We start from the raw sequence: 56,999 nt of genomic DNA on the forward strand, positions 1-56,999 counted from the left end.
GGCCGATATATTGCCCCACCAGCTCATCGCGGGTGACCGAGACGACATGGCCGCGGCGGACGAAACCCAGCCGGTGGAGAATGCCCGCGATCCGCAGCGCCACCGTGGTCTTGCCGGTGCCGGGATTGCCGGTGAACGACATGTGCAGCGTCGGCGTGTCCGTGGTCAGATTCATGCGCTTGCGGATACGTTCGATCAATAGCAGCGACGCGATCTCGCGAATGCGGGTCTTGACCGGCTTCAGCCCGATCAGCTCGCGGTCGAGCTGGGTCAGGATCTCCTCGATGCCGACGGCCTCGAGCTCTTCGCGGAGATTGACCCGGTCTGTCATTGGTGAGGCATCCAAATCCATGTGCGAACCACCTTTCGAGAAAAAAACTCCGTCGCCACCCTTATGGCGACGGAGCAGTACTTCCGGCTGGGGTCGATGAGGGAGCACCGCCGGCCGGCAGGGTAAAAGGTGAGCTAGCCGTAACGACCGCCTTCCGGGCGATCGACCGCGTAGGACTTCGTGGTGTAGCGAATGTTGCGGCCGGCCATCTCGTGCCGCTCGAGGCGGAAGCCGGGTTCGTCCTTTGGCCGGTTGACGATGAAGGACAGCCGCACCGATTCCCAGCCGTGGCTGTTATCGAACGCCGACATTCGGATGTAGCTGTTGCCATATACCTTGCGGCATTGAGCGAGCTCCATCATCACGCCGGCAGCGTCGCGGAGATCGAACATCGGCAATCCCCACATCTCCCAAAAACTGTTGCGGGGATGGGGGTCGTCGGTGAATTCGATGTTCACCGCCCAGCCCTTCTCCAGGCAATACTGGACCTGGCGGGTGATCTGCTCGTCGGTGAGGTCAGGCAGGAACGAGAAGCAGCCCTGGGTGACACGCATAATATCAGCTCCTTACATTGCGACGCTGGGTGTGGGGACGTAGTCCGGCATGTCGGTCGATTCATAATTGAAGGTGACGTTCTTCCAGACCTCGAGCGCCGATTTCAGCGGCGTGCAGGTCTCTGCCGCCTTGGCGAGAATTTCCGGCCCTTCGCGCAGATAGTCGCGGCCCTCGTTGCGCGCGAGGATCATCGCTTCCAGCGCCACGCGGTTGGCGGTAGCGCCAGCCTGAATGCCCATCGGGTGACCGATGGTGCCGCCGCCGAACTGCAGGATCACGTCTTCGCCGAGATGATCGAGCAGCTGGTGCATCTGCCCGGCGTGAATGCCGCCGGATGCGACCGGCATCATCCGGTTGAGGCTGGCCCAGTTCTGGTCGAAGAACACGCCGTGCTCGAGCCGCACCGGATTGTAGTCCTCGCGGCAGATGTCGTAATAGCCGCGCGTGGTCGCCGGATCGCCCTCGAGTTTGCCGACCACGGTGCCGGCATGAATATGATCGACACCCGCGAGCCGCATCCATTTCGCGATGACGCGGAACGAAACACCATGACTGCGCTGCCGCGTATAGGTCGAATGCCCTGCCCGATGCAGATGCAGGATCATGTCGTTGCGGCGCGCCCATTTCGCCATCGACTGGATCGCGGTGTAGCCGATGACGAGATCGATCATGATGATGACCGAACCGAGTTCCTTGGCGAATTCGGCGCGTTCGTACATGTCCTCCATGGTTCCGGCGGTGACGTTGAGATAGGTACCCTTGATCTCGCCGGACGCGGCCTGCGCCTTGTTGACCGCCTCCATGCAATAGAGGAAGCGCTCGCGCCAATGCATGAACGGCTGCGAGTTGATGTTCTCGTCGTCCTTGGTGAAGTCGAGCCCGCCCTTGAGCGCCTCATAGACCACGCGTCCGTAGTTGCGGCCGGAGAGCCCAAGCTTCGGCTTCACGGTGGCCCCGAGCAGCGGGCGGCCGAACTTGTCCATGCGCTCGCGCTCGACCACGATGCCGGTCGCGGGGCCCTGGAATGTTTTGACATAGGCCACCGGCAGCCGCATGTCTTCCAGCCGCAACGCCTTCAGCGGCTTGAAGCCGAACACGTTGCCGATGATCGACGCCGACAGATTGGCGATCGATCCATTCTCGAACAGGTCGAGATCGTAAGCGATGTAGGCAAAATATTGCCCCGGCGAGTTCGGCACCGGATCGACGCGGTAGCACTTTGCGCGGTATTTCTCCGCCGCCGTCAGCCGGTCGGTCCACACCACGGTCCAGGTCGCGGTCGAGGATTCGCCGGCCACCGCCGCCGCGGCTTCGATCGGGTCGACACCATCCTGCGGCGTGACCCGGAACAGCGCGATGATGTCGGTGTCCTTTGGCACATAGTCGGGCTCCCAATAGCCCATCTTCTTGTATTCCATAACGCCTGACTTGTAGCGTTCCTTGCCGCGAATGGTCATCGAGTGCTGGTTCATACTGGTTTCCTCATGTTGCGTGCGGCGGCTGGTCGGGACCGTGGGGATCAAAAGGTCATGCGGCATTGGTCATCTCCCCGATGCGTGGATCGAGCGCGCCGGAGCGATAGCGTCTCGCCATCTCGGCCAAGGGAACGACCTTGATCTTCGAGGCGTGACCAGCGGTGCCGAATTGCTCGAAGCGCTCACGGCAAAGGTCGCGCAGCGCGTCCATCGCGGGCTTGAGGAATTTGCGTGGGTCGAATTCGCTTCGGCTTTGCGTCGCGACCTTGCGGAACGCCGCGGCCATCGCCAGCCGGCAGTCGGTGTCGATATTGACCTTGCGGACGCCATGCTTGATGCCGCGGACGATCTCCTCGACCGGCACGCCCCAGGTCTGCGGCATCTCGCCGCCGAACTGGTTGAACATGTCCTGCAGCCGCTGCGGCACCGAGGAGGAACCGTGCATCACCAGATGCGTATTTGGCAGCCGGCGATGGATCTCCTCGACCACCCGCATCGCGAGGATATCCCCGTCCGGCTTGCGCGAGAACTTGTACGCCCCGTGCGAAGTGCCCATCGCGATCGCCAGCGCATCGACTTTGGTGGCGCGGACGAAATCGACCGCCTGGTCGGGGTCGGTCAGCAGCTGATCGCGGCTGACCTCACCCTCGACGCCGTGACCGTCCTCCTGTTCGCCGCCGCCATGCTCCAGTGAACCGAGCACCCCCAGTTCGCCCTCGACCGAGGCGCCGATCCAGTGCGCCATGTCGACCACGCGGCGGGTGATGTTAACGTTGTAGTCGTAATCCGCCGCAGTCTTGGCGTCGGCCTTGAGCGAGCCGTCCATCATGACGGACGTGAAGCCATGCTTGATCGCGGTGGCACAGGTTGCTTCCTCGTTGCCGTGGTCCTGATGCAGACAGAGCGGAATCTGCGGATGCATCTCCTCCAGCGCGTCGATCATCTTCGAGAGCATGATGTCGTTGGCGTAGGAGCGCGCACCGCGCGAGGCCTGGATGATGACGGGCGCATCGACGGCAGCCGCCGCCTCCATGATCGCAAGGCCCTGCTCCATATTGTTGATGTTGAACGCCGGCACGCCGTAGCCGCGCTCGGCGGCATGATCCAGCAATTGCCTCAATGTGATCCTGGCCATCGGCCCCTCCGTGTCGTTGTCTGTTTGCAGGCGATCATGTGTCGTTCACCGCCATTCTCGCGCGCGCGATGCAGCGCAGGGCAGCCTTCGCTACTCCGTCAGCGGTGATGCCGAACTCGCGGTAGAGCGTTTCGGCCGGTGCGGAGGCGCCAAAGCCGGTCATGCCGACGAATTCGCCGTCATCGCCGAGCCAGCGCGCCCAGTCGCCTTCGACCGCGGCTTCGACACCGACCCGCGGCACGCGTCCGAGCACCGCGGTCCGATATTCGCGCGATTGCTGGCGAAACAATTCGAAGCACGGCGCCGAGACCACGGCCGCGCGGACGTCGACGCTTGCCAGCAGTTCGGCCGCGTGCATGGCGATCGATACTTCCGAGCCGGTGGCGATCAGGGTGACGTCACGGCCTTCCTCCGGATCGACCACGACGTAAGCGCCGAACGCGACCAGATTCTGCTCGCCGGCTTCGCGGAACGTCGGCATCGCCTGCCGCGACAGGCACAGCAGCGACGGGCTATTTTGGGCGCGCAACGCACAATCCCAGGCTTCTGCGGTCTCAATGGCATCGCCGGGGCGAAACACCAGCAGGTTGGGGATCGCCCGCAGCGATGCCAGATGCTCGACCGGCTGGTGAGTGGGGCCATCCTCGCCCAACCCGATCGAGTCGTGCGTCATCACATGGATGACGCGGATACCCATCAACGCCGCCAGCCTGATCGCGGGGCGGCTGTAGTCGGCGAAGCTGAGAAACGTACCGCCATAGGGAATGAAGCCGCCATGCAACGCGATACCGTTCATCGCCGCCGCCATCGCGTGCTCGCGGACGCCGTAGTGAATGTAGCTGCCGTTGAGACAATCGGCCTGCACCGGCCGATGTGTCTTGGCGCGCGTCAGGTTGGAATGAGTCAGATCGGCGGAGCCGCCGAGCAGGTTCGGCAACGCCTCGGCGATTCCGTCGATCACCAGCTGCGAGGCCTGCCGGGTCGCGATATCAGGCCGCTCGGCGGCGAAGCGATCGCGCAGGCCCGCCATCGCGTCGACGTAGCCGCACGGCAGATTGCGATTGAGGGCATCGTGAAACGGCGAGCGCGCCACGGCACAGCGCTTGGTCCGCTCGATCCAGCTGCGGCGGGCGGCATGCCCGCGTGCGCCGGCGTTGCGCCATTGCGTCGCGATATGCTCCGGAACCTGGAACGGCGGATGCGGCCAGTTCAGCGCATCGCGGGTCTTTGCGACTTCATCGGCGCCGAGCGGCGCGCCATGGGCTTTTTCGCTGCCCTGGCGGTTCGGCGCCCCGAAGCCGATCAGCGTGCGGCAGGCGATCAGCGACGGCCGGTCGCTGGTGCGGGCCCGTTCGATGGCAGCGGCGATGGCTTCGGGGTCGTGGCCGTCCATCCGGCAGGCCGACCATCCGGAGGCCTTGAACCGTGCGAGCTGGTCATCCGAACACGACAGCGAGGTCGCGCCGTCGATCGAAATCTCATTGTCGTCGAACAGCACGATCAGGCGATTGAGCCTGAGATGGCCCGCCAGCGAGATCGCCTCATGGCTGAGGCCCTCCATCAGGCAGCCATCGCCTGATATCACATAGGTGAAGTGATCGACGTAGTCGTCGCCGAAGCGCGCGTTCATCAGCCGTTCGGCGAGCGCCATCCCCACGGCCGTGGCGATGCCCTGCCCGAGCGGCCCGGTGGTGGTCTCGACGCCGGGGGTATGGCCATACTCGGGATGTCCCGGCGTTTTCGATCCCCATTGCCGAAAGGCTCTGAGCTCGTCCGAGGTCACGCCCTCATAGCCCGTCAGGTGCAGCAGCGCATACAGCAGCATCGAGCCGTGACCGGCTGATAGCACGAAGCGATCGCGGTCAGGCCATGCCGGGTCGGCCGGATCGAATTTGAGGAATCGCGAAAACAGAACGGTGGCGACGTCAGCCATGCCCATCGGCATGCCCGGATGACCGGATTTCGCCTGCTCGACCGCATCGATCGCCAGAAAGCGGATCGCATTGGCCATCTCCGCGTGCGAAACATCCGGATAGCCGGCAATACGGGACAGGGGAGCGTTCATGTCGTGCGCCTCTTGCGTTCCATCAGTTGCAGGATCAGCGGGGTGAGAATGAGCTGCATCGCCAGATCGAGTTTCGCGCCGTGGATCACGATCGAATTGGCGCGCGACATGAAGCTGTGCGGAATCATCGACAGCAGGTACGGAAAATCGATGCCGCGCGGATTCCTTAGGCGGATCACCACCATCGATTCATCCGGCGTTGGAATCCAACGCGCGATGAACGGGTTCGACGTATCGACGGTCGGCACGCGCTGGAAGTTGATGTCGGTCTCGGCGAATTGCGGACAGATGTAGTTCACGTAGTCGGGCATGCGCCGCAGGATGGTGTCGGTCACCGCCTCCGCGGTATAGCCGCGGGCGCTGCGGTCGCGGTGCAGCTTCTGGATCCATTCCAGGTTGATGACCGGCACGACGCCGATTTTGAGATCGGCATGCTGTGCGACGTTGACCTTGTCGGTGACCACAGCGCCGTGCAGTCCTTCGTAGAACAGCAGGTCGGAATTCTCAGGCAATCGGCGCCAGTCGGTGAACGTGCCCGGTTCGGCGCCGTACAGTTTCGCCTCTTCGTCGTCGTGGATGTAGTGACGCGTCGTTCCGGTGCCGGACTCGCCGTAGTCCCGGAACACCCGTTCCAGCTCGACGAACAGGTTGGTTTCCGGGCTGAAATGGCTGAAATGCTTGTTGCCACGCTCGGCTTCCTCCAGCATTTTCGTGCGCATCTCGAAGCGATTGTAGCGGTGGAAGGCGTCGCCTTCGATATAGGCCGCAACCACCTTTTCGCGGCGGAAGATCTGCTCGAACGTCTTCTTCACCGACGTCGTGCCGGCGCCCGACGAACCCGTGATTGATATGATGGGATGAGCCCGCGACATGTCGTTCGCCTCGTCAGAGAAACAGACCGCGCCGCGCAAACAGCGGTGCGTCGCTATTGTCGAACATCGGTTCGATCCTGTCGTGAATGGCCGTAACGTCGCGCACGTGGTGCACGGATCCCATGATCAGCGGCACCCGCTGATGCGGGGTTTTCGCAGCCAGTTCCAGAATTCGCCGGCGCCCGGTCGACGCCGCGCCTCCCGCCCATTCCATGATCAGCGCCATTGGATGGGCTTCGTACAGCAGGCGAAGCCGCCCTTCCCGATAGCTCGGGCGGGCATCGGCCGGATAAAGGAACACGCCGCCACGCACCAGGATGCGAAGCGCTTCGGCCACCAGCGAACCGATCCAGCGCATGTTGAAATCCGCCTCGCCTCCGCCGCTGGTGCCGGAGAGGCACTCGTCGATATAGGTGCGGACCGGCCCGTGCCAGTGGCGGTGATTGGACGCGTTGATGGCGAACTCCGGCATATTGCGAGCGATCTGCACGGCCTGCCGGGTCCGCACGAACTCCTGCGCGTGGCGGTCGAGCATAAAGACATCGACGCGCGCATTGAGCGCGAGGACGAGCGTGGTCTGCGGACCGTAGACGATGAAACCCGCGGCGCACTGCGCCGTGCCGGGCTCGAAGAAGGTCGAAAGCAGGTCATTGCCCCTGGGGCGGATCGAAAAGATGGTGCCGACCGAGATATTGTTGTCGAGGTTGGCCGACCCATCGAGCGGATCGATCGCAACACAGAACGGCGCCGAGGGACGCAAGGTTTCCGGCAGCGCCGCTTCCTCGGAAAGAACCGCCGCCACCGGGGTGCCGCGCAAGGCGCGCCGTATCATTTCATCGGCGGCGACATCGATATCCTTTTGCTGATCGCCGTCAGGATTGATGCCGCCGTTCTGCCCGGTGATGCCTGCGAACGGTCCATCCGCGATCAACCCGGCAAGTTCGATGGAAGCGGCGGCAATCGCCTTGATCACGTCGGCAAGCGCAGCGCCATGCAGCGGCGTCTGCAACGCGGACCGATCGAGATGTGAACGCAGCGTCACGCGCTCGTCCATGGCCGTCTCCCCTGTGCCCTCTTTCGGGGGCTCTCAAGCGTCTCGCCGGTTTGGCAATCCGCGATGTCAAAGGAAACGCAGTTTGCCGAATTAGTAAAATTTTGTTATCTTTGGTCTGAGCAAAGTTTTTGTTATAAAGGGTGCGGCGATGGCAGGCCGGTTATTGCGGGAAGTGACGATCCGCCAGTTGCGTGCACTGGCCGCTGTTCAAAAAAGCCGATCGGTCACATCAGCGGCCAAACAGCTCCACCTCACCCAGCCCGCGGTCACGCTGCAGCTTCGCAATTTGCAGGCACTCGCCGGGCTGCCGCTGATCCAGCGCACCGGCGACGGCATGCTGCTGACGGATGCCGGGCGCGAAGTGCTGGCGCTGACTGAGCGGATCGAGGCGGCGATATCAGATTGCGAAACCACGATGGCGATGATGGCGGGGAAGACGGCCGGCCGCATCTCGATCGGCGCCGTCAGCACCGCGAAATATTTCGTGCCGTTCATGATTTCAGGATTTTCGAAGCGTCACCCGGACGTCGAAGTCACGCTCTCGATCGGTAACCGGCAGGAGATCGGCACGGCGCTACGCGGCTACGATCTCGACTTTGCGATCATGGGCCGCCCGCCGGCCGACATCGACATGAACGTTCACCTGATCGGCGATCACCCCCACGTCATCATCGCGCCGACGGGACATCGGCTGGCGCGAAAATCCCGCATCGCGCCGGGCGAGCTTGCGAGCGAGACTTTCCTGACGCGCGAACCCGGATCCGGAACGCGCGGCCTGATGGAGCAGCTGTTCGAATCCGCCGGCATTCGTCCCAAGATCGGCCTTGCCATGACCAGCAACGAGACCATCAAGCAGGCCGTGATCGCAGGTTTGGGCATTGCATTCATTTCCGCGCACACGGTGGCTACCGAACTCGACGAACGGCGATTGACTGTGCTCGACGTTGATGGCCTTCCCGTGGTCCGGCAATGGTTCGTGCTCGCCCGCAAGGACAAGGTCTTGCTGCCGCCGGCGCAGGCGATGCTCGATTTCCTCAGCACCAGGGGCAAGCAGTTTCTGCCGCGCACCTATGGCCGCCTGCGTCTCACCCGGCCATCAACCCGCAAAAAGCGCGGCTGAAATGCCCCGCAAGTTCTGCTCACGCTGCTACCTTGGCCAAGGAACCCGGTACTCTGGAAGGCGCAATGCTCTCTCGTATCAAATCGTGGGCGAAGGGCCTGAAACGCGACGCTCACGCGATCTATCTCGCGTCCCGCGATCCGCGCGTGCCGTGGTACGCGAAGGCGCTCGCCATTGCCGTTGCCGGATATGCGCTGTCGCCGATTGACCTAATTCCGGACTTCATCCCCATCATCGGTTATCTCGACGAGTTGATCCTGCTCCCTTTGGGCATCTGGCTCGTGGTGACGCTGATTCCCGATGAGATCATGGTCGAGTATCGCGCCAAGGCGAACGCGGCCGCGCAGCGTCCGACCAGCCGGGCAGGAATGGCTGTTATCATCCTGTTGTGGATTGCAGGCGCATTGGTGTTGGGATGGATCGGCCATGCCTGGTGGAACCGGCCGTGAAGGCCGGCTTTGATCGGCATCCCGTGACGCGCCGTTCGTTTAGAACGTCGCCTTCAGGCCTGCGTAGAAGGCGCGCGGCCGCGCCGGGCTGAGCGAACGCGCATCGGTGAAGGGCGCACCGCCATTGGCGAAGTTGGGCACGTCGCCCGTATCGAAGAAGGTGCCGAAGGTCGCATAGCGGTTGTCGAAGATGTTGTCCGCACGGGCGTAGATCTGGAACGTCTTGTTGATCTGATACGAGGTGTGCAGGTTGAAAACCGCATAGGACGGCAGGCGCTGCGCCTGATTGGATTCGTCGCCCGCAAAGTACTGGTTGCCGACGAACAGCGCATCGCCTCCGACCTTGAAGGCGTCTGTGACCGAATAGTCGATGCCGAACTTGATCCGGTTGCGGGGGATCGCCGGAATTCGATTGCCCGGCAGGATCTGGACATTGCCGTTGTCGTCGGCGAACGGGCTGTTGGAGCCGACTTGCAGCACATCGAGGAAGCGCGCATCCACGAGGGCATAGCTGGCATAAAGTTGCAGTGTCTTCGACGTCAGATTGACCTGGGCCTCGATGCCCTGGCGCCGTGTCGAACCCACGTTCTGGAAGTAACCAAATCCCTGCAGCTCCGGGCTCGGAATCGCGAGGATATCATCGGCATTGGTGGCGCGGAACGCACCAACTTTCCAACTCAACGTTCCGATATTCAGCTCCGACGTTCCGCGGAAGCCTGCCTCGATGGTGCGGGACACGACTTGTTTCAGCGGCGGGTCGGCGATGAGGAATGCGGCAATGAGACAGGGGCGCAAGGGGTCGGCGCACGCAAGCTCCAGCGGGGTCGGTGCTCGATTGGCCTCGGAATACCCCGCATAGGCAGTCAAGGCGGGTGTGATCTTGTAGGTGCCGCCGATCATCGGATTGAAGCGGGTAAACGTATGCTCGCCGTTGAGCGCCGTACCGATCTGATCCTCCAGCTTAATATGCGCATGGTTGAACCGGCCGCCGCCCGTGATCGAAAATCTATCGGTAACGTCGAACGTGTCTGACGCGTAGAGCCCGGTGTAGCGGTTGGTGGCGCGAAGCGAAACCGGGCCGATCGCGATCGGCTCGCCGGATGGTCCGAGATAGATGCCGCTGCCGTTGACGACGTAGTTCGAACCGATGGTGCCGAGTTCGGCGCTGGCCCCGAACCGGGTGACGCCGGAGTCGATACTGGCGCCGACCATGAACTGATTGTTGTGCCCGAACAGCTGGTCGGTATTGGTTGCCTGCAGGGTTGCCCCCGTCGTGACCGAACGGGTTGTGGTCCGGTCGATCTGTCCCAGCACGGCGTTGTCAGGGAAGGGATTGGCAAGCTGGACGCCGTTCAGGCCATTCGCCGGGACGTCGTCGTCGTTAAAGCAAAGCAGGCCCGGATCGGCCGCGCATCGCTCCGTCTCGGTCGGATTGCCATCCACCGTTTTTTGCCTGAAAGCGCGGACGCGCGCCGAGCCTTCGATCGTCCAGGTCGGCGTGGCCTCGACCTTTCCGGTCAGATTGGCATATGCAACCTGGTTGGATGTCGTCTGCGGCGTGGTGTAGGTGGCGCCCCAGTAGTTCTGCAGCAGTTCAGCCGGCACCGTCGCAGCCGCGCCGAAATTGTTCTTGGCGACGCCCACATTGAGGTGAAATTCACTGCTATCGGTCCGGTAGCCGACATCGCCGTAGAACCGGCGAATGGCCGACTCCGAAAAATTGCGAAAGCCGTTGTCACGCACGCCTTCCAGCGCGCCATAGACGGAAAAATTGTCGATCTGCTTGCCATACTGCGCCGAACTCTGGATGCGCCCGAACGAACCGCCCATCGTGTTGATTTCGGCGCCGCGATAGTTGAAGCCATCCTTCATCTGAACGTTGACGGCGCCGCCCAGCGCATTGAGACCGAAGGCGGGATTGTTGGTGACGACGGTGACCGACCTGATCGCGGCCGTCGGGATCAAGTCCCAGTTGACGGTGTCGCCGAACGCTTCGTTGACGCGCACGCCGTTCTGGTAAACCGCCAGTCCCTGAGGCGTACCGGCGACCGGAGATGCGACGAAACCCCGAAACTGAATATCGGGCATGAACGGATTTCCGGTCGTATCACTGATGATGATACCCGGCACCTGTTGCTGTAATGCGTCCGCGATGTTGAGCGAGCCGGTGCGCGTAATCTGTCCGGCTCCGACCGCATTGACGCTTGCCGCCACCTTGTCGACATCCATTCCAGAACCCGCCGTCGGCGTGGGCGCGGTCGGATAGACGAAAACCCTGCGGACGTTCCTGGTCGCCCGGGGCGCATTTCTGCTGCGGGCGGGCCTGGCAGCTGTCCCCGGCGAAACCACCTCGATCGCGGGTAGGACCTCGGTCGCACCGGGCGCGTCCTGGGCTTGAGCACAGTCACTCCCGGGAACCAGACACAGTGATATTGTCCCGATAAACAGGAACCGCGCGCCCATTTTACTTCGTCCCGTCCCAATCCGGCTGCATTGATGTCCGCCGGTACGCCGCCGGCGATCTTAGGGCGTCAAAAAAAGTTGCGCACCATACAAAACGTCCCGAACGAGGTCGGGAAAAATTCCCGATCATCGCCCCACGTCTCGGGGAACCAAGGCCTCGACCGTTACGCCGCGATCTCCTGATGCAATCGTAAGCGAGCCGCCCAGCGCCAAAATGCGCTCGCGCATGCCGGTTAGCCCGAAGCCCAGCTTGTGATCGGGCCCCAATCCGTTGCCATTGTCACGAACCCGCACCAGCGCGCCGCCGCGGCCGGTACGCGCAAGCCCCACAGGCAGTTCGGCCGGTTCAACGCTTACCTTGATGCTGGTCGCACCGGCGTGGCGAAATACATTGGTCAGCGCTTCCTGAATGGTGCGGTAGATCGTCAGATCAGCCGTCTCGCCGGTGTCGCCCAAGGAGGGCGAGATCGCCGTTTCGATAGCAACTTCGGGGTGCGACTCGCCCCACAGGCGCAGCAGCGCGCCGAGCGCCTCGCGAAGGCCGAGTTCCGTCAGTCCCACGGGGCGCAATTTTTCAAGAACCCGCCGATTGGACGCCTGCAAGGCATTCAGCTGTTCCAATATGGCACTGCCGTGCCTTCGCGTGGCCTCCGCGCTCGGATCCCCCACCTCCGCAATCCGCGTCAGCGCGCTGGCGTGCACCCGCAACGCGAAGAGATAGGGTCCAAATTCATCATGCAGTTCGCGGGCAATTTCCTTGCGTTCGACATCCTGCAGCGAGACGACGCGCTCGGCGAGGCGCCGCTTGTCTTCAACGGCATCGCCCAGAGTGGCCGCAAGGTGATTCAACTTGTCGCAAATGGCAACGAGTTCCGGCGGCCCGTCCGGTTTCACGCGCGTGTCGTAACCGCCGGCTTCGATCTTCGCCATCGCACCCGAAAGGGTCTGGATCGGCGCGAGCGCCCGGCCAACGACCCTGCTGGTAATGAGGAAAAGAACGATCGCAATCGCGGCGCCGATCAGGAGCTGGGTGAATATCCCGTCCCAGATTTCGGCCACCTCGTCGTTCGGATGCGACGTGATCAGCAGCGCGTCCGGTTTTCCCTTGATCGAAATCGGCACGTTCACCGTGGTCTGTTCGGGGTGAACAAGCCTGACAAACCATGCCGGCGGCGAGCGTACGTCGGCATTGTCGTCCGGCTTGTCCGCGATCCCGGATCTTGCGATGGCTTCGCTCTGTCGCGTGATGCTGACGTGACGCAGCTTGTTGAGGTCGTGGACAATCTGGTTCAGTCGCGCTTCGGGATCCGGCGCCTCTTTTAGTCCTGCAACGATCGTATCGATGAACTCGCGCGCCAATCGTATGACGCTTTGATCTTCAGCCTGAACCCGGGGCCCGGCCTCGAGCACCAACCGCGCAACATTGATGGCCAGACCAAGCGTGAGGACGAGCGCGAGCAGCAGGTTGATCCGGGCACGTAACGAAAGCTTTTGCCACATATCATTTGTCCAGGAGTGAAATCGCCTTTGCCTGAGAGCGAACTCGTCTTCAATTCATCATCGAGCAGAGCGTTGACAGATAAAACCGGCGTCTATCTAATCGAAGCGTATAGCAACATCGCCCGGGTTGCATGACCATCGACGGCAGGTATCGCCCCGAAGTCTGCGCCGGTGTTTCACCTGATGCGGTGCACAACGGGATTGACGCGGCTATTCGGGACCAATGCCAATGCGCGTTCTGATCGTAGATGATCATCGCATCGTCGCTTCGGGCTGTCGTGCCTTGTTCGCGGACGAGCCGGAGATCGATGTCGTGGAAGCCTCCGACGCGGAGAGCGGCGAGCGCGTGTTCGGCGAACTGCATCCCGATATCTGCGTGCTCGATATCAACCTGCCGACGGTGTCCGGCTTCGAACTGGCGCGACGCCTGCTCGGGCGCGATGCGTCGGCGCGTATCATCATGTTCAGCATGAACGATGACCCGGTATTCGCCGTGCGCGCCATCGACGTCGGCGCCAAGGGTTTTGTCTCCAAGACCGGAGATCCCCAGGATCTTGTTGACGCCATCCGCGAGGTAGCAAAGGGCGGGGTCTATTTGCCGCCGGCGATCGCGCAAAGCATTGCATTCGCCGGACCCTCGTACGCAAGGAGCCCGCTTTCAAAACTGACGGCGCGCGAGATGGAGATACTTCGCCTGCTCAGCGCAGGCAAATGCCTGTCCGAAATCGCGTGGCTGGTCCATTCCTCCTACAAGACCGTCGCCAATACATCCTCGATCATGCGCCACAAACTCGGCGTGCGCACATCCGCCGAACTGGTGCGGCTGGCCATCGACAACGGCGTGGCCTAAAGACGGCGCGACGCGGCACGGCAACGGAGAGTTCATGACAGTCCAGACGGTTTCGCTCAACAAATCGCATGGCGGCACGCAAGGCGTTTACAAGCACGCCAGCGCCGAGACCGGGACCGACATGACGTTTTCGGTCTATGTCCCTCCCCATCAGGATGGCGCAAGGCTGCCGATGGTCTGGTATCTATCGGGACTGACCTGCACCCACGCCAACGTCACCGAAAAGGGTGAGTTCCGCAGCGCCTGCGCTGAACTCGGACTGGTCTTCGTCGCGCCGGACACCAGCCCGCGCGGCGACAAGGTGCCCGATGATCCCGCCGGTGCCTACGATTTCGGGCTCGGCGCCGGCTTTTATGTCGACGCAACACAGGCGCCGTTCGCGCGTAACTACAGGATGTGGAGTTATGTCACGGAAGAACTGCCGAAACTGGTCGCCGCGAATTTCCCCGTCGATGCCGGGCGGCAATCCATCCTCGGTCATTCGATGGGCGGCCATGGTGCACTGACCGTCGCACTGCGCCATCCCGACCGGTACCGCGCCGCCAGCGCCTTTGCGCCGATCGTTGCTCCCTCACAAGTACCGTGGGGCATCAAGGCGCTGGGAGGCTATCTCGGCGGCGACGGGCAGGCCTGGCGCAAACATGATGCGGTTGCGTTGATCGAGGACGGCGCCAGATTCTCCGATCTACTGGTGGATTATGGCGACGCCGATTCGTTTCTTGCCGAACAGCTTCGTCCCGAGTTGCTGAAAAGCGCCTGCGAGAAGGCTAACATTCCGCTCACGCTGCGCCGCCAGGGTGGTTACGACCACAGCTATTTCTTCATCTCCAGCTTCATGGGCGACCATCTGCGCTGGCACGCCGCGCGCCTGAGAGCCTGAAATTTTGCGCAGTCCATTATGGCTGGGGCCTGCCATAATTGGGCGCCAGCAGCCGGTTGCGCACGAGATAGCTCGTCGCCCGTGTCCAGGATTCATCGGTGTTGCCGCGAAAATCGGCATTCATTGCGGTGATGAGCTGTCCAGTGTGGGCGTCGCGCACGAAGATGGTCAGGTTGAGAATAAGGGTCGAGATCTTCTTCATGACACCTGTGATGACGAGATCCGCGCCGATGCGTTGCGCATACTGGACGTCGCAACCACCGCATGCCTGCAGATTGCTGCCCTCAGCGGCAGCTTTCACCGGCGAGATGTCCAGAAGCTCGAACTTGCTGGATTCCGTCAACTGCCGGCGCACCAGATCGCTGATGCGGATCAGTCGATCATGCTCGTCGGCCTGGGGCCCCCTCATCTCGCCTTCGAGGCTGGTGTCCAGCAGCTCGAAATCGAAAATCGCGAGCTTCGGCGGATCCGCACGCGCCGGCACCGACACCAGCAGCATCAGCGCGGCAAAGACAAACTGCGCTCTCATGAGCGTGATCCCTCACATCGACGGTCGAACAACGACGAAATGCGGACTTGCAAGCTAGAACAATTCAGTCAAGTTTCAAGTCGCGTGTGCTTGCGAGACAAGTATCCCTCCATCGTCGTCAAGTCGAGGAGGAGGATTCAGGGAGCGTCCATGATCCGATGGCTGATCGGCGCAATCGGACTAAGCATCGTGGCCAGTTCCGCGTTCGCGGCCGACCCGATCGACATCCGCGTCGGCTATCTCGGTCAGGCCGGCATCAAATCGAAACTGTCCCTTGTCGAGCAACCGTCGGAAAATGACGGCATCGCCGGTGCGCGTCTGGCGATCGAGGACAACAACACCACAGGCAAATTCCTCAATCAGCGTTTCTTCCTGGAAGAGATGCGATTGAAGGAAGGCGAAGATGTCGCCGAGGCGGCGACGGCCCTCGCCGACCGCAATGGCATCATCATCGCCGATCTGCCCGCCGACGGGCTGTTAAAGGCGGCCGATGCACTGCGCGATCGCAAAACCGTGCTGTTGAACAGTGGTGCGATCGACGACCGGCTGCGCGAGCAGGATTGCCGCGCCAACGTGATCCATGTTGCCCCGACCCGCTCGATGCTCGCTGACGCGCTGGCGCAGTATCTGGTGTGGAAGCAGTGGAAGCGCTGGCTGCTGGTGGTGGGCTCACACGAGCCCGACAAGCTTTACGCCGATGCGCTGCGGCGCGCGGCGACCCGCTTCGGCGCCAAGATCGTTCAGGAAAAGGTCTTCGAGGATACCGGCGGCGCGCGCCGCACCGACAGCGGTGTAACCCTGATCCAGCGTCAAATGCCGGTGTTTACGCAAGCTGCGCCGGCCTATGACGTCCTCGTCGCGGCGGACGAAAGCGAAGTGTTCGCATCCTATCTGCCCTACCGGACCTGGGACCCGCGTCCGATCGCCGGCTCGGCCGGCCTTGTGCCGACGAGCTGGGACGCGGCGCACGACCAGTGGGGCGCGATCCAGATCCAGAACCGCTTCGTCAAACTGAATTCGCGGCGCATGACGGCGCGGGACATGCAGGCCTGGACCGCCGCGCGCATGATCGGCGAAGCGACATCGCGCACCAACTCCGGCGACCCGAAATCGGTGTTTGATTTTCTCAAGCGACCGGATTTTTCGGTTGCGGCGTTCAAGGGACAACGGCTGACGCTGCGGGACTGGAACCTGCAACTACGCCAGCCGATCCTGCTGGTCGACGGCCGCATGATCGTCTCGGTTTCGCCGCAGGAGGGTTTCTTGCATCAGTACTCCGAACTCGACACACTCGGCGTCGACCGGCCCGAAACCAAATGCAAACTGAACTGAAAACGGAGGAATGGCGGATGTGGCGTCGGTGTCTGCTTTCCGGAATGGCAGTGTGGCTCGCGGCCACCAGCCCCGCTTTGGCCTTCGTCGCCTATGTATCGAATGAGAAAAGCAACACCGTATCGGTGATCGATACCGACAAATGGGCCGTCACCCATACCATCAAGGTCGGTCAGCGCCCGCGCGGTATCGAATTCACCAAGAACGGCAAATTCGTGATGGTCGCGGTCGGCGATGACGACAAGATCGAAGTGATCGATACCGCGACCCATCAGGTGGTGGACAGCCTGCCCTCCGGTCCCGATCCGGAACTGTTCACCCAGGATGCCGCCGGCAAACTCCTCTATGTCGCCAACGAGAACGACAACACGGTGACCATCATCGACCTGGAAAAGCGCGTCCGCCTCGGTGACATCCAGGTCGGCGTCGAGCCCGAAGGCATGGCCCTCAGCCCGGACGGCAAGATCCTGATCAATACGTCAGAAACCACCAACATGGCGCATTTCATCGACACCGCGACGCGCGAGATCGTCGCCAATGTGCTGGTCGATGCGCGGCCGCGCTATGCCGAATTCAAGCGCGACAGCTCCGAATTGTGGGTGTCGTCCGAGATCGGCGGCACCGTTTCCATCCTCGACCCCGCCAAGCGCACCATCACCGGCAAGATCGAGTTCAACATTCCCGGCCTGCGGCGCGAGGCGATCCAGCCGGTCGGCATCGGCATCACCAAGGACGGCAAGACCGCCTTCATTGCGCTCGGCCCCGCCAACCGCGTTGCCGTCGTCGACGCCACCACGCACAAGGTCACGAAATATCTTCTGGTCGGCCAACGGGTCTGGCACATGGCCTTTACCCCGGACGAAAAATATCTGCTGGTGACCAACGGCGTTTCCAACGACGTCTCTGTCATCGACGTGTCGGCGCAAAAGGTGATCAAGACAATCCAGGTCGGCGAGCTGCCCTGGGGGATTACGTTTGCTCAGCCATGACAGCAATCGACGCACACAGCACAGGACCCGTCTTGCCGGCCCCCCGTCCCCGGGACGATCCAGCGGCTACTCCCGCATTGTCGATCGAAGGCATCAGCCATTCTTACGGCACAAGGCGCGCTTTGATCGACGTCAGCTTCGCGGTTGCACCGGCAAGCTTCACGGCGCTGCTTGGCCTCAATGGCGCCGGCAAGAGCACGTTGTTCGCGCTGATCACGCGGCTGTTCGGAACTCAGGCTGGACGCATCGGCATTTTCGGCCACGACATCAGCCTTGCGCCAGGCGAGGCGCTGCGGCTGCTCGGCGTGGTATTCCAGTCACGGACGCTCGATCTCGATCTCTCGGTGACGCAAAACCTGCTCTATCACGCCGCCCTGCATGGCATCGCCAAGCGCGAGGCACGGCTGCGCAGCGACGAAGTGCTGACGCGCATCGGACTTGCGGACCGCGCCGGCAGCAAGGTTCGCGACCTCTCGGGCGGCCAGATGCGGCGGCTGGAAATCGCGCGCGCCTTGCTGCATCGTCCGCGCTTGCTGTTGCTTGACGAGGCGACCGTCGGGCTCGACGTCAAGGCGCGCGCCGACATTCTCGGCCACGTCCGGCAGCTCGTTATCGAGCAGGATATCGGCGTGTTATGGGCCACCCATCTGTTCGACGAGATCGTGCCCGGCGACGACCTCGTGGTCCTGCATCAAGGCCGGGTCCTTGCGCATGGCCCGGTCGAGAATATCATCGCCGACGCCGGAGCCCGTGACATCAATTCCGCATTCATGCGCTTGACCGGCGCTGCGGTGGATTCCGGGAGCCCCGCGTCATGAGCTCCACGACCGTCAGCCGACACCACAGCGGCTTCTCGCTCGCGCAATATGTCACCTGCCTGAACGGCATCGTGTGGCGCGAGGCGCTGCGCTTCGTGCACCAGCGCGAACGTTTCGTTTCGGCGCTGGTCAGGCCGCTGGTGTGGCTGTTCATCTTCGCCGCCGGCTTTCGTCAGGTCCTCGGCATCTCCATCATCCCGCCATACGAAACCTACATTCTCTATGAGGTCTATATCGCGCCGGGATTGATGGCGATGATCCAGCTCTTCAACGGCATGCAGTCGTCGCTCTCGATGGTCTACGACCGCGAGATGGGCAATATGCGCACTCTCCTGGTGAGCCCGTTGCCGCGCTGGTATCTCTTGTTCTGCAAATTGGTTGCGGGAACCGCGGTCTCATTGCTCCAGGTCTACGCCTTCCTCCTGATCGCGTGGTTCTGGGATATCGCGCCGCCGCCGATCGGCTATCTCACGGTGCTGCCGGCGCTGATCGTTTCGGGCTTGATGCTCGGCGCGCTCGGCATGCTGATCTCCTCCGGCATCAAGCAGCTCGAGAACTTTGCCGGTGTGATGAACTTCGTGATTTTTCCGATGTTCTTCGCTTCGTCCGCGCTCTACCCGCTGTGGCGGGTGCAGGAGGGAAGCCCCTTGCTCTACTATGTCTGCCTGTTCAATCCATTTACCCATGCCGTCGAACTGATACGCTTTGCGCTGTATGGGCAGATGAACTGGATTTCACTGGCCGTCGTGGTTTGCTGCACAACGGCTTTCATGATCGGTGCGATATACGCCTATGACCCATCGCGCGGCCTGGTTCGCCGCGGGCCCGCCGGAGGCGAAGCATGAGATGGCAGATCGCAATCGGGACGCTCTTCCTTGTCGCAGCATCGACCAAGGCCGGCTTGGCCGCCGATCCGCGCTATCCGGACTGGCCGTGCACCCAGGCCAAAGTCCCGGAAATCTCGCTCACCGCGGTGTGGGCCGGTCCGCCACTCGACGACGTCAAGGACAAATGGAAGGACGATGCCAAGGTGAGCCCGCTGGTGTCGAGGCTGGCCGCAAGACGGACTTCCCTTGACGACGCCCAGAAACTGATCACGGAATTTCTTGGCAGCCCGGCGACCGACAAGGCCACGACAGGCAAGCTGCTGTTCGCCGGCCTGTTCGACAGCCTCAACGCGCAGCGCGCGTCGGTCATGAACGGATTGGAACGGATCACCCGCAAGCAGCGCGAGGCCGCCGACAAGATCCGGTCCGACGTGTCCGCCCTGCATGCCCTGCAGGGTGCGTCCCCGCCCGATCAGCCCAAGATCGACGAACTCAGCAATCAAATGGTCTGGCAAACCCGGATCTTTGAGGACCGGCAGCGCGTGGTCAAATTCGTCTGCGAGGTGCCCACCGCGATCGACCAGCGGTTGTTCGCGCTCGGCCGCATGATTCAGCAGGAGATCGAGTAACGAACGCGCCGCCCATTCTACTTTGCATGGGGTTGTTTTCGCAATTTTGCGTCAGGCCCTTCATCTGCCCCCTTCCTCATCGGTTCTGGGCTCAGGCGTCGCTTCGGCGACCGGCAGGCTGGCGCGCTCCCAACCTTCGGTTCCGTCCGGGTACCAGGCCACATTGGGATAGCCGTAGGACAGGACCCGCTTCGCCGCGTTCCACGACATCCAGCAATTCTCCTGACAGTAGATCACATGCAACGCGGCCTTGTTGCCATGAGACACCCGCTCTAGCCCGCGCCGCAGATAGGCCTCGGTTGGCTCTGCCAGTTTGCCGTACCCCGTATCGGGCAACCAGATGCTGCCGGGGATGTTGAGCCGCGGCTTGTCACGCCAGACCGTGCCGGCGGGAAGATTTGGCGGCTTCGGCGCACGCGGCAGCACGTCGATAAAAACACCGCTGCCGGCGCGCCAGATCGCTTCGGCCTCTGCCGTCGTAAGGACGCGTACGCCGGCGAGGGTCGCAGGAACAGCCGCGCGATAATTATCCGTGCGATATCCGTCCGGCTCCGGCACATTCTGCTGCGCGAGAACGTTGGCTGCGAGGACAAAGGTCGCAACGACCGCGCACGCCAGCGTTCGTATCACGGCGACTTCTTCGCCGTCTCTGCGCCGATCGGCCGGTCATTCTCGTCGAGCAAGGGAACGCCGAAGTCGAGCAGTATCCTGTTGATGGCCGGCTGGTTCTCCTGGATCAGACGGTTGAGCATCCGCTTCCAGTTCTGGTCGGCCGGCCGGACGCCCATGCCGATGCGATAGACGAGCCGAGGCCCCGTGGTTTCCTTGACGAGCGGCGTGACGTGAAGCGGCGGATTTGCCTTCCCGGCGTAAAAGCCGGCGAGCGGTCCCCACAGAATGGCGGCGTCGATCTTTCCCGACGTCAGATCCTTGATCATGACTTCTGCCGATGAATCGATCCGCGTATCGACCATCAGTGGATAGGACTTGGCTTCCGCCATCAAACCATTTGCTGTCATGTTGGTGGCGGGCGGCGTGCCGGCAACAATGCCGATATGCTTGCCCTTGAGGCGCGCGTCACCCAGTGTCGCGACCTCGTCAAGGCCGCTGCCCTGCCTGACCACCAGCGCGTAAGCGGTCCGATAGTAGGGATTGGTGCCTTGCACCAGGTCGTCGCCTTGCGGGTAGCCCATGATGACGTCGCAACGATGTGCGGCGAGCGTCATCCGGACAAAGCCGGCCGCTTGCGGATAGTACGCATAGTCCAGCTTTTTCTGCAGCTTTTCGGCGAACAGCTCACCGAGCTTGTTTTCGATTCCCTCGCCCTTGTCGTTCGAGAACGGCAAATTGCGCGGGTCAGCGCAAACCCTCAGCACCTTGGGATCGATGAGCTCGATGGACAGGTCGGTGCTGTCGTTGGTCTGGGCGCCGGCGATATCGCGACCGGCGAATATTGCTGTGATCGCGAGAAGCGAGACCAGCAAGCGGCGGCGTTGTCCCCAATCTGTCATCATGCATTCCCTTCTTGATCGAACGCCCGCTATCCATCAATTGCTCAGCGTGCCAGAGCGTGCAACAGGAATATCCCCGTGCTGGATTTGTGTTGCATGCTGCGACGCAAACCAGCTCGACGAAACCCGAGATCGCTTCCGGACGAGACTGAGGCAGAAACATGGCTCATGGCGCTTCGGTTCTTGCCCTACTCGTGGTTTTCGCGACGTCGACCCTAGCGCAGGCCCAGCAGCAAGAATTGCCTGTGAGCGAAGTCGCCCCCGGAATATTCGCGCACCAGGGCCTGACCGCGCTGATGACGGGCGAGAACGACGGCGCGACCGCGAACATAGGATTCATCATCGGCGAGAGCGCGGTGGCAGTGATCGACACCGGGGGAAGCGTTCGCGAGGGCCAGCGGCTGCTTGCGGCGATCCGTGCGCGAACCGACAGACCGATCCGCTACGTCATCTACACCCACGGCCATCCGGACCATGTCTTTGGCGGCGCCGCATTCGCTGGCGATGGAACCGAGTTCGTCGGTCATCGGAACCTGCCGCGGGCGCTGGCGGCGCGCGGACCATTCTATCTCAATGCATTTCGCCGGATCATGGGTGAGAAGTCCCTGGATGGGGTGCGCATGTTACCGCCCACTCTCCTTGTCGACGGCACGGTCAAGCTCGATCTCGGCTCGCGAATCATGACCTTGAAGTCGTGGCCGGCCGCGCACAGCGACAACGACCTCACCGTGTTCGACGAGCAAACCAAAACCCTGTTCGCGGGCGATCTGGTGTTCCTTGGCCACATTCCGGTGCTGGACGGCAGTATTCGCGGATGGCTCGCCGTGACCGACGAACTCGGCACGCTTCCCGCGCAACGCGTGATTCCCGGTCACGGACCTGTGAGCGAATGGCCGGGCGCCCTCGCCGACCAACGCCGTTACCTCGAAACGCTGGCGGCCGATGTCCGCAAGCTGGTCGCCCGTGGCGCTCCGATCACGGTCGCCGCCGACACCGCCGCGGCCAGCGAGCGACCGCGATGGCAACTGTTCGACGACTACAATGCACGCAATGCAACAACCGCATTTTCGGAAATTGAATGGGAATAGCCCGCCCGATGACGTATACTGGCGACGCTACGTTCCATCCCAGCGAAGGGGTGCCGCCATGCCCGGACGTCGTTTCCACCTGCTCTGCATCGCCAGCCTCCTGAGCGTCATGCTCGTCGGCGCGCGCATTGCGCCTGCGGCAACGCCCGAGGCCAACGATCCGTGGCCCGGACTGGTACAGGACATCTTCAACAACCGCCCGATGAACGACGGCGCAGACGTGATCGCCATCGAGATGCCGTACCGCGCCGAGGATGCGGCGATCGTTCCCGTCACCCTGCGCACCAAGCTCCCGCCTAGCGACAGCCGCCGCGTGTTGAGAATCACGCTGGTGATCGACCAGAATCCGGCGCCGATGGCGGCGAAGTTCGAACTGGGTCCGGACGCCAATGTGACGGAAATCTCGACGCGCGTGCGCGTCAACAACTACACCGATGTTCATGCCGTGGCCGAACTGAGCGACGGCAAGCTCTATATGACGAAGACTTATGTGAAGGCTTCCGGCGGCTGCTCCGCACCGGCAACCAAGGTCGCCGACGAAGCCAAGAGCCGCCTGGGGCAGATGCGATACCGGCAATTCGCGCGTGCTGGTCAAGGATCTGGCCAGGGACCCACCAGCGGCACCCGCGAGGCGCAGATCATGATCGGTCATCCCAGCCATTCCGGCCTTCAGATGGATCAGGTGACCCAGCTCTACATCCCGGCCTTCTTCGTCGACCAGTTGCGGCTGTGGCAGGACGATAGTCTGGTGCTGGCGATGGAAGGCGGAATCTCGATCTCGGAAGATCCTAACATCCGCTTTACCTATGTTTCGAACGGCGCGACGCGCTTCCGTGCCGAAGCCAGGGATACCAAAGGCCACGTATTCCAGAAGGAATGGAAGGTCGACGATTCCGGGATCTGACGCAACGCGGCGGGGCAATACCGCCAGCACATCGCGACGACGTCTAGAAACATCGTACTTCTAGAAACATCGCACTTCCGCTTCGGCCTGTGCGCGCCTGAGATCATTGAGCGCGTTCGCCGCCTGCTCTGACGTGCGGAACTGCCCGCCCAGATTGCCCCTGACCTGCGCCATGCTCAGGACGGTTTCAGCCGAGACATAGCGCTCATAGGGTACGATCGACGCGATGATATCGATCGAGCAGGAGCATTGTTCGATCGCCTGCCGCGTCTCGCCATTCGCCTTGAGACAACCAAAGACGTATTCGGCGCGCGCCGACGTCGGATAGTCGTTGATCACTTCGGCCCGCGCCATCGTTGCCATCGCCGTCAACGCTGACAACGCGGCGACAATACGTCGTACCGATCCGACAGCTGACATGATCTTCCTCCCGCTACGAAGCGTGGAAGCTATGCTATGACAGTCCTCAAGAAAAGATGCGCGCGGAAACGGCTCACCATGACAATTTGCATTCGGATGCTGCTGGCTGCGGTTATTTTGGCCGTTGCGCAGGTCGGTACATGCCACAGCGCCGAGACCGTGCGGGTTGCGGTGCAAAAAACCGGAACCTTCGCGTGGGAACTTGCTGTGATCCGCGCCCATGGTCTCGACAAACAGGCCAATCTCTCGGTGGGGGTTGTCGAACTCGCGAGCCCGGAGGCGGGCAAGATCGCGCTTCGCGCCGGCAACGCCGACATCATCGTCTCCGACTGGCTGTGGGTATCGCGCGAACGCACACTTGGCGCCAAGCTGACATTCTATCCCTATTCGAGCGCGCTCGGCGCCGTCATGGTACCGGCCGCGTCGCCGATCCAGACCTTGGCCGACCTCAAGGGCCGCAAGCTCGCCGTTGCCGGCGGCCCGATCGACAAGAACTGGCTGCTGCTGCAAGCGTGGCTGAAACAGGGCGGCATCGACCTGAAGTCGGAGGCGACCATCGCTTACGGCGCGCCGCCGCTGCTGACGGCAAAGACGCTCAGCGGAGAAATGGATGCCACCATGAACTACTGGAATTTCTGCGCCGTGCTGGAAGCGAAAGGCTTCCGCCGCGTCGCCGGCGTTGAGGATCTGCTGCCGAAACTTGGCGCCACCGGCCGCACCGCGATGATCGGCTACGTCTTCGACGAAGCATGGGCGAACGCCAACCAGGACACGGTGGCCCGCTTTATCGCCATGACCCGCATGGCGAAAGAGATCCTGTCGACCTCGGATGCCGAGTGGGAGAAAATTGCGCCGCTGACCGGCGCCCCCGACACCGCAACGCTCCGCGTCTATCGCGATCGCTACCGGGAGGGAATTCCACGTCGCCCGATCGCCGACGAGGAAGCCGACGCGCGCATCCTCTACCGCGTGCTGGCTGGGATCGGTGGCCGCGAACTTGTCGGGGCGGCGCCGGAACTCGCTTCCGGCACATTCTATCACGCGATCCCGGGAGACTGAGGTGCCGCGTCTGTTTTCATTCGCCGTGTTTTTCGCAACCTGGTGGATCGCCTCGCTGCTCGCCGGCGATGCGAAGCTGCCGCCTCCGCCCACCGTGCTCGCGGCTATGCTTGCGGAAGCGAAGTCGGGCGCCTTGTTCCTCAATCTCGGCGTGACATTGGCGCGCGTGGCGCTCGCCTTCACCCTGGCGATGACGCTGGGTGCCGCCATCGGCTACCTGATGGGCCGGGTGCGGCTTGCCGATCGGCTGGGTGACCCCTGGCTGATCCTGCTGCTCAATCTGCCGGCGCTCGTGGTCATCGTGCTCGCCTACATCTGGGCCGGATTGACCGAAGTCGCCGCAATTGCGGCAATTGCCATCAACAAGCTGCCGACCGCCGTCGTTACGCTGCGTGAGGGCGCGCGGGCGCTCGACGCGGCGCTCGACGAAATGGCGACAGTATTTGCGTTGCCGCGCGGAAGGACGTTCCGGCACGTCATCTTGCCGCAACTGGCGCCCTATATCGCAGCCGCTGCGCGATCGGGACTTTCCCTGGTCTGGAAGATCGTCCTTGTTGCGGAGTTGCTTGGACGGCCGAACGGCGTTGGCTTCGAGATTGGCGTGGCGTTCCAATTGTTCGACATCCCGCTTTTGCTGGCCTATTCACTGAGCTTCGCGGCTGTCGTGCTCGTCATCGAAACCGTGTTGGTGCAGCCATTTGAGGCCCGGCTATCCCGGTGGCGCCCCCGTGCGGCTTGAGGTTGATATCGCCAGCAAGAAGTTCAGGAACGCGGCGGGCGAACAGCACGACGTGATCGCCGGCGTGGCCTTTACGCTCGATGCAGGAGAGGTTGGCGTGTTCGTCGGTCCATCCGGCTGCGGCAAGAGCACCATGTTGAGGATTCTCGCCGGCCTTGACCACGACTTTCAAGGGCGCGTCGTGCGTCCCGCCGGCGCACGAATCGGCGTCGTGTTCCAGGAACCCCGGCTGCTGCCATGGCGATCGGTCGAAGAAAACGTGCGGCTTGTCGCACCTCTGGCCGACGAGGCGAAGCTTTCAGCGCTGTTCGAAATTCTGGAATTGGGCGCACATCGCAAGCATTTTCCCGGCGAATTATCACTCGGCCTTGCCCGGCGCGTCGCGCTCGCCCGCGCATTCGCCATCGAGCCGGATTTCCTGATTCTCGACGAACCGCTGGCCTCGCTCGATGACGCGCTCGCCGTCCGTCTGCGCGATCAGATTGCCATGCTGGTCGACGGCCGTTCCGTGATGACGCTGCTGGTGACCCATGACGTGGACGATGCGGCTCGTCTCGGCGACCGCCTGTTCCTGCTGTCGCCGCGACCGGCTCGGGTTGTTGCCGACCTGCCCATCCGCACGCCGCGTCGTGCGCGGGGCGACGCCGAGATCGCTGCGATCAAGTCAGACATCATGCGGCGGATCAACGGCGGTCTCACCGAGCGGGATGCCTGATAACTGCTTGATGTGATTCAGCGAGTTTGAAAGCACCAGAAAATTTCGAGACGGCGAAAAACCGGAAACGTCTGATAAGGTAGGAAGAGCTTGAGGTTTGCCGCGGGAGGATCTGATAATGCGATGGATATTGGCCTTGGTCGTGCTGTTGTTGGCGGGCGCAGGCGAACTCGCCGCGCAGAGCAAGGGCAAGGGCATCCGGCTCTGGAACCTGACCACCTCGACAATATCGGGCTTCCAGCTATCGCCGGCCGGCAAAGACGCCTGGGGACCTAACCTGACCCTGACCGACAAGGACAAGGAGGTCGACCACGACGAACGCCTGCGCATCACGGGCGTGGAGCCCGGACGCTACGATGCCAAGGTGAGCTATCCCGACGCAAGGCAATGTCTGGTGAGAGATATCGAAATCAAGGCGGATGCCGTATTTTCGATTGCCGACAAGGATTTAAAGGACTGCAACAAGTAGACCTTGCGACGCCCTGACAAGATGGCTTCAGCCTGCGGGCGCAGCTTCGCCCTTATCCGCCCGGTCGTTGGGGCGCGGATATTCGCAGCGCCACTTCACCGCGGTCCATTTCGGATGCTCGCCGACCCATTGCGCGATATAGGGCTGCGCAGCCATGACGCATTGCCGCGGGGAAACATCCGAGGAAAACACAAGGTGCCTCTCCTCGCAGGTGGCCGGCGACAGCACGGCACACACTGTCAGTACCAAATCGATCGCATTCATGCCCGAGATCCCAGAGCTAGTGCGTTGAATAGATAACACAAACAGCTACGTAACAGGCAGCGAAAAGTTTCACCACACCGCGAAAACCCGGTACCCGGCGACCTCGTGTTAGCCGCACAGGCTCAAAAGTTAACGCCGAAAATCAGCCGCGCGTGATGGCGTTCGAAGTTGACGAGATCGAGCGCCGCATTCGATCCGGCCGGACGTCCCCATGCCTGAACGCTCCAGGCCGCGGTCAATCGTGAGCGCGGCGACAATTGAAAATAGGCCGTGGGCCCGACAAACAGTGCCTGGCCTGCGAGTTCCTGCAACCCGATCCCTTCATATTGCCGCAGGTAGCGTGCTTCACCGCCGAGAAAGAAACCCGGACGCGTTTGCACCATCAAGGCGAGCGCAGCGCCGATGGTTGATTCCTGGTCTGCGGCTCCGGTGCCGACAACGCGCGTCCATTCCGGCTGGTAGATCAGATTGAGTGCAGCGACGGCGACGTTCGGAACTATCTCGCGGTCGAACGCCAGCGTCAGTCCGCCCCCGTAGCTTCGCACCGCCGCCGCCGTAGTCTCGTCAATGCGGTTGCCGTGGCTCTCTACCGCGACGGTAAAGCCAAATGGGGCCGCGTCCCGATCGAGAAACCGGTAGCGCAGGTCCAAGGACACGCCTTCCCACGACAACTGGCGCCGATCCTCCAAACCTGGAACGCCGCGGATGTAATGGGACGCAAAGCTGGTTCCCAACTCCACCCGAACATTCCTGGCAGGCACGAACTCCAATTCGAATTCCTGCCCGATCGCGCGGTACTTTCCACCATTTTTGGAAAAACGCCCGGTGGTCTCGCTCTGCAGCTCGCGCTCGCCGACACTGCCGATATCCGTGCCGATCATGAAGCCGAACAGATGCTCGGTATCAATCCCCTCCGCGCAAACAGCACCCGGAAGCAGCACGGAGAGACAGACGAATGCCGCCCGGCAGGTGTTGGAACGAATTGGCATCCACGAGCCACAGGAATGAAAACGACGGGAATGAACGAGGCGTCACTGCCGGCACCCTAGCATGGCGCAGATGGCGGCGGCCAAGGAATCGGAAGGCGTAATCCCTGAATTCCGGCCATGGCAGAAGGTGCCGGCGCGAGGACGCCAATAAGGGAAAATGGAATGACAAGCTTCTTCTGCAAGAAGCCTGACGGCGCCGATCAATGCAAAGGGAGTTGGACGCTGCGTGATTTCGCGAGGCGATGTTCTGAAATATTGAGCCGGACTAAATCTCGAGTCGGACTGGATCTTGAACCGGACGCCTGCCGCGGCTCGTAGCAGCAGAGTGCAGCCAGAGCCGGGCAGAACGTTTCGATGCAGTCTATTTGCGCGATGCGCAGGCGTACATGTTGATTTCCATGCCCACCGACACTTCGACGATTTTCGGAGTCTTCCAAGTCATTCGGGGTCCTCCCAACTAGTTTGGCGCGACGTTCACGCCGGGGCAGAACCTAGGGCGGCCCCGGACGCAGCGCAAGTACGGAACATCGACCGCACAACGCTGGATTGCCGCACTTGCGCTCGAAATTTCTCTCTCGGACAAAGTTACTTCCCTCTTGGGCAAATGCGGAACACCGGATCGTCTCGCGGCATGAGCGCAATAGCGCACGGGCCGTGAAAGACCTTGTGCCCAACGGAAGCTTGAATCGACATTTGACGAATTCGGTTTGCCTGCCCATGCGACATGTGGAAGGTTGGCGTTCTCTTGGGTCGAGGTTCTTGGGTCCAGGTTCTTGGGTCGAGGTGTCCGGATGCCAACGGCGAGTGGCGATCTTGATTCTTTTGGTGACCGCGGGCCTCTGTTGCGATGGCTGGTCTTCACCGGGCTGTGGATTTTTGCGTTCTTTCTTTTGTGGCGCTTCGGCCTCGTTCGGCAGATGGTCGCTGGCGATCGTACCTATCTTTCGCCGATCATCGCTCTGCTCTATTTTGCGACGTCGCTACACTGCCTGTGGCGCACGATCGTGATCGCACGCGAGGGCGATGCGGCGCGCCGCACCGGCGCATTGATCGCGTCTGGATCGGGTCGCCTTGATCTTGACGGCGACGCCGTCGTCGTCGTCGAAGGCGCCGGCCAGCTTCCAACCGGTCTGGTCGCGGCTCACATTCGCGACCTTGCCGTCAAGGCACGCCTGCAGGGATCCCGGAAGCTCGATCAGACGCTGCTGCTGCGCGGGCTGGCCAGCCGGCTCCGCGGCTCCAACCAGTTTGGCGCCTTCGCCAGCGACACGCTGATGAAGCTGGGCCTGCTCGGTACGATCATCGGCTTCATCATGATGCTGGCGCCAATTGCAGGGTTAGATCCCAGCGACCGCAGCACGGTCAGGTCTTCGATGAATCTGATGAGCGACGGCATGGCGGTTGCCATGTACACGACGCTCGCCGGTCTCGTCGGTTCCATCCTCGTCAGGATCCAGTACTACATGCTCGACGATGCGACCGCGAAGCTGTTTGCCTTCGCCGTCGGGCTGACGGAAGTCCGCGTGGTTTCGATCCTGGAGAATCGACCCGAGGCGGCGGAATGATCGACGAATATGACCTCATGCCGCAGGAGGAGCCGTTCGATCCGTTCGCGGTCATGCTGTTCAAGGCGTTACAGGTCCTCGCATTCCTGTTCTTCGTCGCATTGCTGGCCATCGCGCCCGAGGCAAAGGATGGCAAGATCGACAGCAAGGCGGAATTCCTCGTCACGATGGCCTGGCCCGACCAGCATCCTGATGACTTCGACATGTTCGTCCAGGACCCGCTTGGCAATATGGTCTGGTATCGGCGGCGCGAGGCTGGATTCATGCTGCTCGACCGCGACGATCGTGGTGGCGCCAACGATTTCATTCTGGTCAATGGCCGCAAGGTCCTGTCGCCGATCCGCCAGGAGACGGTCAGCATCCGCGGCATCGTCGCCGGCGAATACACCGTGAATATCTACCATTTTATCGCGATGGGCCGCGAACCCGTGCCGGTCTCGGTGAAGGTCGAGAAGCTCAATCCGACGGTTCAGGTCGTCCACTACGACAAGATGGTGATGCAAAGCGCGGGCACTGAACGCACCGCCGTCCGCTTTTCGATCGACGCCAGCGGCGGCATCGTCGACGTCAACCATCACGAAAAGTCGCTGCTGCAGACGCTGCGCAACCGGCTCAGCAAGAGTGGCTGACCATGGAATTGCAGAAGGAAATCCTGGGTCTGTCGATCGCCTACGCGCTGCTGGCGGCGTTGTTGCTGATATTTGTGCTGCGCGCCCGCGTATCCTGGCAGCTCAAGGCAGCGGCCGTGCTTGTCACCAGCGTCTACTACTGCGTGGCGTTCTTCCGCATCGAAGGCCTGGCCGGCTGGTCGGCGCCCGCACCGCTGCCGTCGCAGTTCCAGTTGTTGTGGGCGCGGGTCGTCGAGCCGAACCCGCTCGATCGCGATCCCGGCGCGGTGCATATCTGGGTCGAGGAACTCGATGCCGCCAATCTTCCGAGCGGTCAGCCGCGGGCCCATCGCTTGCCGTATTCCGCGGCACTCGCGCATAAAGTGACCGCGGCGCGCGACGAGATCATGAAAGGCCATCCGCAGGGCGGACGCGCGGCCGATTACGGATCCGGCAATGGACAACCCGCGCCTGAGGGACCCTCCGATGTCTCGACACTTCGCCCGACGGCTGCACCGGGCGGCGATCCGATGAGCGGCGGTCCGCTCGATCTATCGTTCCTGACCGGTGAAGCCGGGAACATCGAATTCGCGCCACTGCCCGCTCCGATTCTTCCGCCCAAAGACGGGCCCTGACGCTGTTCGAAGCGGCGACGTGCAAGTCAATGAGCACGCCGAATACCTCTGTTCTGCCGCGGCTAGCCGCAACCGATCACGATCGGCGGTCCCGGCCTAATCCCAGCTGGCCTAATCGCAGGCCTTTTCAGCCATTTGCTGATCAGACTTGTGCTGATCAGACTTGGCGCCTTGGGCCTGCTGCGCCGCCGTCGGCTGACCTTGCATCTGCTTTTGCGTATCCTGCGAAGACGCTGCGACATCGCTGGCTGCACGATTCATCGTGCTGGTTGGCGCGTGTTCCTTGGCATCGGAAGCCATGCCGGTGGTCTGGCCGGTGCCAACCGATGCGGGTCCGGAACCCGCGTCCTTCAGATTTGCGGCGCGACCGGTGGTGTCGCAGGGGGCTGCCAATGCGGTGCCGATGCTCAAAACAGCGATCGAGCAAGCCGCGAGAATGAGTCGTTTCGTGTTCATCTAATCCTCCTTGGACCTGCCGCGCGCCCCAGCACGTCAGGACGGAGGAGCAACCGGCTCGGAGGCCACGGGTTCCGGGTGGCGGGTCGAATCTCGCTGTTGTTTAATCGGGCACACCTCATGTTTCCGATATCAGTGTCTACAATTTGCGAGGCTAATCACATGCGACCATTGATCTGCGGAACGCTGGGAGCCCTCCTCGCGATTTGCCTCGTGCCAGCGGTCGACGCCCAGGACAACTCGCAACTCAAGCAGCCGGCACCGGGCTCGGCAAACCCGCCTGCAACGCTGACCGGCAAGGAACGGCTCGGCAGGAAATGGATGGACGAGCAGCGGATCGACGATTGCAATGTGCCTATCGACAAGCGTGGGTCCCAGAAGCGGTCAAGCATCTGTCCGCATGTTCCTATGGGCTGATCAAGCGCTCATACGCCGCCGGGCTGGACGTAACAGAACACGTGACCGTTGCGGTTCATGAAAACGATGCCGTGACCCGTGGGATTCGACTGGTCCCATTTGAGCTTGTAGTGCGGGATTTCGATTTCCGTTCCGTTCTTGACGTGGGGCCGGCCGAGCGGTTCATCCGGCCGGTCATCGGTGATGCGCACGTAGGTCTTGCCATCCCGGACGTGGATTTCATCGGCCCAGTAGGCGTCAGCTTCGCCGCAGCACGATGCGCTGGGAGCGTCGGGCTGCATCAGCGATTGGTACCACTGCCGGATCGCAGGATCCGCGTTTTCCCATTGACCAAGGTCGCGCGCGCCGAGCCCTGTAACGGAACAACCGAAAATTCCGAGAAAAAGGATGATTTGCTTCATCCGTCCCGCTCCTGTGTTCTCCGGCGGGATGATCAAAGCAATGTTCGTGCCGCCAACAGCCCTAAGGAACCAGGCTAGGCAAGGCTCCCGTTGGGCGACGAGCCGCTGCGCCATCGGAGCTTCGATCTACGGATCGGGTTCAGATCAGGGACGCTGTTGCGAGTTGAGGAACTCAGGAAGCGTCTGGAGCCGGGCTGTTGTGCTGCGCCTTCTGGATCGAAGACGGAACAATGCCGAAATACCTGCGGAAGACCCGGCTGAAATGGGACGAACTCGAAAAGCCCCATGAGAATGCGACATCCGTGACGGTCTTGCCGCCGTGCGTCTCCAGTTCATGGCGGCAGTTCTGCAACCGCGCCTGCCAGATATAGTCGCTGACGGTCATGCCCCGGTCGCTGAACAGCATGTGCAGATAACGCTTGGTGCAGCCCAGTGCCGCGGAAATCTGATCGATGCACAGATCAGGATCGCGCAGATGTTCGCGGATGAAGGCCTGAGCGCGAATATACATCGCCTCGGGGCCACCGCGATCGAAACTCGCGTCCGCCTCGCGCAGCGGCAACAGCAACAGATCGATCAGCGAATCGGCAACGACGACCGCGTTGTTCGGCGACAGTCTCGCAGCCTGGTCAAATGCCGCATGCACGAAGTCAAAGGCAATCCGGCCGGTGCCTGTGCGCGCCGAGAGCTTGCACGCCGACATCCGCGCCGTATGGAAGCCGCGCTCCTGCAGCAGCGCCTTCGGCACAATGACGACTTCGTGCCGCGTCAGCGCCGGGCTGATGATCGTATGCGGACAGGATACATCGTAGGCAAGACAATCGCCGGGCATCAGATCGATGCGCCGGCCCTCCTGCTCGAAATAGGAAACGCCATGCGTCTGAAACAATATCTTGACGTAGGGATGCTCGCTGGCTTTTGAACGGGACACGGTGTGCGCGATGCGATGCTGGCTGACCTCGATCTGACAGAGCTTCAGCTTTGAGACCGTCGTGTAGTTGACACGCGCTTCGAGCGACGAAGCTTTCAACGGATCTATGTCAAATTGGCCGCAAAGATCCGTCAGTGCATCCGACCAGCACTGGATCTGCTTCTTCGGCGACAATCCCGAAGTGGTAAGCGAGTGGAGCGTATCAACCATTTCCAGCCACCGATTCGAGAAACGTAACTGTTGCCGCGGGAGACTCGGTCACGGTGAAGTTTGATTTACCTCAATTTAGAACGGTCGTTGTTGCCTAAGCAACGTATGTCCCGGCATCCACTTGACAATCCTCCGACTTAGTTTCTGCGCCGTCAAGGGGAAGGTTCAGTTCGATCGTGCGACATCCGTCGTAGTGCGCCGCACAGCGGCGGTCAAAACCACTGCCTTATGTGTGGCAACGCCCCAGGCGATCGGCAGGAAAACAGAAATCTCGCCGAGGTTCGCTTTGGAGCAAATGCCCTTCCCTCTTGGGCAAGTTTCCCATTCCCGAACGGGATAAAGATACGGGACAAAATCGAAAAAGTGGACCGCCACCTCGGCGGTACCTGGGCTTCATCAGTGGGAGGACGCAATGCGCAGACTGCTATTTGCAACTTGTCTTGGTTCCATGGCGGCGTTCGCCGTGGGCAGCGCCGTAGCCAACGAGGAATTGATCAAAATGTCGCAGAACCCGAAGGATTGGGTGATGCCGGCAGGCGACTACGCCAATACACGCTACTCGAAACTCAACCAGATCACGGCAGCCAATGTCGGCAAGCTCCAGGTCGCCTGGACCTTCTCGACCGGCGTGCTGCGTGGCCACGAAGGCGGACCGCTCATCATCGGCAACATGATGTATGTCCACACGCCGTTCCCAAACAAGGTCTATGCCCTTGACCTATCCAAGGACCAACAGATCGTCTGGAAGTACGAGCCGAAGCAGGATCCGAACGTCATTCCGGTGATGTGCTGCGACACCGTAAACCGTGGCGTGGCCTACGGCGACGGCAAGATCTTCCTGCACCAGGCCGACACCACGCTGGTCGCTCTCGACGCCAAGACCGGTAAACTTGAGTGGTCGGTGAAGAACGGCGATCCCGGCAAGGGCGCAACCGGCACTTCCGCACCGCTCGTCATCAAGGACAAGGTCCTGGTTGGCATCTCCGGCGGCGAGTTCGGCGTGCAGTGTCACGTCACCGCCTACGATCTCAAGTCAGGCAAGCAGGTGTGGCGGGCCTTCTCCGAAGGGCCGGATGATCAGCTCTTGGTCGACCCCGAGAAGACGACCGATCTCGGCAAGCCGATCGGCAAGGACTCGAGCATCAAGACCTGGCAAGGCGATCAGTGGAAGATCGGCGGCGGCTGCACATGGGGCTGGCTGTCCTATGACCCCGCGCTCAACATGGTCTATTACGGCTCGGGAAATCCCTCGACCTGGAACCCGAAGCAGCGCCCGGGCGACAACAAGTGGTCAATGACCATTTTTGCGCGCAATGCCGATACCGGGATGGCCCGCTGGGTCTACCAGATGACGCCCCATGATGAATGGGACTATGACGGCGTCAACGAAATGATCCTGAGCGACCAGCAGTTCAATGGCGCGGAGCGCAAGCTTCTCACCCATTTCGACCGCAACGGGCTCGCTTATACGCTCGACCGCGTCAACGGTGAATTGCTTGTCGCCGAAAAGTACGATCCGAAGGTCAACTGGACCACCGGCGTCGACATGAACAAGAGCTCGCCGACCTACGGCCGTCCCAAGGTCGTCAGTCAATATTCGACAGAACAGACCGGCGAGGACAAGAATACCAAGGGCATCTGCCCGGCCGCGCTCGGTACCAAGGACGAGCAGCCGGCAGCCTACTCGCCGGACACCCAGCTGTTCTATGTGCCGACCAACCACGTCTGCATGGACTATGAGCCGTTCAAGGTGAGCTACACCGCAGGCCAGCCCTATGTCGGGGCGACGCTCTCGATGTACCCGCCTCCCGGCGAATCCCACATGGGCAACTTCATTGCCTGGGACAACAAGACCGGCAAGATCGTGTGGTCGAACAAGGAGCAGTTCTCGGTGTGGTCCGGTGCGCTCGCCACCGCCGGCGGCGTGGTGTTCTACGGAACGCTCGAAGGTTACCTCAAGGCGGTCGATGCCAAGACGGGCAAGGAACTCTACAAGTTCAGGACCCCGTCCGGCATCATCGGCAACGTCACGACCTATGAGCAGGGCGGCCGGCAGTATGTCGCAATTCTGTCCGGCGTCGGTGGCTGGGCAGGCATCGGCCTTGCGGCCGGTCTGACCGATCCGACCGATGGTCTCGGCGCGGTCGGCGGCTACGCTGCGCTTAGCAACTACACGGCGCTTGGCGGATCACTGACCGTATTCGCCCTGCCGCAGTAAACTGAACGATCTACCCTTCCGGCGCATGGACTGGCTCCATGCGCCGGAGCACTTCCCAACAAATCCCGAGGACAAGCTCTTGCGTACAATCTGGTTTGTGGGTGCCGCGATGATCTTCGTGGTATCTGGCGGAATTACTCTCGCTGCAGACGCGGTCGATCCGACTGCCGTCAAGTCCGAGGACGGAAAGTACTTCGACAAGGAAGGCACCCCGACCTTCAAGGTCGCCCCTGACGGCACGGTGGATTGGTACACCTACTCCGGATACCGCCGCTATCACTCGGAATGCCATGTCTGCCATGGCCCCGACGGGATGGGATCGACCTACGCCCCCGCCCTCACGGATTCGGTCAAGACCATGAGCTACGGAGACTTCGTCGGCGTTGTCGCGAGCGGCCGCAAGAACGTGAGTTCGTCGCAGGAGAACGTGATGCCGGCGCTCGGCGATAATCCGAACGTCGCCTGCTACATGGACGACCTCTACATCTATCTGCGCGCCCGCGCCAATAACGCGGTCGGACGCGTGCGTCCTGCCAAGAAGGAAGACAAGCCTGACGCCTACACCGAGGCGGAGAATTCCTGCATGGGCAAGAAATGATCATCCGGAGTGAGCGCGGGGGACAGGTGTCCTTGCAGCGCCCTCAAGACGAAAAGTGGAGTTGAGAATGAAGACGCGCGCTGCTGTGGCTTTCGAAGCAAAAAAGCCGCTGGAAATCGTCGAGGTCGACCTCGACGGGCCGAAGGCTGGTGAGGTCCTTGTCGAGATAAAGGCGACCGGGATTTGCCACACCGACGCCTACACGCTTGACGGTTTCGACAGCGAGGGAATCTTTCCTTCGATTCTCGGCCATGAGGGTGCCGGCATCGTTCGCGAGGTCGGCGCGGGCGTCACGTCACTGAAGCCGGGCGACCATGTGATCCCGCTTTACACACCCGAATGCCGCCAGTGCAAAAGCTGTCTAAGCGGCAAGACCAACCTCTGCACCTCGATACGCGCCACGCAGGGCAAGGGCGTGATGCCCGACGGCACGTCGCGGTTCAGCTACAAGGGCAAGCCCGTCTTCCACTACATGGGCTGCTCGACGTTCTCGAACTTTACCGTGCTGCCGGAAATTGCGCTGGCGAAGATCCGCGAAGACGCCCCGTTCGACAAGAGTTGCTACATCGGCTGCGGCGTGACGACCGGGGTCGGCGCGGTGGTCAACACCGCCAAGGTCACGCCGGGCGCCAATGTGGTGGTGTTCGGACTTGGCGGAATCGGGCTCAACGTGATTCAGGGCGCCAAAATGGTCGGCGCCGACAAGATCATCGGGGTCGACATCAACGACAGCAAGGAAGCATGGGGCCGCCGCTTCGGCATGACCCATTTCGTCAACCCGACCAAGGTCGGCGGCGACATCGTTGCGCATTTGGTCACGCTCACCGACGGCGGCGCCGACTACACCTTCGACTGCACCGGCAACACCACCGTGATGCGCCAGGCGCTCGAGGCGTGCCATCGCGGCTGGGGCGTCTCTGTCGTGATCGGGGTGGCGGAATCCGGCAAGGAAATCGCGACCCGGCCGTTCCAGCTGGTGACCGGCCGGGTTTGGAAAGGTACTGCGTTCGGCGGCGCGCGCGGCCGTACCGATGTCCCGAAGATCGTTGACTGGTACATGAACGGAAAGATCGAGATCGACCCGATGATCACCCACGTTCTCACGCTGGAGGAGATCAACAAGGGTTTCGATCTGATGCACGAAGGCAAGTCGATCCGTTCGGTCGTCGTTTTCTAAAGCCAAAGAACGTCAAACATAAGGAGGATAGGCCCATGACTGTTCACATCCACCCATCGGTCGACAACGGCGTCAAGAAAGGATCGGGCAGCTTTGCCGGCGGCACCCTTGTCTGCAAGTGCGCGGACAAGGCGGTCAAGGTCGGCATCAAGGGTGATGTCGCCCACAACCACGCCTGCGGCTGCACCAAATGTTGGAAGCCGGCAGGGGCAACCTTCTCGGTGGTGGCGGTCGTGCCACGCGAAAATGTGTCGGTGCTGGAAAACGGCGACAAGCTGCAAATTGTCGATGCGTCGGCGGCGATCCAACGTCACGCCTGCAAGGCCTGCGGCACGCATATGTATGGCCGGATCGAGAACAAGGGACATCCCTTCTACGGCCTCGACTTCATCCACCCCGAACTATTCCAGGAAGCCGGTTCGGCGGCACCAGGGTTTGCCGCGTTTGTATCGTCCGTGATCGAAGCTGGCGTCGCTCCGTCCGACATGTCGGGGATCAGATCCCGCCTCACGGAGCTAGGGCTGGAGCCCTATGATTGCCTGTCTCCGCCGCTGATGGATGCGATCGCTACCCACGTGGCGAAATCGAAACCCAAAGCGGCCTGACCTCACAATCGTCTGCGACCGCCGGTGAGCTTACTGCCACCGGCGGAGCCGCGATCAGCCGCGCAAGATTCGGCCTCGCCGAAGACCGTAGTTTGGCTCAGGAAATCGCAGGCTTTTGGTAGCGGGGGAGCGCCACACCCCCTGCTGCATGAATTCCTCGTTCGTAAGCTGTGCCAGCGAGGCTGCGCGAGTGCGCCGTGGCGGGTGTCCTTTCTCGACCTCCGATAACCTACCTGCCAGCAAGTCAAGCCCTCTCGAAGTCGGCTGAAACGCATACTGAAGATGCATTTCTCGAGATTTGATGGCATAATCATCAAGGGCTGCTGAGGCTCCGAGTCCGAGGATTGCGCGTACGCGATCAATCCCGGCCAAAGCGATGCGCCCAAAGAGATGCACTCCAGAATCCAGCGAACGATCGCGGCTGCGGTCAGACGGCGAGAGAAATGGAGGACCTTATGGCGTCGTGGCGTGACGACAAGGCCCGGGCGACCCTGATCCGCGAAGCCGCAGGTAACGTGCAGCCGGGTAAGGCGCCCCGATCCTTTGCCGAGCATCTGTTCGGCCATACCAACCTTGAGGACCTCGCCAACTACGATGCGGCCTCCCTGGCCTTCCTGGCGGAACAGGCCTGGGAGCATGTGCAGCAACGCACGACGGGCCGTGCCGACATCCGTGTCGTCAATCCGATGATGCCCGACGGGCGCGAGATTTCCGTGCTCGAGGTTCTCAACGACAACATGCCCTTCCTGTTCGATTCCACCATGGCGGAGCTCGCCGAGCGGGGCATCGAGGTCACCCTGGTCGCCCACCCGATCATCGCCGTGGAGCGCAACGAGCAAGGCAAGCTGGTGCATTTCTACGGCGAAGCGCTGCCGGAGGGAGCAAAGGGCGAACGCGAAAGCCTGATTCATTTCCACATCGCGCGCCTGGACGCCGATGCCGACCGCCAGAAGCTGATCGAGGGCCTGACCAGGACGCTTAACGACGTGCGCGCCTGCGTCGCCGACTGGCGGGCCATGCGCGCCCGGGTCGAGCAGGCGATCATGACCTTCCGCTCCAATCCGCCGCCGCTGCCGATCGACGAGGTCGCCGAAGCCAACCAGTTCCTGCAATGGCTGTGCGCCGACAATTTCACCTTCCTGGGCTTGCGCGAATATCGATTCTCGCCCGACGCCGATGCGCCGGACGACATCAGCACGGGCGAAGGCCTCGGCATCCTGCGTGATCCCGATGTGAAGGTTCTTCGCCGCGGCGCCGAAATGGTAGTCATGACGCCGGAAATCCGCGAATTCATGCGCGAGCCGACCGTCCTGATGGTGGTCAAGGCCAATGTGAACAGCCGTGTTCATCGGCGCGTCCGCATGGACTATGTCGGCATCAAACTCTATGCGCCCGACGGGCGGCTCGAGGGCGAGTTGCGCCTCGTCGGCCTGTTCACCTCGGGTGCCTATACCCGCTCGGCGCGGCAGATCCCCTATGTCCGCCACAAGGTCGAACAGGTGTTGCAGCGCGCCGGCTTCGACCCGGCCAGTCATTCAGGCAAGGCGGTCCTGCATATCCTCGAAGACTATCCACGCGACGAGCTCTTCCAGCTCGATGCCACAACGCTCTACAATTTCGTCATGGATGTCCTGACGCTCTATGAGCGTCCCCGCGTGCGGGCGCTGGCACGGGCCGACAAGTTCGACCGTTTCGTCTCCATCCTCGTCTTCATTCCGCGCGAGAAGTATGACACCGATGTGCGCACGCGCGTTGGGGACTTCATGGCGCAGGTCTATAAGGGGCGCTTGGCGGCCTCCTACGCTTCCTTCCCCGAGGGATCGCTTGCGCGCGTCCACTACATCATCGGGCGCTATGAGGGCAAAACGCCTGTCGTCGAGCGCGCGACGCTGGAAGCCGAGATCAGCGCCATCGCCGCGACCTGGGGCGACAAGCTGAAGGCGGCGCTCGCCGCCTCCACCGACGGCATGCGAGCGCGCATGCTCGCCAACCGTTACGCCCAGGCCTTCACTGGCGGCTATACCGAGGCCTTCGGCACCTCGCAGGCGATTGCCGATATCGCCACCATCGAAAAGCTTACCCCGGCGCGGCCGGTGGCGATTTCGGCCCACCGCATCGAGGGCGAGGAAGATCCAACGCGCTTCGGTCTCAAGGTCTTCTCGCTTGGCGCGCCCCTGTCGCTGTCGTACCGGGTGCCGGTGATCGAACACCACGGCCTGCGCGTCGTCAACGAGCGCACCTATCAGATCGTGCCTCGCGCCATGCCGGCGCCGGCGCCGGTATGGCTGCACGACATGACGATCGAGGCCAACGACGGCAAGCCGATCGTGATCAGTTCGGAGTTCGGCCATCGCCTGGAAGCCTCGATCATGGCGGTGGTCGGCGATCGGGCCGAATCCGACGGATACAACGCCCTCATCCTGCGTACGGACCTGAGCTGGCGCGAGGTTTCGACCATCCGCGCGCTCTCCCGCTACCTGCACCAGATCCGCGCGCCGTTCAGCCAGGACTACATGTGGGAGACCTTGCGCAAGAACACCGCGATCACCGCCAGCATGGTCGCGCTGTTCCAGGCCCGCCTCGATCCGCGCCTCGCCGCCACCGACGCCGAGCGCTCGGCACGTGAGGCGACCCTCCTCACCGAGATCGAGGAGCAACTCCAATCCGTCGCTTCGCTCGACGAAGACCGCATCCTGCGCCGCTTCACCAATCTGGTGCAGGCAACCATCCGCACCAATCTGTGGCAGATCGGCCAGGACGGACATCCGCGTCCGGTGATCTCGTTCAAGTTCGACGCGCGCAAGATCGAGGACCTGCCGGCCCCGCGGCCGCTCTACGAGATCTTCGTCTATTCGCCGCGTGTCGAAGGTATTCATCTGCGCTTCGGCAAGGTCGCACGCGGCGGGTTGCGCTGGTCTGACCGGCCGCAGGACTTCCGCACCGAGATCCTCGGCCTGGTCAAGGCCCAGCAGGTCAAGAACGCCGTGATCGTGCCAGTCGGCGCCAAGGGCGGCTTCGTGCCAAAACGCCTGCCGCCACCCGCCAATCGCGACGCCTTCATGGCCGAAGGCACCGAAGCCTATCGCATCTTCGTTCGCTCCATGCTCGAACTCACCGACAATTTCGACGGCGACGTCATCGTGTCGCCCGACTCCACCGTGAGGCACGACGGCGACGACCCCTACCTCGTCGTCGCCGCCGACAAGGGCACCGCCACCTTTTCCGACATCGCCAACGCGATCTCGACCGAGAAGAACCATTGGCTCGGCGATGCCTTCGCCTCCGGCGGCAGCCAGGGCTATGACCACAAGAAGATGGGGATCACGGCGCGCGGTGCCTGGGAGGCGGTGAAGCGCCACTTCCGCGAACTCGGCACCGACATTCAGACCATGCCGTTCACCGTCGCCGGCGTGGGCGACATGTCCGGCGATGTGTTCGGCAACGGCATGCTGCTCTCGCCGGCGACCAGGCTGGTCGCGGCTTTCGATCATCGCGACATCTTCATCGATCCCTCGCCCGACCCGGCCGTCAGCCACGCCGAACGCCTGCGCATGTTCAACCTGCCGCGGTCGAGCTGGCAGGATTACAACAAGGGGCTGATCTCGCAAGGCGGCGGCGTGTTCTCGCGCTCTCTCAAGGCCATTGCGCTCGCCCCGGAAGTGCGCACCCTGCTTGATCTCGACAAGCCGCAAGCCACGCCGTTCGAGGTGATGACGGCGATCCTGAGAGCGCGCGTCGACCTGCTCTGGTTTGGCGGCATCGGCAGCTATATCCGCGCGTCGGGGGAAAGCGACGATCAGGTCGGCGATCGCGCCAACGATCCGATCCGCGTCACCGGCGCCGATATCCGCGCCCGGGTGATCGGCGAGGGCGCCAATCTTGGCGTGACCCAGCGCGGCCGCATCGAAGCCGCGCAGAAAGGCGTCAAGCTCAACACCGACGCGATCGACAATTCGGCCGGCGTGAACACCTCCGACGTCGAGGTCAATATCAAGATCGCGCTGGCGCGCCCCGAGCGCGAGGGAAACCTCAGTGCGGCTGACCGCAACACCCTGCTGGCGGCGATGACCGACGAGGTCGGCGCCCTGGTGCTACGCAACAATTATCTGCAGACGCTGGCGCTTTCTCTGGCCGAACGCAAGGGCTTGGCAGAGACCGGCTTCCTCGCGCGCCTGATGCAGTCGCTCGAGCAGCGCGGCCTTCTCAGCCGCGCCGTGGAATTCCTGCCCGACGACGCGGCGATCGCCGAACGCGCCCGGCGCGGCCAATCCCTGACCCGGCCGGAACTTGCCGTGCTGCTCGCTTACGCCAAGCTGACGCTTTACGACGATCTGCTCGCCGCCAGCGTGCCTGACGATCCGTATCTTGCCCGCGAATTGTCTCAGTACTTCCCGCGCGAGCTTGAGGACAAATTCCCCGCTGCAGTGGAGCAGCATCGCCTTCGGCGGGAGATTATCGCCACCAGTCTCGCCAATGCCGTCATCAATCGCGGCGGCCCGGCGTGTGTCGTGCGCCTGATCGACGAGACGGACGCCGAGGTGTCGACCATTGTGATGGCCTTCGTGGCGGTGGATGAATCCTACGGTCTGAAGCGGCTGAACGACGCGATCGATGGGCTCGACACCCGCATCGACGGGCAATTGCAACTTACCCTCTACGCGGCGATTCAGGATCTCCTGCTCTCCCGTATGGTCTGGTATGTGCGCAACGTCGATTTCGAGGCCGGTCTGGACTCGGTCATCGCGCGCTTCGGCCCGAGCATCCGCGAGATCGTCGCTGGACTCGACAAGACCCTTCCGGAGGACTTGCAGACCGGGCGCAGCAAGCGACGGCAGGACCTGATCGATGCCGGCGTCCCAGCCGACGTCGCAGGCGAGTTCGCCGATCTCGACGCCCTGGTCTCGGCACCGGATATCGTGACCGTAGCGGAGCGCACCAGCCGGACCATCGGCGACGCCGCCGCTACCTTCTTCGCTGCCGAGGCTAATTTCCGTCTCGATCGCCTTATCGCCGCGGCACGCACCATCCCGGCCAACGATAACTACGAGCGTCTCGCCATTGATCGTGCCATTGACCAGATCGCAGCCGCCGAAAGAAGACTGGCTGCGGACATGCTGGCAACCGGCCAATGCGGCCAGGAGGCCGCCGGGAACTGGCTGGCGGCTCATCCTGAAGCAACGCGCATCCGCCGCTCGGTCGAGGAGATTGTGGCCAGCGGCCTGACACTCGCGAAGCTGACGGTGGCGGCGAACCTGCTCGGCGATATGGTGAAGGGCTGAGTAAGGCGCTCACGATGAGCGATTCGGGATATGAGCACTCGTAGATATATGAGCACTCGTAGAGCGTCGGTGCGTGTGGGAAACCGGGTTTCGCCAGCAGACGCTTAGCGATCGGGCCCCTCGCGCTCCCCGCGCTGGAGCGGCCTCACATCCTCACCGCGCCTCATGGTGTCCAGGCGCCGTCGCACGACTGCAAATCACTTCGAGCGCAAAACTTCACTCATCCAATTTCTTGCTCAGTTCAGGATCGAGCTTGTTCCGGTCGACAGACTGATAGAACGTGATGGGTCTGCATTTTCCCTCGAAATCGGCCAGGACGATGGCCGTCCACGGATTCGTGGTCTCGCCCGAATTGTCGCGGAGGTCCGGCATGACCTTGCGAGCTGCGATCACATACCAAGCGCGACCAGTCGTTGCGGCCTTCGCAGCCGCAGCGAACTCATCCAGTATTCCGCGCAGGTTTTTGCGCATTTCTTCTTCAGTGTCTCCGCGGAGGTATTTTCGAGACGACTTTCCCGCTTCTCCGTACTCATGATGAATGTTCAACTGCAGTCGGGCATCGTCCACTTCGATCTTGGTCACCCGTATCGCCGCGCCGCCTTCGCGAAGATAGTCTCGCACCCGGACATCGCAGGCCAAAAATCTGTCCGCGGGCGGCTGAGCGACGCTCCCTGCAGGGTTCTTTTTTCGAGGAGCAGCATCCGCAGGCGTCGTGGCGATGGCGGTGCTGAAGAGCGCCGCGGCAAGCACGACTGGAAGAGGGATACTCATGAGTGCGCTGCCAATATGGTATTTTTAGAACGACTGGCCGCAGCGTTGGTTCCGTGGCCCGGCCAGGTCGGAGCGGTGCTGAAGGTCCGGAAAAGCGGACGGCGGCGCCTCGGGAACTTTTTCCTCAACACAGCCTTGTTTATAATATCGTTCTACAAGAACGGGACCTTACGGAGGCGGCTGTCTCGACCGTCGGCAGGTCATGGACACGATTCTCATCAAGATCTTCGCCACGGCGCTGGCCTTCAGCCAGGTCACTACCCGGCCGGATGCGGTCAAGACCGAGTTCGATGCGGCGCGTGACCGCTTCGAGGTGGCGCAGCTTTTGAATGCCGGCTGCGCCCACATGCGCAAGGCTTTCGACATCGAGGACATCAACCTCGACGATCTGATTGCCACTGCCATGGATGACAAGGAGGCACTGAGCAGCGAGATCAAGGCGCTCAAAGGACTGAACTTGGCCGACCTCCACGTGACCTACAAGGAGTTCTGCAAAGTCGAAAAAGTTGAACGATCGCCGGTCGATCTCGGTCAGGTCATCGCTTTCTACAACAGCGCGGTGAAGGATCTGCCCGACGCCGTGCAGCTCAAGCACCTCAGGCTTCCTGGCACCAGCGTAGTCCTCGACAACAAGCGCGAACGCCTTGCCGAGATTTACGAACCGAACAATCGCCGCGTCTGGGTCACGCTTGCGGATATCCCAGAAGTGGTGCGCAACGCATTCATCGCCGCGGAGGACAGGCGTTTTTTCCAACACGCGGGCATTGACGAGCGCGGACTGGTCCGCGCCTTCATCGGCAACTTCACGCAGCCGGGCCGGCCGCAGGGCGGCTCAACCATTACACAGCAGGTCGCGAAGAATCTGCTGGTGGGCAACGACATCACTTACGAAAGAAAACTGCGCGAGATGATCGTCGCCTCGCGGATGGAGCGCGCCCTGACCAAGGCGGAAATCCTCGAGCTCTATCTCAACTCGATTTATCTCGGTCGCGGAGCCTGGGGCATCGAGATGGCGGCGCGCAGCTATTTCGGTAAACCAGCCAAGGCGCTCTCCGCCGTCGAGGGCGCGCTACTCGCCGGGCTCGCCAAGGGACCGAACTACTTCAATCCTGACCGCCACCCTGAGCGCGCGCGCGAGCGCCTTGCCTACGTGCTTGGCCGCATGCAGAACGACGCGATGATCGACGCCGCCGCGGCGCAAGCAGTATTGCCGCAGCTTGTCGAGTACCGGCCGACGCGACGGGACTTCGGCTTTCACTTCGTCGATCAGATCGCCCGCGAGGCAAAGGTGGTCGCAGGCCTCGATACTCTCACCAAATCCTCCTACACGGTGCGCTCGACCGTCAACTCGGCCTTGCAGCGCACAGTCGAAGCAACATTGCAGGAGGGCCTCGCGCGGTACGAGCTGAACACCAATCGGTACAAATTTGAGGGACCCGAGGCGAACATTTCCAATGCTGTCCGTCTGAGTGCGGCTGACCTGAGGGCCACGGAACCGGCCTGGCTCGTGGCGTTGAAGACGACGCGGCTACCTCTCTATGACGTTCACTGGGAATCGGCGGTCGTCCTGGAGAATACGCGTGGCAAAAGCGGCCATGCGATCAACGTCGGTCTGACCGATGGAAGCATCCTGCCGCTGAACACCTGGAGCGCCGCGATCCGGCGCAGTCTCAAGCCGTACGACGTGATCTACGTGCAGGTGCGCAAAGCCAATGCTAAGCAAGCGGCGCGTGCCGATCTGCGCATTCGACCGACCGTGCAGGGAGCGGCACTCGTACTCGAGAACGAAACCGGCCGCATTCTCGCGATGGCGGGCGGCTTTTCCTATCCGGCGAGCCAGCTCAACCGCGTCGTTCAGAGCCTGCGGCAACCCGGCTCCACCTTCAAGCCGCTGACCTACCTCGCCGCCCTTCGGAAGGGATTGCAGCCGAACACGCTGGTGCTGGACGAACCTCTGACGCTGGCACCGATCGGGGCGGCGGCCTCCGGCCAGCGCGGTTTCTGGTCGCCGAAGAACTATGACGGCGGCGCTTCGGGCGCCATTACACTGCGGAGTGCGCTGGAAAACTCCCGGAATCTCGCCACCGCGCAACTGCTCGCGACCGGTCTCGCCGACAGCGCCGAGCGAGGCCTCGACCAGGTCTGCTTGCTCGCGATGGAAGCGCAGCTCTACAAAGAATGCATGCGCTACTACCCGTTCGTGCTCGGTGCCCAATCGGTGCGGCTCATCGACCTTGCGGCGTTCTATGCAGCGATCGCCAACGAAGGCGCACGACCCCAGCCCCATGCGATCGAAACGATCGAACAGGACGGCCGCCCAATCTACCGGCACGATCCGCATGCGCTGTCCTGGATCGGCTTCGCCGACCCCGCATCATTTTACCAGTTGAAATCAATGCTGCAGGGCGTGCTCGCGCGCGGAACTGCGCGCGGAGTGAAGCATCTCTCGCCCTATGCCGGCGGCAAGACTGGTACCACCGATAATTCGGCCGATGCCTGGTTCGTCGGTTTCACAAATGACGTTACCATCGCCATCTGGGTCGGCTACGACAATGGCGACGGCGGGCGCCGCACCCTTGGGCGCGGCCAGACCGGAGGAAAAGTGGCGCTGCCGATGTTCGAGCCGATCGTGCAGGCAGCCTGGGAGCTGCACGCTCCCAAGACGGCGTTGAACGGCCCTTCGCGCGAAGCTTTGCATCAGCTCGTTGCTCTGTCGATCGATCCCCATACCGGCGATCCTGCACCGGCCGGCTCCGGGCGCGCTTTCACCGAGTACCTCAAGAGGGATCCGTCGGGCAGAATCGATGATACGCAATTTCGGATCGTCTCGCGTGCAGAAAGCTACGCCCATCGTGGCAGTCATGACGGAGACGACGGGCCATTCCAGCCGTGGTCCTACGATAACCGCCTTTACGGCGATAACCGGCTGCCCTTTCAATTCCCGAACTGGCGTCTTGGTCCGCGCGAGTATCCCTCCTGGCGCGGATATCCCGATGACGAGGACCGCCTCCCGCGACCGCCGCTCCGAGTCGATCCCGATTATTTCTCGCGGCGGCTGAATTGAGCATCGACGCCATGAGACTGCATCGTGCCGCTGCCCTCATCGCCGCCTGCGTGGCCACTTGCGCGGGCGCGGCCGCGCAGGAATTCCAGCTGGAGCACGTGCCCGCAGCCGCCAGCGTTCCGATCGCCCAGATCAAACCTCGCACAGTCATCTTCGCTGACCAACGCAACGACAAACTCGCCGATTCCGCGACGGGACTTATTCCTTTCGACGATTGGGCCCGCTCGCGTCCGGTTCAGCGGCGCTTCCTCTCGCTCTTCCCGAGCTTCGTTGAGCCCACGCTCAACCAACAAACGAAGCTGACGCTCTCGGTCTACCAGGCGGAGGCGCGGTTTCGACTTCCAAGACCGGCAGCGGCACTGGATCTGTCGCGGTATGCGAACGTCGCGTTCCTCGAGCAGATCGATCCGGCGGTCAAGCACCGGCCGATCACGGCGGGTGATGCTGTTCCCAACAAGGATACGGGCGTCGCCGCGCACAACCGTCCGCCGAACCGCCGCTGGTGCGAGGACGCGAAGGCGATCTGCGTGCAGTCTCGCTACATGTTCGAAGGGAAAATTCCGGCGGGCATTCAGCTTGCCAACAAGCTGCGCGAGGAGAGCAAAAGGCCCATTCCGGAGTTCATCGAGTTCCAGAGTGAAATCGGACTGGTCACGCAGCCGCACCTTGCCGAGCTGCCGAGCCTGACAGGACTCGACTCCACAGTCACCGGTGGGATCGAGCAGAACATCTTTTGGGTGAACCAAGTCATCCAGTTCGGCAAGCTGCTTGCGATTCTGCAACAACATCCGACCGAGCGGGACGCCGCCATCGCGACGGTCTACATCCTGATTGTGGTCAGGAACGACGTGCTGAACAAGCAAAGGGAGTACAGCAAAACACCCGTTCTGAGAAACCTCGTGCCCGCGCAACTGCTCATGGGCAACAGCTCCTTCAACAGCGGCGATTCGCTGAGCGCCGGCCTACCGAAATACGCCAGAAGCCGCATCAAGGCGATCGCCGACATGATGGAGCGGGAATGAGCAGATCGTGTGCGGCGACGAATGGACGCCGGTATGGTGAAGGACTGAGTAAGCGCGCTCACAAGCGTTTCGTGCGTTGCGATGACACTCTTGGTTAGCCCGACCATTCTTCGTCCCAAACCTGGACGACGTGGCCCGGTGTGACCTCGCGGTACTGGCGAACCGGAGGCTGGTAGTCGGGCGCGCGCACCGGGCTTTTGATTTCGTCGTTGGATACACCGCGCTTCTCGGCGCGGCGCGCAGGATCGGGGATCGGTACGGCCGCCATCAGCTTCCTGGTATAGGGATGCTGCGGATTCCCGAACACCGCCGCGCGAGGACCGATCTCGACGATTTCGCCGAGATACATGACAGCGACACGGTGGCTCATGCGCTCGACGACCGCGATGTCATGGGAGATGAAGAGATAGGCCAGACCCATGCTCGCCTGAAGGTCGAGCATCAGATTGACCACCTGCGCCTTGACCGAGACGTCGAGCGCCGAGACCGCCTCGTCGGCGATGATCAGCCTGGGCCCGAGCGCCAGCGCGCGGGCGATGCAGATGCGCTGGCGTTGCCCGCCGGAGAACTCGTGCGGAAAGCGCGACGCCATATCTGCTGTCAGTCCGACGCGAACCAACAGATCGGCAACCTTGTCGCGCGCCTGCGACGAAGAAGCCAGTCCATGGGCATAGAGCGGCGCGGCGACCGCCGAGCCGACCGACATGCGCGGATTGAGGCTCGCGAACGGATCCTGGAAGACGATCTGCATGCGCTTGCGCAACGCGCGCAGGGCCCATGCGCCCATGCCGAGGACATCCTCGCCATCGACCAGCACGGAGCCGCTGTCCGGCTCGACCAGCTTGAGGATGGACCGGCCCGTCGTCGACTTGCCGCAGCCGGACTCACCGACAAGCGCCAGTGTTTCGCCGGCATGCACGCTGAAGGATATGTTCTCCACCGCATGGACGCGGCCCGAGACCTTGCCGAACAGGCCGGAGCGGATCGGAAACCGCGTGGTCAGGTTGGCGACGTCGAGCACCGGCCGTTCAGATGCGGCGACCGTATCGGGCGTCTCCGTCGGTTCATCCGACGTTCCCGTTACCTTGTCGACGATCGGAAATCGCATCGGCCGCGCCCGTCCTTCCATGGAGCCGAGACGCGGCACGGCGGAGAGAAGCGCGCGGGTATAAGGATGCGAAGGCGCGGCGAAGATCCGTGCGGTGCTGTCGGCCTCCACCGCCTGTCCGTCATACATCACCACGGTGCGGTCCGCGATCTCGGCCACCACGCCCATGTCATGCGTGATGAAGAGGATCGACATATCCTCTTCTTCCTGCAGAACCTTGAGGAGCTCGAGGATCTGCGCCTGGATCGTGACGTCGAGCGCGGTGGTCGGCTCGTCGGCGATGAGCAACTTCGGCCTGCAGGCCAGCGCCATGGCGATCATCACACGCTGGCGCATGCCGCCGGAGAAGCGATGAGGATGTTCGTGGAAACGCGACTTCGCCGCCGGGATGCGGACTCTCTCGAGCAGGCGAACGGTCTCGGCTTCGGCCGCCGCGCGCGACATGCCCCGATGGTAGATCAGCGCTTCGGCGATCTGGAAGCCGATGGTCAGCACCGGATTGAGGCTGGTCATCGGTTCCTGAAAGATCATGGCAACTTCGTTGCCGCGCACATCCTGCATGGTCTGTTCAGGCAGCGTCAGGAGATCGCGGCCCGCGAGCTTGATGCTGCCCTCGATGCGGCCGCTTTCTTGCGGAATGAGCCGCATGATCGAGAGCGCGGTGACGCTCTTGCCCGAGCCAGATTCCCCGACGATCGCCACCGTCTCTTTCGCGGCAACGTCGAACGATACGTGCCGGACGACGGGAATCCATCGCCCATCGCGGATGAACGAGGTGGTCAGACCCGCGATCGACAGCACCGGGCTCTGCGCTTGTGCGAACGAACCCGCCGCCTGGGTCGGCTTCGCGCCGGTGGCGAGAGAGTCAGGTCCGCTTGGGTCAATACTCATCCTGAAGCTTTCAATGCACGGTTTCAGTAGCCGCGTTTACGATCGACACGACCCGGCAAGGTTTCACCGCGGCGGTGGCGACCGATGGTTTCGAGTACGAATTCAACCGCCGTTTCCGGCGTCGTCATGCTCGCAATATGTGGTGTGAGGAGAATGCGCGGATGGCTCCAGAACGGGTGGCCTGCCGGCAGCGGCTCCTGTTCGGCGACGTCGAGAACGGCGGCTGACAACAGGCCACGCTCCAGAGCCGCAATGAGGTCTGCCTCGACCAGATGCCCGCCCCGCCCGACATTGACGAGTTGAGCACCACGCGGCAGCGCCTCGAACAGACCAGTATTCAGGATGCCGCGGGTTTCATCGGTCAGCGGCAACAGGCAGACAAGGATGTCGGTCTGCGCGAGGAAGTTCGGCAATGTCTCCCGACCCGCATGACAACTGACACCCTCTATGGTGCGTGGGGAGCGGTTCCACCCCGCAAGCGGAAAGCCGAATGGTTTGAGCCGTTCAAGCACCGCCTGACCGAGCAAGCCAAGGCCCATCACGCCAACACGTCGTTTCGCAGCCGGCGTGACCCGGATCTCGCGCCAGGTCTGCTCGCGTTGCTGGTCAATGAAGTGCAGGAGATCACGGTGCAGCGCGAGCACGGCCATGGTGACATATTCAACCATGCCCTCCGCGATGCCGGGCTCCAGCATGCGGATCAGCGGAACATGGGGTGGGAGCTGCGAGAAATCGAATTGATCGACCCCTGCTCCGACCGAGAAGACGAGTTCGAGATTGCGGAAGGTTGCGGCGATGTTTTCCGGCGGGCTCCACACCGCCAGATAGCGCACCTCTGCCGGATCGCCGACATCGGGCCAGAGCCGGAACGGCAGCTCCGGGGCGCGCGCCGCAAAATGGCGGGCCCATTCGAGGCCGCGGGTCGCGTTCGCCTTGTAGAGGAATGTCATTGCGAGCTGCCCCGATTCGACACCGCTAGAACAGGCTGACCGGCGCCAGCGGCCGGCCGTCGATCAGGCGCGTATGGCTGTAGGCCGCCGGATCGACCAGTGGCGTTTCGCCCGTGACGAGGTCGGCAGCGAGCTTGCCGGCTGCCGGGCCAATGCCAAATCCATGACCGCTGAAACCGGTCGCGAGAAAAAAGCCCGGCAGGGAGTCGACGGGAGAAATCACCGGAATGGTGTCGGGCGTCGTATCGATTGTGCCTCCCCAGGCCTCCGCGACTTCGATGCCCTTTAAATCAGGGTTTGACTTGATCAGCGCCGCGAGCGCCGAAGTGACCAGCGACATATCAGGCGCGGGATCGCGCACCCGCTCGGTCTCGAACGGCGAAGGCTTGTCGAGGCTCCAGTTGGTGCCGCGCATGATCTGATCGAAGAACGACTTTCCGAACGACAGCTTCAGTCCCTTGCGGCGCTGCTTGTAGGTCGGCCAGAAGGTTTTGGCATAGCGAAACAGATCCGGCGACACTTCCACCGTGCCGCGCCCGCGCAGCGCCAGCGTGAAGCCGCCATCGAGGCGGCGGCGAATGCAATAGAAGTCGGTGCCGAGCGCGCCCATCGTGATTTCCGGCGCCGGCGTGGTGCGGCACGCGGTGGCGTTGACGAGGCCGATCGGCAGCTCGATGCCGTGGCGCCGGCAGAACAGCGACGACCACGCCCCTCCCGCCAGCAGCACGGACTGCGTGCGAATGGCGCCCTTCTCGGTGACGACCGCGCTCACCTGTCCGCCCTGGGTTTCGAGCCCGCGCGCGGCGCAGCCCTGGTGAATCGTCACACCGTGCTTGCGCGCGGCGGCCGCGAGCGCCGGCACCGCCATCGAAGGCTCGGCGCGCCCGTCACTCGGCGTGTGCAAACCGCCGACCCAGCTATCTGCATTGCCGGGCACGCGCTCAGCGACCTCGGCCGCCGACAAGACCGTCGAATGAACCTGCTGTTCGCGCGCGATCTCGGCCCATTTCTCCCACGCGGCCAGTTCCTGCGGGTTCTTGGTCAGGAACAAGACACCGGTGCGCCGAAAGCCGGCATCGACACCGGCGTCGTTCTGCATGTCCTCCCACAACCGCAGCGCCTCGCGGGCCAGCGGGATCTCGGCGCGGGCGCGGCCCTGCTGGCGGCACCAGCCCCAGTTGCGGCTCGACTGCTCCGCGCCGACATGCCCCTTCTCGATCAGCGCGACGGAGTGTCCTTTCTTCGCCAGATGATAGGCCGCTGAAACGCCGATGACGCCACCGCCGATGACGACAACATCGGCTTGCGCCGGCAAGCGTTCGTCGCTTGTGATGCGGCTGAGTGGCGGGGACATGAGACTCTCCTGACAGTAAAGTTTATGGACGCCCGTACGGGCTTCATGGGATGTTCATGCGCGGATCGAGCGCGTCGCGCAGTCCGTCGCCGAGGAAGTTGAAGCTGGTCACGGCCAACGTGATGGCAACGCCCGGCGCAATCGCAAGCCAGGGCGCACTGGTCATATAGATCTGCGCATTGTTGAGCATGTTGCCCCAGCTCGCGGCCGGCGGCTGAATGCCGAAACCGAGGTAGCTGACATAGGATTCGAGCAGGATCGCCTTGGCGACGTTGAGCGTCGCCGCAACCACGATCGGCGCCATTGCGTTGGGCACGAGTTCGCGGAACATGATCCGCAGGTTAGACGACCCGAAGGCGACGGCGGCGATCGCGAACTCGCGTTCGCGAAGCGAACGGACCTGCGCTTCCACAACGCGGGCGACGCTCATCCACGCGGTGGCCGCGATCAGCAAGGTGGTGGTCATCAGACCCGGCTCGGTGAGCGCCGCCAGCGCCAGCAACAGAAAGATCGCCGGGAAGCACAGCACGGCATCGACGAACCGCATCAGCACGGCGCCGATGACGCCGCCATAGAAGCCCGCGAAAGCGCCGACAAGGATGCCGACCGCCATGGCGATGGTCATGGCGACGATGCCGATGGAGAGCGACACGCGCCCTCCCATCATCAGCCGCGCCAGCACGTCGCGGCCAAGTTCGTCGGTGCCAAGGATGTGAGCTCCCGACAACGGCGGCGCGAACCGCTTCATGATGTCGATAAAGGTGTCGTCGTACGGCAAAAGATAAGGGCCGAATGCCGAACCCAGCACGAGGATGACGATGGTCACGGCACCCGCCAAAGCGAGCCGATGACGGCGAAAGCGCTGCCAGGCGGCCTGGCCGGGAGCAAGTTGGACGGTCTGCAAGGCTGCGGTGCCCATCGCCTATCCCACCCTGATCCGAGGATCGACGACGGCATAGAGGATGTCGGCGAGAAGCGAGCCGATCAGCACCATCATGGCCGAAAACATCAGGATGCCCATCACGACCGGATAATCGCGATAGCCGATGGAATCGAGGAACAGCCGGCCCATGCCGGGCCAGGTGAACACGGTCTCGGTGACCAGCGCGCCGCCGAGCAATGTCGGAAACTGGAGGCCCGCAACTGTTATCATCGGCAGCAGGGCGTTGCGCAAGGCATGCACGGTCAGGATGCGCCACTCCGGCATCCCCTTGGCGCGCGCCGTGCGGATGTAATCCTGGTTGATGACCTCGAGCATGGAGGAGCGCATGAAGCGTCCCCAGATGGCGGTCTCGACAAGCGCCAGCACGACGGCCGGTGCGATCAGATGATGCAGGAGATCGAGAAAAGAGCCGTCACCGATCGTGTGCCGGTTGCCGGACGGCAACCAGCCGAGCTTCACCGAAAACAGATAGATCGTGACGAGCCCAAACCAGAACGTCGGAATGGAGAGCGCGATCATGGCGCCGACAGTTGCCAGCGAATCGAACAAGGAATAACGGCGCACGGCGCCAAGCACGCCGATCCAGCAGCCGAGCAGAACCGCGATGAGGGTCGCGGTCGCCATCAGTTCGAGCGTGGCGCCGAGATGCGAGCCGATGACGGACAGCACCGCCTCGCCGTCCCGATAGGAACGGCCCCAGTCGCCCCTGACCATGCGGCCGAACCAGTCGAGATACTGGATCGGAAGCGGGCGATCGAGGCCCAGCTGTTTGGTGACGCGATCGAGATCCTCCTGCGTCATTTGCGCCGAGGCGGCGAATTGCGAGAGCGGGCCGCCCGGCGCCAGATGGAGGATCGCAAAGCCGAGCGCCGAGACAATCACCAGCAACATGATCGCCTGCATCAGGCGATTGGCGACGTAACGGGCCATTCAGGCAATCCCCCGGATCAGACGCGTCAGGTCCAATACCATTCGCGGATGTTCCAGCAGTTGGACGAGGCGTTGATGTTGTGCCGGAAGCCTTGCAATCCGTCCTTGACGCCCTCGGTGATGGTGCCCTGGAACAGCGGCAGCACCGCGAGGTCGTTGCGGATCAGCTTCTGAAGGTCGCCATAGATCGCCTTGCGCTTTGCAAGATCGAACTGCTTGGCACCCTCGGCGAGCAGCCGGTCGGCCTCCGGGCTCTGGTATTGATAGGTGTTGAAGCCGCGTCCGCCTTTGGCCGGGATGGCGCCCGAGCCGAAGCGCGGCGTCACGTCCGGATCGCTGCCCAGCATGAAGTTCACCGACACCAGGACCGAGTTGAACTTCGACTGCTGCCAGAACTCGCCCCAGATGACCGCAGCCGGCATGTTGTTTACGCGCATCGCAGCGCCGATCGCGCGCCAGTCCTGAATCAGCAGTTGCTGGGTTTGTTCGCGCACGGCGTTGCCGGACGTGGTCGAATTGGTGAATTCGAGCTTGACGCCGCCCTTCTCGCGGATGCCGCCTGCGCCGCGGACCCATCCCGCCGCATCGAGCAGCGCATTTGCCTTCGCCGGATCGTAGCTGTGCTGCGGCAGGCCTTGCTGGAACGACCAGGCCTGTTGCGGCACGAAGCTTTCGGTCTGCGTCGGCAGACCGTAATTGAGCGCGTCGATGATCGCCTTCTTGTTGATCGCGAGATAAAGCGCCTCGCGCACCGTGCGGTCGGTGAATGGACCGAAATCCAGGTTCGGCGCGACATGCTCCACCGAGGCCGTCGATGACACGAAAATCTTGCGGCCACGCAGCGTTTTCGCCTCTTGCACGAAGTTCGGCAGGATTCCCTGCAAGCCCGTGTAATCGACCTGGCCGGTGCGGAACTGGGTGTACAGGACGGTCAGGTCCGGGATGTATTTGAAGACGACGCGCTCCAGATAAGGCCCTTTGCCATGGTAGCCGGTGTGGGCGTGCAACAGAATGTGGTCGCCAGGCACGCGCTCGCCCCAACGGAACGGTCCGGTCCCGACAGGCGCATTGTGGAATGGCGAGCTGTTCGGATCCGAAACCTTCTCCAGAATGTGTTTGGGCACCATGCAGGTCAGCGACAGGATCGACATATAGGGCGAATACGGCGCCTCCATGCGCCAATGAACCTCGTCGGGTGCGACGACCTTGATGTCCTTGACCAGGTTATGGCCGACGCGGTTGCGCGCGCGGAAATCCGTGTTGTTGATCAGCTCAAGGGAGAACTTGACGTCATCAGCCGTAAACGCCGTGCCATCATGCCACTTGGCGTTACTGCGCAGCTTGATCTTCCAGATCAGCCCGTCGGCCGACAGCCCGCCGTTCTCGATGGTGGGGACTTCGCGGGCCAGGTCAGGAACGAAGTTGCCATCAGGATCGATGAACCACAGCGGCGAGAAGACTTGCCACCAAACGCCCTGATCGACCTCGATACCGGGCATCAGGGGATGAAAGACAGTCGGCTCCTGCGACAGGGCCGCGATCACCTGCCCGCGTGGCTTGGCGGGCGGATTGCCTGGACGTTCCGTCTGCGCAAATGCCGAGGCCGTAGCACTCAGTCCCGCCGCAGCGCTGGCGCCAAGCAGCATGAACTGTCGGCGGTTCGGTATGCCGAAGGCCGAGTTGCCCAATGCGGGAATGTCGAATTTGCCCGTTTCGTCCGCCATGACCGTCTCCGTTTTCGCGCGCGGCACCGATCCCCCGTGCCCGATCTCGAAAACCCGGCAACGCAGAGGTTAGCTGAGCTTTAGTACGTCTAATTATTTGCATCCAAATTTCATCATAGCTAAATAAACGAGTCAATCCTATTGATGGTATGCTCCGATTATTCGATGCAATTGATCGCCGCTTGGGGCGGTGGGTGAGAAACGGTGGGCTGCGAGACGATGCACGGGAGAGCGACATGGGCCGCGTGAGCGTTCCGAAGAACGCCCAGACGATCGAAAGCGATGACGCGGTCGATCAGCGGCGGCTTGGCGAGACCGTACGGCTGCTGCGCCAGCGCGCAGGCTTCTCGATTCAGGACGTCGCCAAACGTACCGGCCTGTCCACCGGCATGATCAGCCAGCTCGAACGCGCGCTCGCCATGCCGTCCGTGCGCACGTTGCGTCTCCTCAGCATCGCTCTCGATGTGCCGATCTCCTATTTCTTCGGAGCAACCGACGCCGGCGAACCCCAGCGCTATATCGTGCGGAAGAATGATCGGCGGCTGCTTCGGCTCACCGCCAGCGGCGTCGTCAAGGAAGCGCTCACCCCTGCCGAGAAGGGTGAACTCGAACTCTATGAACTCACGCTCAACCCCGGCGGCTCGTCGGGTACCGACTTCTTCCAGCACACCGGTGAAAAGGCTGGCTACATATTGTCGGGCAGCCTGCGTCTGTGGCTCGACCACGAAGCCCATGTCCTGGAGGCGGGCGACAGTTTCCGCTTCCCGAGCATCGTGCCGCACATGTTCGACAATCCGACGCAGCAGGTAGCGCGCGTCATCTGGGTAACGACGCTGCGCCGAACCGATCCGCCTGCCGGTTGAAGTCCGCGGTAGCCGCCGCGCGGTCCACGACGTCTCACGCGATCCTGGCGTTCCCTAGGGGAATTGGCGAGCGCTCTCAGAAACACCGGTAAAACAAGCAAAATCGGCCTTGCCGCCCTCGCGATTGCTACCACCAGGGGCTACCACCCATCAACTTTGCCGGCAGGCCGGGTGTTGCTGCGCCGCGAGAACCAGAAACACATCCTAACCGCTTTGAAAAGATTAGCGTACTTGGGGTGCTAGCAACC

53 protein-coding genes (1 of these 53 only partly in view) are annotated in these 56,999 nt (G+C 62.4%); 27 read left to right on the forward strand and 26 right to left on the reverse strand.

All coding sequences use genetic code 11. The features are described 5' to 3' along the window. The 7 genes from cbbX to JQ611_RS13720 form a co-directional block, all read right to left on the reverse strand. On the reverse strand, positions 1 to 331 hold the 5' end (the start) of the coding sequence (gene cbbX, locus JQ611_RS13690; protein WP_212465730.1) for a CbbX protein. 548 nt of this gene lie to the left of the window's left edge; only the first 331 of its 879 coding nucleotides appear in the window; its start codon is at positions 329 to 331; the stop codon falls past the left edge of the window. A 134-nt stretch (positions 332 to 465) separates the two neighbouring features. After that, positions 466 to 885, reverse strand: a complete 420-nt coding sequence (locus JQ611_RS13695) for a ribulose bisphosphate carboxylase small subunit (protein WP_192736655.1) — start codon at positions 883 to 885, stop codon at positions 466 to 468. A gap of 12 nt (positions 886 to 897) precedes the next feature. After that, positions 898 to 2,358 carry a form I ribulose bisphosphate carboxylase large subunit gene (locus JQ611_RS13700; protein WP_192736926.1) on the reverse strand — a complete coding sequence of 487 codons (1,461 nt, stop codon included), beginning with the start codon at positions 2,356 to 2,358 and terminating at the stop codon, positions 898 to 900. A 55-nt stretch (positions 2,359 to 2,413) separates the two neighbouring features. Further along, entirely contained in the window at positions 2,414 to 3,496 is a 1,083-nt protein-coding gene (fba, locus tag JQ611_RS13705) for a class II fructose-bisphosphate aldolase (RefSeq protein ID WP_212465731.1), read from the reverse strand. A gap of 34 nt (positions 3,497 to 3,530) precedes the next feature. Continuing rightward, on the reverse strand, positions 3,531 to 5,561 hold the full coding sequence (gene tkt, locus JQ611_RS13710) for a transketolase (RefSeq protein WP_212390519.1): 2,031 nt from the start codon (positions 5,559 to 5,561) through the stop codon (positions 3,531 to 3,533). Beyond that, complete coding sequence (locus tag JQ611_RS13715) at positions 5,558 to 6,433, reverse strand: phosphoribulokinase (protein ID WP_212263409.1); 876 nt, start codon at positions 6,431 to 6,433, stop codon at positions 5,558 to 5,560. The genes tkt and JQ611_RS13715 overlap by 4 nt, the downstream gene beginning before the upstream one ends. 13 nt (positions 6,434 to 6,446) lie before the next feature. Then, entirely contained in the window at positions 6,447 to 7,487 is a 1,041-nt protein-coding gene (locus tag JQ611_RS13720) for a class 1 fructose-bisphosphatase (protein WP_212465732.1), read from the reverse strand. A gap of 148 nt (positions 7,488 to 7,635) precedes the next feature. Here JQ611_RS13720 and JQ611_RS13725 point away from each other — a divergent pair, with 148 nt between their 5' ends. Both JQ611_RS13725 and JQ611_RS13730 read left to right on the forward strand, forming a co-directional pair. Continuing rightward, the gene (locus JQ611_RS13725) at positions 7,636 to 8,607 is read left to right on the forward strand and encodes a LysR substrate-binding domain-containing protein (RefSeq protein ID WP_212263407.1); all 972 of its coding nucleotides are present in this window, start codon (positions 7,636 to 7,638) and stop codon (positions 8,605 to 8,607) included. Between the two features lie 65 nt (positions 8,608 to 8,672). Then, entirely contained in the window at positions 8,673 to 9,056 is a 384-nt protein-coding gene (locus JQ611_RS13730) for a YkvA family protein (protein ID WP_212263406.1), read from the forward strand. 39 nt (positions 9,057 to 9,095) lie between these two features. Here the strand turns inward: JQ611_RS13730 and JQ611_RS13735 are convergent, their stop codons facing one another. After that, positions 9,096 to 11,519: a TonB-dependent receptor domain-containing protein gene (locus tag JQ611_RS13735; protein ID WP_212465733.1), complete on the reverse strand. Its 2,424-nt coding sequence runs from the start codon at positions 11,517 to 11,519 to the stop codon at positions 9,096 to 9,098. 126 nt (positions 11,520 to 11,645) lie between these two features. Next, positions 11,646 to 13,019 (reverse strand): histidine kinase, encoded by a 1,374-nt coding sequence (locus tag JQ611_RS13740; protein WP_212465734.1) that lies wholly within the window; start codon positions 13,017 to 13,019, stop codon positions 11,646 to 11,648. A gap of 229 nt (positions 13,020 to 13,248) precedes the next feature. Between JQ611_RS13740 and JQ611_RS13745 the strand changes: the two genes are divergently transcribed. After that, the gene (locus JQ611_RS13745) at positions 13,249 to 13,869 is read left to right on the forward strand and encodes a response regulator transcription factor (protein WP_212465735.1); all 621 of its coding nucleotides are present in this window, start codon (positions 13,249 to 13,251) and stop codon (positions 13,867 to 13,869) included. Positions 13,870 to 13,903: 34 nt separating this feature from the next. Beyond that, a complete protein-coding gene (fghA, locus tag JQ611_RS13750) occupies positions 13,904 to 14,749 on the forward strand; it encodes an S-formylglutathione hydrolase (RefSeq protein WP_212465736.1) in 846 nt (281 codons plus the stop codon). A gap of 16 nt (positions 14,750 to 14,765) precedes the next feature. On the opposite strand, the gene JQ611_RS13755 is transcribed toward fghA, so the two are convergent. Beyond that, positions 14,766 to 15,278, reverse strand: coding sequence for a DUF3280 domain-containing protein (locus JQ611_RS13755; protein ID WP_192736665.1), 513 nt, complete (start codon positions 15,276 to 15,278; stop codon positions 14,766 to 14,768). A gap of 150 nt (positions 15,279 to 15,428) precedes the next feature. Between JQ611_RS13755 and JQ611_RS13760 the strand changes: the two genes are divergently transcribed. The 5 genes from JQ611_RS13760 to JQ611_RS13780 are packed head-to-tail and all read left to right on the forward strand — an operon-like array spanning position 15,429 to position 19,873. Continuing rightward, the gene (locus JQ611_RS13760) at positions 15,429 to 16,610 is read left to right on the forward strand and encodes an ABC transporter substrate-binding protein (RefSeq protein WP_212465737.1); all 1,182 of its coding nucleotides are present in this window, start codon (positions 15,429 to 15,431) and stop codon (positions 16,608 to 16,610) included. Between the two features lie 17 nt (positions 16,611 to 16,627). Continuing rightward, a complete protein-coding gene (locus JQ611_RS13765) occupies positions 16,628 to 17,599 on the forward strand; it encodes a YVTN family beta-propeller repeat protein (RefSeq protein ID WP_409411270.1) in 972 nt (323 codons plus the stop codon). Then, a complete protein-coding gene (locus JQ611_RS13770) occupies positions 17,596 to 18,417 on the forward strand; it encodes an ABC transporter ATP-binding protein (RefSeq protein WP_212465739.1) in 822 nt (273 codons plus the stop codon). Before JQ611_RS13765 ends, JQ611_RS13770 begins: the two co-directional genes overlap by 4 nt. Further along, the gene (locus JQ611_RS13775; protein ID WP_212263397.1) at positions 18,414 to 19,262 is read left to right on the forward strand and encodes an ABC transporter permease; all 849 of its coding nucleotides are present in this window, start codon (positions 18,414 to 18,416) and stop codon (positions 19,260 to 19,262) included. Before JQ611_RS13770 ends, JQ611_RS13775 begins: the two co-directional genes overlap by 4 nt. Continuing rightward, positions 19,259 to 19,873, forward strand: coding sequence for a hypothetical protein (locus JQ611_RS13780; protein ID WP_212263396.1), 615 nt, complete (start codon positions 19,259 to 19,261; stop codon positions 19,871 to 19,873). Before JQ611_RS13775 ends, JQ611_RS13780 begins: the two co-directional genes overlap by 4 nt. 60 nt (positions 19,874 to 19,933) lie before the next feature. Here the strand turns inward: JQ611_RS13780 and JQ611_RS13785 are convergent, their stop codons facing one another. Together JQ611_RS13785 and JQ611_RS13790 are read right to left on the reverse strand one after the other, a co-directional pair. Further along, on the reverse strand, positions 19,934 to 20,503 hold the full coding sequence (locus JQ611_RS13785) for a PQQ-dependent catabolism-associated CXXCW motif protein (protein WP_212465740.1): 570 nt from the start codon (positions 20,501 to 20,503) through the stop codon (positions 19,934 to 19,936). Next, entirely contained in the window at positions 20,500 to 21,384 is an 885-nt protein-coding gene (locus tag JQ611_RS13790) for a substrate-binding domain-containing protein (RefSeq protein WP_212263394.1), read from the reverse strand. The genes JQ611_RS13785 and JQ611_RS13790 overlap by 4 nt, the downstream gene beginning before the upstream one ends. A 161-nt stretch (positions 21,385 to 21,545) precedes the next feature. Here JQ611_RS13790 and JQ611_RS13795 point away from each other — a divergent pair, with 161 nt between their 5' ends. Next, complete coding sequence (locus JQ611_RS13795) at positions 21,546 to 22,472, forward strand: quinoprotein relay system zinc metallohydrolase 2 (protein ID WP_212465741.1); 927 nt, start codon at positions 21,546 to 21,548, stop codon at positions 22,470 to 22,472. A gap of 58 nt (positions 22,473 to 22,530) precedes the next feature. After that, positions 22,531 to 23,376, forward strand: a complete 846-nt coding sequence (locus JQ611_RS13800) for a quinoprotein dehydrogenase-associated SoxYZ-like carrier (protein WP_212263392.1) — start codon at positions 22,531 to 22,533, stop codon at positions 23,374 to 23,376. Between the two features lie 60 nt (positions 23,377 to 23,436). Here the strand turns inward: JQ611_RS13800 and JQ611_RS13805 are convergent, their stop codons facing one another. Continuing rightward, on the reverse strand, positions 23,437 to 23,796 hold the full coding sequence (locus tag JQ611_RS13805; protein WP_212263391.1) for a hypothetical protein: 360 nt from the start codon (positions 23,794 to 23,796) through the stop codon (positions 23,437 to 23,439). Positions 23,797 to 23,892: 96 nt separating this feature from the next. Between JQ611_RS13805 and JQ611_RS13810 the strand changes: the two genes are divergently transcribed. From JQ611_RS13810 to JQ611_RS13825, 4 genes are all read left to right on the forward strand, one after another. Beyond that, entirely contained in the window at positions 23,893 to 24,855 is a 963-nt protein-coding gene (locus JQ611_RS13810) for an ABC transporter substrate-binding protein (RefSeq protein WP_409411271.1), read from the forward strand. Between the two features lies 1 nt (position 24,856). Then, a complete protein-coding gene (locus tag JQ611_RS13815; protein ID WP_212263389.1) occupies positions 24,857 to 25,594 on the forward strand; it encodes an ABC transporter permease subunit in 738 nt (245 codons plus the stop codon). After that, entirely contained in the window at positions 25,584 to 26,309 is a 726-nt protein-coding gene (locus tag JQ611_RS13820) for an ABC transporter ATP-binding protein (RefSeq protein ID WP_212263388.1), read from the forward strand. The genes JQ611_RS13815 and JQ611_RS13820 overlap by 11 nt, the downstream gene beginning before the upstream one ends. A gap of 118 nt (positions 26,310 to 26,427) precedes the next feature. After that, on the forward strand, positions 26,428 to 26,778 hold the full coding sequence (locus JQ611_RS13825; protein ID WP_212263387.1) for a hypothetical protein: 351 nt from the start codon (positions 26,428 to 26,430) through the stop codon (positions 26,776 to 26,778). A gap of 27 nt (positions 26,779 to 26,805) precedes the next feature. On the opposite strand, the gene JQ611_RS13830 is transcribed toward JQ611_RS13825, so the two are convergent. The 3 genes from JQ611_RS13830 to pqqA form a co-directional block, all read right to left on the reverse strand. Continuing rightward, positions 26,806 to 27,042: a hypothetical protein gene (locus JQ611_RS13830; RefSeq protein WP_212032699.1), complete on the reverse strand. Its 237-nt coding sequence runs from the start codon at positions 27,040 to 27,042 to the stop codon at positions 26,806 to 26,808. Positions 27,043 to 27,164: 122 nt separating this feature from the next. Then, positions 27,165 to 27,983 carry a hypothetical protein gene (locus tag JQ611_RS13835; protein WP_212465742.1) on the reverse strand — a complete coding sequence of 273 codons (819 nt, stop codon included), beginning with the start codon at positions 27,981 to 27,983 and terminating at the stop codon, positions 27,165 to 27,167. Positions 27,984 to 28,392: 409 nt separating this feature from the next. Continuing rightward, entirely contained in the window at positions 28,393 to 28,473 is an 81-nt protein-coding gene (pqqA, locus tag JQ611_RS13840) for a pyrroloquinoline quinone precursor peptide PqqA (protein WP_192736930.1), read from the reverse strand. A 349-nt stretch (positions 28,474 to 28,822) separates the two neighbouring features. Between pqqA and JQ611_RS13845 the strand changes: the two genes are divergently transcribed. From JQ611_RS13845 to JQ611_RS13855, 3 genes are read left to right on the forward strand one after another with little or no spacing between them, the layout of a single operon-like run. Beyond that, complete coding sequence (locus JQ611_RS13845; RefSeq protein WP_212263385.1) at positions 28,823 to 29,596, forward strand: MotA/TolQ/ExbB proton channel family protein; 774 nt, start codon at positions 28,823 to 28,825, stop codon at positions 29,594 to 29,596. Then, positions 29,593 to 30,225: a hypothetical protein gene (locus tag JQ611_RS13850; RefSeq protein ID WP_211998808.1), complete on the forward strand. Its 633-nt coding sequence runs from the start codon at positions 29,593 to 29,595 to the stop codon at positions 30,223 to 30,225. The genes JQ611_RS13845 and JQ611_RS13850 overlap by 4 nt, the downstream gene beginning before the upstream one ends. Positions 30,226 to 30,227: 2 nt before the next feature. Further along, entirely contained in the window at positions 30,228 to 30,839 is a 612-nt protein-coding gene (locus JQ611_RS13855) for a hypothetical protein (protein WP_212263384.1), read from the forward strand. A gap of 111 nt (positions 30,840 to 30,950) precedes the next feature. Here JQ611_RS13855 and JQ611_RS13860 read toward each other — a convergent pair whose 3' ends face one another. Then, positions 30,951 to 31,295, reverse strand: coding sequence for a hypothetical protein (locus JQ611_RS13860; RefSeq protein ID WP_212263383.1), 345 nt, complete (start codon positions 31,293 to 31,295; stop codon positions 30,951 to 30,953). 162 nt (positions 31,296 to 31,457) lie between these two features. On the opposite strand from JQ611_RS13860, the gene JQ611_RS13865 reads away from it, so the two are divergent. After that, positions 31,458 to 31,712 carry a hypothetical protein gene (locus JQ611_RS13865; RefSeq protein WP_249133150.1) on the forward strand — a complete coding sequence of 85 codons (255 nt, stop codon included), beginning with the start codon at positions 31,458 to 31,460 and terminating at the stop codon, positions 31,710 to 31,712. An 8-nt stretch (positions 31,713 to 31,720) separates the two neighbouring features. Here the strand turns inward: JQ611_RS13865 and JQ611_RS13870 are convergent, their stop codons facing one another. Together JQ611_RS13870 and JQ611_RS13875 are read right to left on the reverse strand one after the other, a co-directional pair. Continuing rightward, the gene (locus JQ611_RS13870) at positions 31,721 to 32,227 is read right to left on the reverse strand and encodes a hypothetical protein (protein ID WP_249133151.1); all 507 of its coding nucleotides are present in this window, start codon (positions 32,225 to 32,227) and stop codon (positions 31,721 to 31,723) included. 58 nt (positions 32,228 to 32,285) lie between these two features. Beyond that, entirely contained in the window at positions 32,286 to 33,254 is a 969-nt protein-coding gene (locus tag JQ611_RS13875; RefSeq protein WP_212263381.1) for a helix-turn-helix domain-containing protein, read from the reverse strand. Between the two features lie 412 nt (positions 33,255 to 33,666). Between JQ611_RS13875 and xoxF5 the strand changes: the two genes are divergently transcribed. From xoxF5 to JQ611_RS13900, 5 genes are all read left to right on the forward strand, one after another. Further along, entirely contained in the window at positions 33,667 to 35,472 is a 1,806-nt protein-coding gene (xoxF5, locus tag JQ611_RS13880; protein WP_212390538.1) for a lanthanide-dependent methanol dehydrogenase XoxF5, read from the forward strand. A 109-nt stretch (positions 35,473 to 35,581) separates the two neighbouring features. After that, complete coding sequence (locus tag JQ611_RS13885) at positions 35,582 to 36,070, forward strand: c-type cytochrome, methanol metabolism-related (protein WP_211998883.1); 489 nt, start codon at positions 35,582 to 35,584, stop codon at positions 36,068 to 36,070. 67 nt (positions 36,071 to 36,137) lie between these two features. Further along, positions 36,138 to 37,247, forward strand: a complete 1,110-nt coding sequence (locus JQ611_RS13890; protein ID WP_212207741.1) for an S-(hydroxymethyl)glutathione dehydrogenase/class III alcohol dehydrogenase — start codon at positions 36,138 to 36,140, stop codon at positions 37,245 to 37,247. Positions 37,248 to 37,282: 35 nt separating this feature from the next. After that, positions 37,283 to 37,852: an S-(hydroxymethyl)glutathione synthase gene (gene gfa / locus JQ611_RS13895; RefSeq protein WP_212390539.1), complete on the forward strand. Its 570-nt coding sequence runs from the start codon at positions 37,283 to 37,285 to the stop codon at positions 37,850 to 37,852. A 443-nt stretch (positions 37,853 to 38,295) separates the two neighbouring features. Continuing rightward, entirely contained in the window at positions 38,296 to 43,131 is a 4,836-nt protein-coding gene (locus JQ611_RS13900) for an NAD-glutamate dehydrogenase (RefSeq protein ID WP_212465743.1), read from the forward strand. A 216-nt stretch (positions 43,132 to 43,347) separates the two neighbouring features. Here JQ611_RS13900 and JQ611_RS13905 read toward each other — a convergent pair whose 3' ends face one another. Further along, positions 43,348 to 43,902: a hypothetical protein gene (locus JQ611_RS13905; protein WP_212390541.1), complete on the reverse strand. Its 555-nt coding sequence runs from the start codon at positions 43,900 to 43,902 to the stop codon at positions 43,348 to 43,350. Between the two features lie 202 nt (positions 43,903 to 44,104). Here JQ611_RS13905 and JQ611_RS13910 point away from each other — a divergent pair, with 202 nt between their 5' ends. Together JQ611_RS13910 and JQ611_RS13915 are read left to right on the forward strand one after the other, a co-directional pair. Further along, the gene (locus JQ611_RS13910) at positions 44,105 to 46,966 is read left to right on the forward strand and encodes a penicillin-binding protein 1A (RefSeq protein ID WP_212465744.1); all 2,862 of its coding nucleotides are present in this window, start codon (positions 44,105 to 44,107) and stop codon (positions 46,964 to 46,966) included. Beyond that, positions 46,963 to 47,988 carry a hypothetical protein gene (locus tag JQ611_RS13915; protein WP_212465745.1) on the forward strand — a complete coding sequence of 342 codons (1,026 nt, stop codon included), beginning with the start codon at positions 46,963 to 46,965 and terminating at the stop codon, positions 47,986 to 47,988. The genes JQ611_RS13910 and JQ611_RS13915 overlap by 4 nt, the downstream gene beginning before the upstream one ends. A gap of 94 nt (positions 47,989 to 48,082) precedes the next feature. Here JQ611_RS13915 and JQ611_RS13920 read toward each other — a convergent pair whose 3' ends face one another. The 6 genes from JQ611_RS13920 to JQ611_RS13945 are packed head-to-tail and all read right to left on the reverse strand — an operon-like array spanning position 48,083 to position 55,888. Then, a complete protein-coding gene (locus JQ611_RS13920; protein WP_212465746.1) occupies positions 48,083 to 49,987 on the reverse strand; it encodes an ABC transporter ATP-binding protein in 1,905 nt (634 codons plus the stop codon). A 23-nt stretch (positions 49,988 to 50,010) separates the two neighbouring features. Further along, positions 50,011 to 50,937: a glyoxylate/hydroxypyruvate reductase A gene (locus JQ611_RS13925; protein ID WP_212465747.1), complete on the reverse strand. Its 927-nt coding sequence runs from the start codon at positions 50,935 to 50,937 to the stop codon at positions 50,011 to 50,013. A 25-nt stretch (positions 50,938 to 50,962) separates the two neighbouring features. Continuing rightward, positions 50,963 to 52,291 (reverse strand): FAD-binding oxidoreductase, encoded by a 1,329-nt coding sequence (locus JQ611_RS13930; RefSeq protein ID WP_212263371.1) that lies wholly within the window; start codon positions 52,289 to 52,291, stop codon positions 50,963 to 50,965. A 43-nt stretch (positions 52,292 to 52,334) separates the two neighbouring features. Further along, on the reverse strand, positions 52,335 to 53,210 hold the full coding sequence (locus tag JQ611_RS13935; RefSeq protein WP_212465748.1) for an ABC transporter permease: 876 nt from the start codon (positions 53,208 to 53,210) through the stop codon (positions 52,335 to 52,337). A 3-nt stretch (positions 53,211 to 53,213) separates the two neighbouring features. Continuing rightward, on the reverse strand, positions 53,214 to 54,164 hold the full coding sequence (locus JQ611_RS13940; protein ID WP_212390548.1) for an ABC transporter permease: 951 nt from the start codon (positions 54,162 to 54,164) through the stop codon (positions 53,214 to 53,216). A 26-nt stretch (positions 54,165 to 54,190) separates the two neighbouring features. After that, positions 54,191 to 55,888 (reverse strand): peptide ABC transporter substrate-binding protein, encoded by a 1,698-nt coding sequence (locus tag JQ611_RS13945; RefSeq protein WP_212263369.1) that lies wholly within the window; start codon positions 55,886 to 55,888, stop codon positions 54,191 to 54,193. Between the two features lie 236 nt (positions 55,889 to 56,124). On the opposite strand from JQ611_RS13945, the gene JQ611_RS13950 reads away from it, so the two are divergent. Beyond that, the gene (locus JQ611_RS13950; protein WP_212263368.1) at positions 56,125 to 56,751 is read left to right on the forward strand and encodes a helix-turn-helix domain-containing protein; all 627 of its coding nucleotides are present in this window, start codon (positions 56,125 to 56,127) and stop codon (positions 56,749 to 56,751) included. The last annotated feature ends 248 nt before the right edge of the window (positions 56,752 to 56,999 follow it).

Origin of the sequence: Bradyrhizobium sp. AUGA SZCCT0182 (assembly GCF_018130185.1) — a bacterium.
In the GTDB taxonomy this organism is placed as follows: Bacteria; Pseudomonadota; Alphaproteobacteria; order Rhizobiales; family Xanthobacteraceae; genus Bradyrhizobium.

Coding starts and splice junctions, on each gene's coding strand:
- JQ611_RS13875 (WP_212263381.1), bottom strand. CDS start 33,254: ATGGTTGATACGCTCCACTCGCTTACCACTTCGGGATTGTCGCCGAAG.
- JQ611_RS13735 (WP_212465733.1), bottom strand. CDS start 11,519: ATGGGCGCGCGGTTCCTGTTTATCGGGACAATATCACTGTGTCTGGTT.
- JQ611_RS13870 (WP_249133151.1), bottom strand. CDS start 32,227: ATGGCGCAGCGGCTCGTCGCCCAACGGGAGCCTTGCCTAGCCTGGTTC.
- fghA (WP_212465736.1), top strand. CDS start 13,904: ATGACAGTCCAGACGGTTTCGCTCAACAAATCGCATGGCGGCACGCAA.
- JQ611_RS13865 (WP_249133150.1), top strand. CDS start 31,458: ATGCGACCATTGATCTGCGGAACGCTGGGAGCCCTCCTCGCGATTTGC.
- JQ611_RS13910 (WP_212465744.1), top strand. CDS start 44,105: ATGGACACGATTCTCATCAAGATCTTCGCCACGGCGCTGGCCTTCAGC.
- JQ611_RS13720 (WP_212465732.1), bottom strand. CDS start 7,487: ATGGACGAGCGCGTGACGCTGCGTTCACATCTCGATCGGTCCGCGTTG.
- JQ611_RS13825 (WP_212263387.1), top strand. CDS start 26,428: ATGCGATGGATATTGGCCTTGGTCGTGCTGTTGTTGGCGGGCGCAGGC.
- JQ611_RS13805 (WP_212263391.1), bottom strand. CDS start 23,796: ATGTCAGCTGTCGGATCGGTACGACGTATTGTCGCCGCGTTGTCAGCG.
- JQ611_RS13700 (WP_192736926.1), bottom strand. CDS start 2,358: ATGAACCAGCACTCGATGACCATTCGCGGCAAGGAACGCTACAAGTCA.
- JQ611_RS13890 (WP_212207741.1), top strand. CDS start 36,138: ATGAAGACGCGCGCTGCTGTGGCTTTCGAAGCAAAAAAGCCGCTGGAA.
- JQ611_RS13715 (WP_212263409.1), bottom strand. CDS start 6,433: ATGTCGCGGGCTCATCCCATCATATCAATCACGGGTTCGTCGGGCGCC.
- JQ611_RS13900 (WP_212465743.1), top strand. CDS start 38,296: ATGGAGGACCTTATGGCGTCGTGGCGTGACGACAAGGCCCGGGCGACC.
- JQ611_RS13770 (WP_212465739.1), top strand. CDS start 17,596: ATGACAGCAATCGACGCACACAGCACAGGACCCGTCTTGCCGGCCCCC.
- JQ611_RS13730 (WP_212263406.1), top strand. CDS start 8,673: ATGCTCTCTCGTATCAAATCGTGGGCGAAGGGCCTGAAACGCGACGCT.
- xoxF5 (WP_212390538.1), top strand. CDS start 33,667: ATGCGCAGACTGCTATTTGCAACTTGTCTTGGTTCCATGGCGGCGTTC.
- JQ611_RS13845 (WP_212263385.1), top strand. CDS start 28,823: ATGCCAACGGCGAGTGGCGATCTTGATTCTTTTGGTGACCGCGGGCCT.
- JQ611_RS13950 (WP_212263368.1), top strand. CDS start 56,125: ATGGGCCGCGTGAGCGTTCCGAAGAACGCCCAGACGATCGAAAGCGAT.
- JQ611_RS13740 (WP_212465734.1), bottom strand. CDS start 13,019: ATGTGGCAAAAGCTTTCGTTACGTGCCCGGATCAACCTGCTGCTCGCG.
- JQ611_RS13780 (WP_212263396.1), top strand. CDS start 19,259: ATGAGATGGCAGATCGCAATCGGGACGCTCTTCCTTGTCGCAGCATCG.
- JQ611_RS13935 (WP_212465748.1), bottom strand. CDS start 53,210: ATGGGCACCGCAGCCTTGCAGACCGTCCAACTTGCTCCCGGCCAGGCC.
- JQ611_RS13945 (WP_212263369.1), bottom strand. CDS start 55,888: ATGGCGGACGAAACGGGCAAATTCGACATTCCCGCATTGGGCAACTCG.
- JQ611_RS13930 (WP_212263371.1), bottom strand. CDS start 52,291: ATGTCCCCGCCACTCAGCCGCATCACAAGCGACGAACGCTTGCCGGCG.
- JQ611_RS13860 (WP_212263383.1), bottom strand. CDS start 31,295: ATGAACACGAAACGACTCATTCTCGCGGCTTGCTCGATCGCTGTTTTG.
- gfa (WP_212390539.1), top strand. CDS start 37,283: ATGACTGTTCACATCCACCCATCGGTCGACAACGGCGTCAAGAAAGGA.
- JQ611_RS13925 (WP_212465747.1), bottom strand. CDS start 50,937: ATGACATTCCTCTACAAGGCGAACGCGACCCGCGGCCTCGAATGGGCC.
- JQ611_RS13810 (WP_409411271.1), top strand. CDS start 23,893: ATGCTGCTGGCTGCGGTTATTTTGGCCGTTGCGCAGGTCGGTACATGC.
- JQ611_RS13795 (WP_212465741.1), top strand. CDS start 21,546: ATGGCTCATGGCGCTTCGGTTCTTGCCCTACTCGTGGTTTTCGCGACG.
- JQ611_RS13940 (WP_212390548.1), bottom strand. CDS start 54,164: ATGGCCCGTTACGTCGCCAATCGCCTGATGCAGGCGATCATGTTGCTG.
- JQ611_RS13765 (WP_409411270.1), top strand. CDS start 16,628: ATGTGGCGTCGGTGTCTGCTTTCCGGAATGGCAGTGTGGCTCGCGGCC.
- JQ611_RS13800 (WP_212263392.1), top strand. CDS start 22,531: ATGCCCGGACGTCGTTTCCACCTGCTCTGCATCGCCAGCCTCCTGAGC.
- JQ611_RS13920 (WP_212465746.1), bottom strand. CDS start 49,987: ATGAGTATTGACCCAAGCGGACCTGACTCTCTCGCCACCGGCGCGAAG.
- JQ611_RS13790 (WP_212263394.1), bottom strand. CDS start 21,384: ATGACAGATTGGGGACAACGCCGCCGCTTGCTGGTCTCGCTTCTCGCG.
- JQ611_RS13830 (WP_212032699.1), bottom strand. CDS start 27,042: ATGAATGCGATCGATTTGGTACTGACAGTGTGTGCCGTGCTGTCGCCG.
- JQ611_RS13755 (WP_192736665.1), bottom strand. CDS start 15,278: ATGAGAGCGCAGTTTGTCTTTGCCGCGCTGATGCTGCTGGTGTCGGTG.
- tkt (WP_212390519.1), bottom strand. CDS start 5,561: ATGAACGCTCCCCTGTCCCGTATTGCCGGCTATCCGGATGTTTCGCAC.
- JQ611_RS13885 (WP_211998883.1), top strand. CDS start 35,582: ATGATCTTCGTGGTATCTGGCGGAATTACTCTCGCTGCAGACGCGGTC.
- JQ611_RS13745 (WP_212465735.1), top strand. CDS start 13,249: ATGCGCGTTCTGATCGTAGATGATCATCGCATCGTCGCTTCGGGCTGT.
- JQ611_RS13695 (WP_192736655.1), bottom strand. CDS start 885: ATGCGTGTCACCCAGGGCTGCTTCTCGTTCCTGCCTGACCTCACCGAC.
- pqqA (WP_192736930.1), bottom strand. CDS start 28,473: ATGACTTGGAAGACTCCGAAAATCGTCGAAGTGTCGGTGGGCATGGAA.
- JQ611_RS13760 (WP_212465737.1), top strand. CDS start 15,429: ATGATCCGATGGCTGATCGGCGCAATCGGACTAAGCATCGTGGCCAGT.
- JQ611_RS13725 (WP_212263407.1), top strand. CDS start 7,636: ATGGCAGGCCGGTTATTGCGGGAAGTGACGATCCGCCAGTTGCGTGCA.
- JQ611_RS13850 (WP_211998808.1), top strand. CDS start 29,593: ATGATCGACGAATATGACCTCATGCCGCAGGAGGAGCCGTTCGATCCG.
- JQ611_RS13905 (WP_212390541.1), bottom strand. CDS start 43,902: ATGAGTATCCCTCTTCCAGTCGTGCTTGCCGCGGCGCTCTTCAGCACC.
- fba (WP_212465731.1), bottom strand. CDS start 3,496: ATGGCCAGGATCACATTGAGGCAATTGCTGGATCATGCCGCCGAGCGC.
- JQ611_RS13775 (WP_212263397.1), top strand. CDS start 18,414: ATGAGCTCCACGACCGTCAGCCGACACCACAGCGGCTTCTCGCTCGCG.
- JQ611_RS13855 (WP_212263384.1), top strand. CDS start 30,228: ATGGAATTGCAGAAGGAAATCCTGGGTCTGTCGATCGCCTACGCGCTG.